General features: G+C 63.1%; 41 protein-coding genes, 1 other RNA gene and 1 pseudogene (1 of these 43 only partly in view). 19 read left to right on the top strand and 24 right to left on the bottom strand.

Translation table 11 applies throughout. The features are described 5' to 3' along the window. Positions 1 to 1247: pyruvate kinase (pyk, locus tag LY622_RS15840; RefSeq protein ID WP_234291782.1), on the bottom strand; the 1247-nt coding region annotated here is incomplete at its 3' end. A gap of 283 nt (positions 1248 to 1530) precedes the next feature. Here pyk and gap point away from each other — a divergent pair. Together gap and LY622_RS15830 are read left to right on the top strand one after the other, a co-directional pair. Then, the gene (gene gap, locus LY622_RS15835; RefSeq protein WP_234291781.1) at positions 1531 to 2553 is read left to right on the top strand and encodes a type I glyceraldehyde-3-phosphate dehydrogenase; all 1023 of its coding nucleotides are present in this window, start codon (positions 1531 to 1533) and stop codon (positions 2551 to 2553) included. A 133-nt stretch (positions 2554 to 2686) separates the two neighbouring features. Further along, a pseudogene (locus tag LY622_RS15830) lies at positions 2687 to 3092 on the top strand (TSUP family transporter). A 56-nt stretch (positions 3093 to 3148) separates the two neighbouring features. Here the strand turns inward: LY622_RS15830 and LY622_RS15825 are convergent. The 5 genes from LY622_RS15825 to LY622_RS15805 form a co-directional block, all read right to left on the bottom strand. After that, positions 3149 to 4177, bottom strand: a complete 1029-nt coding sequence (locus tag LY622_RS15825; protein ID WP_234279300.1) for an ABC transporter permease — start codon at positions 4175 to 4177, stop codon at positions 3149 to 3151. 38 nt (positions 4178 to 4215) lie between these two features. Continuing rightward, positions 4216 to 5772 (bottom strand): sugar ABC transporter ATP-binding protein, encoded by a 1557-nt coding sequence (locus LY622_RS15820; protein WP_234291780.1) that lies wholly within the window; start codon positions 5770 to 5772, stop codon positions 4216 to 4218. A gap of 54 nt (positions 5773 to 5826) precedes the next feature. Next, positions 5827 to 6744 (bottom strand): sugar ABC transporter substrate-binding protein, encoded by a 918-nt coding sequence (locus LY622_RS15815; protein WP_234291779.1) that lies wholly within the window; start codon positions 6742 to 6744, stop codon positions 5827 to 5829. A 260-nt stretch (positions 6745 to 7004) separates the two neighbouring features. Further along, on the bottom strand, positions 7005 to 7808 hold the full coding sequence (gene iolB, locus LY622_RS15810) for a 5-deoxy-glucuronate isomerase (RefSeq protein WP_234291778.1): 804 nt from the start codon (positions 7806 to 7808) through the stop codon (positions 7005 to 7007). Positions 7809 to 7874: 66 nt separating this feature from the next. Continuing rightward, complete coding sequence (locus tag LY622_RS15805) at positions 7875 to 8738, bottom strand: MurR/RpiR family transcriptional regulator (RefSeq protein ID WP_234291777.1); 864 nt, start codon at positions 8736 to 8738, stop codon at positions 7875 to 7877. A 352-nt stretch (positions 8739 to 9090) separates the two neighbouring features. On the opposite strand from LY622_RS15805, the gene LY622_RS15800 reads away from it, so the two are divergent. The 8 genes from LY622_RS15800 to LY622_RS15765 all read left to right on the top strand — a co-directional run bounded on the left by LY622_RS15800 (position 9091) and on the right by LY622_RS15765 (position 19649). Then, positions 9091 to 9915, top strand: a complete 825-nt coding sequence (locus LY622_RS15800; RefSeq protein WP_234291776.1) for a TIM barrel protein — start codon at positions 9091 to 9093, stop codon at positions 9913 to 9915. A 23-nt stretch (positions 9916 to 9938) separates the two neighbouring features. Further along, positions 9939 to 10838, top strand: a complete 900-nt coding sequence (locus tag LY622_RS15795) for a sugar phosphate isomerase/epimerase family protein (RefSeq protein WP_234291775.1) — start codon at positions 9939 to 9941, stop codon at positions 10836 to 10838. Between the two features lie 12 nt (positions 10839 to 10850). Beyond that, the gene (iolG, locus tag LY622_RS15790) at positions 10851 to 11861 is read left to right on the top strand and encodes a bifunctional inositol 2-dehydrogenase/D-chiro-inositol 1-dehydrogenase (RefSeq protein ID WP_234291774.1); all 1011 of its coding nucleotides are present in this window, start codon (positions 10851 to 10853) and stop codon (positions 11859 to 11861) included. A gap of 311 nt (positions 11862 to 12172) precedes the next feature. Further along, complete coding sequence (locus LY622_RS15785) at positions 12173 to 14095, top strand: bifunctional 5-dehydro-2-deoxygluconokinase/5-dehydro-2-deoxyphosphogluconate aldolase (protein WP_234291773.1); 1923 nt, start codon at positions 12173 to 12175, stop codon at positions 14093 to 14095. Positions 14096 to 14126: 31 nt separating this feature from the next. Beyond that, positions 14127 to 15977, top strand: a complete 1851-nt coding sequence (iolD, locus tag LY622_RS15780; protein ID WP_234291772.1) for a 3D-(3,5/4)-trihydroxycyclohexane-1,2-dione acylhydrolase (decyclizing) — start codon at positions 14127 to 14129, stop codon at positions 15975 to 15977. Positions 15978 to 16012: 35 nt separating this feature from the next. Further along, entirely contained in the window at positions 16013 to 16912 is a 900-nt protein-coding gene (iolE, locus tag LY622_RS15775; protein ID WP_234291771.1) for a myo-inosose-2 dehydratase, read from the top strand. Positions 16913 to 16939: 27 nt separating this feature from the next. Continuing rightward, a complete protein-coding gene (locus LY622_RS15770; RefSeq protein ID WP_234291770.1) occupies positions 16940 to 18442 on the top strand; it encodes a CoA-acylating methylmalonate-semialdehyde dehydrogenase in 1503 nt (500 codons plus the stop codon). 76 nt (positions 18443 to 18518) lie between these two features. Continuing rightward, positions 18519 to 19649, top strand: coding sequence for a Gfo/Idh/MocA family protein (locus LY622_RS15765; protein WP_234291769.1), 1131 nt, complete (start codon positions 18519 to 18521; stop codon positions 19647 to 19649). Between the two features lie 79 nt (positions 19650 to 19728). On the opposite strand, the gene LY622_RS15760 is transcribed toward LY622_RS15765, so the two are convergent. The 3 genes from LY622_RS15760 to LY622_RS15750 form a co-directional block, all read right to left on the bottom strand. Continuing rightward, positions 19729 to 21027, bottom strand: a complete 1299-nt coding sequence (locus tag LY622_RS15760) for an aspartate kinase (protein ID WP_234291768.1) — start codon at positions 21025 to 21027, stop codon at positions 19729 to 19731. A gap of 157 nt (positions 21028 to 21184) precedes the next feature. Next, on the bottom strand, positions 21185 to 22357 hold the full coding sequence (gene nspC, locus LY622_RS15755; protein ID WP_234291767.1) for a carboxynorspermidine decarboxylase: 1173 nt from the start codon (positions 22355 to 22357) through the stop codon (positions 21185 to 21187). 6 nt (positions 22358 to 22363) lie between these two features. Further along, positions 22364 to 23563, bottom strand: a complete 1200-nt coding sequence (locus LY622_RS15750) for a saccharopine dehydrogenase family protein (RefSeq protein ID WP_234291766.1) — start codon at positions 23561 to 23563, stop codon at positions 22364 to 22366. Between the two features lie 293 nt (positions 23564 to 23856). Here LY622_RS15750 and LY622_RS15745 point away from each other — a divergent pair, with 293 nt between their 5' ends. After that, positions 23857 to 24600: a Crp/Fnr family transcriptional regulator gene (locus LY622_RS15745; RefSeq protein WP_234291765.1), complete on the top strand. Its 744-nt coding sequence runs from the start codon at positions 23857 to 23859 to the stop codon at positions 24598 to 24600. Positions 24601 to 26397: 1797 nt separating this feature from the next. On the opposite strand, the gene csb2 is transcribed toward LY622_RS15745, so the two are convergent. The 6 genes from csb2 to smpB all read right to left on the bottom strand — a co-directional run bounded on the left by csb2 (position 26398) and on the right by smpB (position 33952). After that, positions 26398 to 27867, bottom strand: coding sequence for a type I-G CRISPR-associated protein Csb2 (csb2, locus tag LY622_RS15740; protein ID WP_234291764.1), 1470 nt, complete (start codon positions 27865 to 27867; stop codon positions 26398 to 26400). 1 nt (position 27868) lies between these two features. Next, complete coding sequence (cas7g, locus tag LY622_RS15735; protein ID WP_234291763.1) at positions 27869 to 28900, bottom strand: type I-G CRISPR-associated RAMP protein Csb1/Cas7g; 1032 nt, start codon at positions 28898 to 28900, stop codon at positions 27869 to 27871. Continuing rightward, positions 28897 to 29592: a hypothetical protein gene (locus tag LY622_RS15730; RefSeq protein WP_234291762.1), complete on the bottom strand. Its 696-nt coding sequence runs from the start codon at positions 29590 to 29592 to the stop codon at positions 28897 to 28899. Before LY622_RS15730 ends, cas7g begins: the two co-directional genes overlap by 4 nt. Beyond that, positions 29585 to 32167 (bottom strand): type I-G CRISPR-associated helicase/endonuclease Cas3g, encoded by a 2583-nt coding sequence (cas3g, locus tag LY622_RS15725; RefSeq protein WP_234291761.1) that lies wholly within the window; start codon positions 32165 to 32167, stop codon positions 29585 to 29587. Before cas3g ends, LY622_RS15730 begins: the two co-directional genes overlap by 8 nt. 826 nt (positions 32168 to 32993) lie before the next feature. Further along, positions 32994 to 33373: a transfer-messenger RNA gene (gene ssrA / locus LY622_RS15720) on the bottom strand. An 87-nt stretch (positions 33374 to 33460) separates the two neighbouring features. Then, positions 33461 to 33952 carry an SsrA-binding protein SmpB gene (smpB, locus tag LY622_RS15715; protein ID WP_234291760.1) on the bottom strand — a complete coding sequence of 164 codons (492 nt, stop codon included), beginning with the start codon at positions 33950 to 33952 and terminating at the stop codon, positions 33461 to 33463. 128 nt (positions 33953 to 34080) lie between these two features. On the opposite strand from smpB, the gene LY622_RS15710 reads away from it, so the two are divergent. After that, complete coding sequence (locus LY622_RS15710; protein WP_234279265.1) at positions 34081 to 34515, top strand: type II toxin-antitoxin system RatA family toxin; 435 nt, start codon at positions 34081 to 34083, stop codon at positions 34513 to 34515. After that, positions 34505 to 34825 carry an RnfH family protein gene (locus LY622_RS15705; RefSeq protein ID WP_234291759.1) on the top strand — a complete coding sequence of 107 codons (321 nt, stop codon included), beginning with the start codon at positions 34505 to 34507 and terminating at the stop codon, positions 34823 to 34825. The genes LY622_RS15710 and LY622_RS15705 overlap by 11 nt, the downstream gene beginning before the upstream one ends. A 21-nt stretch (positions 34826 to 34846) precedes the next feature. Here the strand turns inward: LY622_RS15705 and LY622_RS15700 are convergent, their stop codons facing one another. Then, on the bottom strand, positions 34847 to 35878 hold the full coding sequence (locus LY622_RS15700; protein WP_234291758.1) for an L-idonate 5-dehydrogenase: 1032 nt from the start codon (positions 35876 to 35878) through the stop codon (positions 34847 to 34849). 13 nt (positions 35879 to 35891) lie between these two features. Then, complete coding sequence (locus LY622_RS15695) at positions 35892 to 36839, bottom strand: 2-hydroxyacid dehydrogenase (protein ID WP_234291757.1); 948 nt, start codon at positions 36837 to 36839, stop codon at positions 35892 to 35894. 87 nt (positions 36840 to 36926) lie between these two features. Between LY622_RS15695 and LY622_RS15690 the strand changes: the two genes are divergently transcribed. The 4 genes from LY622_RS15690 to LY622_RS15675 all read left to right on the top strand — a co-directional run bounded on the left by LY622_RS15690 (position 36927) and on the right by LY622_RS15675 (position 39890). Then, positions 36927 to 37697 carry an SDR family oxidoreductase gene (locus LY622_RS15690; protein WP_234291756.1) on the top strand — a complete coding sequence of 257 codons (771 nt, stop codon included), beginning with the start codon at positions 36927 to 36929 and terminating at the stop codon, positions 37695 to 37697. 22 nt (positions 37698 to 37719) lie between these two features. Then, the gene (locus LY622_RS15685) at positions 37720 to 38202 is read left to right on the top strand and encodes a gluconokinase (protein WP_234291755.1); all 483 of its coding nucleotides are present in this window, start codon (positions 37720 to 37722) and stop codon (positions 38200 to 38202) included. Then, complete coding sequence (locus LY622_RS15680) at positions 38199 to 39074, top strand: NAD(P)-dependent oxidoreductase (RefSeq protein WP_234291754.1); 876 nt, start codon at positions 38199 to 38201, stop codon at positions 39072 to 39074. Before LY622_RS15685 ends, LY622_RS15680 begins: the two co-directional genes overlap by 4 nt. 66 nt (positions 39075 to 39140) lie before the next feature. Beyond that, positions 39141 to 39890 carry an SDR family oxidoreductase gene (locus tag LY622_RS15675; protein ID WP_234291753.1) on the top strand — a complete coding sequence of 250 codons (750 nt, stop codon included), beginning with the start codon at positions 39141 to 39143 and terminating at the stop codon, positions 39888 to 39890. Positions 39891 to 39980: 90 nt separating this feature from the next. Here the strand turns inward: LY622_RS15675 and LY622_RS15670 are convergent, their stop codons facing one another. Both LY622_RS15670 and LY622_RS15665 read right to left on the bottom strand, forming a co-directional pair. Continuing rightward, positions 39981 to 40322: a hypothetical protein gene (locus tag LY622_RS15670; RefSeq protein ID WP_234291752.1), complete on the bottom strand. Its 342-nt coding sequence runs from the start codon at positions 40320 to 40322 to the stop codon at positions 39981 to 39983. Positions 40323 to 40451: 129 nt separating this feature from the next. Continuing rightward, entirely contained in the window at positions 40452 to 41471 is a 1020-nt protein-coding gene (locus tag LY622_RS15665) for a LacI family DNA-binding transcriptional regulator (protein ID WP_234291751.1), read from the bottom strand. 157 nt (positions 41472 to 41628) lie between these two features. Between LY622_RS15665 and LY622_RS15660 the strand changes: the two genes are divergently transcribed. Then, entirely contained in the window at positions 41629 to 41946 is a 318-nt protein-coding gene (locus LY622_RS15660; protein ID WP_234291750.1) for a hypothetical protein, read from the top strand. 170 nt (positions 41947 to 42116) lie between these two features. Here LY622_RS15660 and LY622_RS15655 read toward each other — a convergent pair whose 3' ends face one another. From LY622_RS15655 to LY622_RS15640, 4 genes are all read right to left on the bottom strand, one after another. Beyond that, positions 42117 to 43097, bottom strand: a complete 981-nt coding sequence (locus tag LY622_RS15655) for a TRAP transporter substrate-binding protein (protein ID WP_234291749.1) — start codon at positions 43095 to 43097, stop codon at positions 42117 to 42119. A 17-nt stretch (positions 43098 to 43114) separates the two neighbouring features. After that, positions 43115 to 44395 carry a TRAP transporter large permease subunit gene (locus LY622_RS15650; RefSeq protein WP_234291748.1) on the bottom strand — a complete coding sequence of 427 codons (1281 nt, stop codon included), beginning with the start codon at positions 44393 to 44395 and terminating at the stop codon, positions 43115 to 43117. Continuing rightward, entirely contained in the window at positions 44392 to 44886 is a 495-nt protein-coding gene (locus tag LY622_RS15645) for a TRAP transporter small permease (protein ID WP_234291747.1), read from the bottom strand. Before LY622_RS15645 ends, LY622_RS15650 begins: the two co-directional genes overlap by 4 nt. A 296-nt stretch (positions 44887 to 45182) precedes the next feature. Continuing rightward, positions 45183 to 45668: an outer membrane protein assembly factor BamE gene (locus tag LY622_RS15640; protein ID WP_234291746.1), complete on the bottom strand. Its 486-nt coding sequence runs from the start codon at positions 45666 to 45668 to the stop codon at positions 45183 to 45185. A gap of 72 nt (positions 45669 to 45740) precedes the next feature. Here LY622_RS15640 and fur point away from each other — a divergent pair, with 72 nt between their 5' ends. After that, a complete protein-coding gene (gene fur, locus LY622_RS15635) occupies positions 45741 to 46157 on the top strand; it encodes a ferric iron uptake transcriptional regulator (protein WP_234291745.1) in 417 nt (138 codons plus the stop codon). A gap of 118 nt (positions 46158 to 46275) precedes the next feature. Here the strand turns inward: fur and recN are convergent, their stop codons facing one another. Beyond that, positions 46276 to 47264, bottom strand: the 3' portion of a protein-coding gene (recN, locus tag LY622_RS15630) for a DNA repair protein RecN (protein ID WP_234291744.1). The gene runs 688 nt beyond the window's last position; only the last 989 of its 1677 coding nucleotides appear in the window; its start codon lies beyond the right edge, outside the window; it ends in the stop codon at positions 46276 to 46278.

The following is a 47264-nucleotide window of genomic DNA, read 5'->3' as shown; positions in this document are numbered from 1 at the left end:
GGGCTGTGGGCCAGGCCGACGATGGGCAGGCCCGAGCGGATGCGCGAGGCGATCAGCGGCGTGTAGCCGGTGGAGGTCATGCAGGCGATGGCCGCCACGCCCTGCAGGTGGTTGGCGGCGTACATCGCCGACAGGGCGATGGTCTCGTCGATCCGCGAGAAGCCCTCGTGGATACGATGCCCCGACTCCTGGGCGATCCTCTCGCGCTCGGCGCCGAGGCAGACGCGGTTGATCGCCGCGATGGTCTCCACCGGGAAGTCCCCGGCGGCGGTCTCGGCGGAGAGCATCACCGCGTCGGTGCCGTCGAGCACCGCGTTGGCCACGTCGAACACCTCGGCCCGGGTGGGCAGCGGCGAGGTGATCATCGACTCCATCATCTGGGTTGCCGTGATCACCGCCCGGTTCAGGGTGCGGGCGCGCTTGATGATGCGCTTCTGCATGCCGATCAGCTCGGCGTCGCCGATCTCCACCCCCAGGTCGCCGCGGGCCACCATCACCGCCTCGGAGGCCTCGATGATCCCGTCGAGCGTCGCCGCGTCGGCCACCGCCTCGGCGCGCTCGAGCTTGGCCACCAGGCCGATCTCCTTGCCCGCCTCGCCCAACAGCTCCCGCGCTTCCTGCATGTCGGCGGCGCTGCGCGGGAACGAGACCGCCAGGTAGTCGACGCCGATGTCGATGGCGGTCTTGAGGTCGGCGCGGTCCTTGTCGGTGAGCGCCGGGGCCGAGAGGCCACCGCCCTCCTTGTTGATGCCCTTGTTGTTGGAGAGCTTGCCGCCCACCACCACGCTGGTGTGGATCAGGTGGTCGGCCACCCGGTTCACATGCAGCACCAGTCGACCGTCGTCGAGCAGCAGCCGATCGCCGGGGGCGACGTCGTCGGCCAGGGTCTTGTAGTCGCAGCCAACCCGGGTCACGTCACCGGCATCGGAGTCCAGCGCCATGTCGAGCAGGAAGGACTGCCCCTCCTCCAGCGTCACCGGCCCATCCTTGAAGCGGGCGATGCGGATCTTGGGGCCCTGCAGGTCGCCCAGGGCGGCCACCGCCCTACCCAGGCGGGCGGCGATCTCGCGCACCCGCTCGAGGCGGCGGCGGTGGTCGTCCGGCGAACCGTGGGAGAAGTTGAGGCGCACCACGTCGACGCCGGCCTCGATCATCGCTTCCAGCACGCCGTCGCGGTCGCTGGCCGGCCCCAGGGTGGCGACGATCTTGGTGCGGCGAAGGGGGGAGCGAGGTTGGCTGTGGGGCATGGAAGAGTCCTCCTGATGGCGGCGGCCGGGTGATTGCCTGGAATGTCACTACCTTAGCGGCGAGGACGTAATATTACTACAGATTTCTGCTTCATCTCAGCTCCCCTATGGTCGATGAATCACCAGGTAGGCACCAGTGAAATATGCATATGCTGTGGCAGGATGAGATCGGACCGATAGGAAGAAGCGCAAAAAATGTTGTAATATTACCAAAAAAACTTGAGACTCAGCGATAATTGCACCACATTGAAAAATTACTACCCACTCCCGGGAGGAGGATGCCATGACACTCAAGATCGCTATCAACGGTTTCGGTCGCATTGGCCGGAACGTGCTGCGCGCGCTCTACGAAAACGGCTACCGCAATCGTGTTCAGGTGGTCGCCATCAACGACCTGGGGGCGCCGGCCCTCAACGCCCACCTGCTGCGCCACGACACCGTGCATGGTCATTTTCCGTTTTCCGTGGAGCACGACGAGGAGAGCCTCACCGTGGACGGGGATCGCATCGCGATCCTGTCTGAGCGTGATCCGTCGGCCCTGCCCTGGAAGGCTCTTGGGGTCGACCTGGTGATGGAGTGCACCGGCCTGTTTACCAAGCGCGAGGCCGCCGGCAAGCACCTGGAAGCCGGCGCCGAGCGGGTGCTGATCTCGGCGCCGAGCCCGGATGCCGATGCCACCATCGTCTTCGGCGTCAACGAGGGCGTGCTCAAGCCCGAGCACAAGGTGGTCTCCAACGCCTCCTGCACCACCAACTGCCTGGCGCCGATCGCCCAGGCGCTCAACGAGTCGGTGGGCATCGAGAACGGGCTGATGACCACGGTGCACGCCTACACCAACGACCAGAACCTCTCCGACGTCTATCACAGCGACCCTTACCGGGCCCGCAGCGCCACCCACTCGATGATCCCCACCAAGACCGGGGCCGCCGCCGCCGTGGGCCTGGTGCTGCCGGAGCTGGCCGGCAAGTTCGACGGCCTGGCGGTGCGCGTGCCGGTGATCAACGTCTCGCTGGTGGACCTGGTGTTCACCGCCGGCCGTGACACCACCAAGGAAGAGATCAACGCCATCGTCGCCAAGGCGGCGGAGGCCTCACCGGTGCTGGCGGTCAACGCCCAGCCGCTGGTCTCCATCGACTTCAACCACGACCCTAACTCCTCGACCTTCGACGCCAACCACACCCGGGTGAACGGTCGCCTGGTCAAGGTAATGGCCTGGTATGACAACGAATGGGGCTTCTCCAACCGCATGCTGGATACCGCCCTGGCGATGCAGGCGGCGAGTGACGCCAAGCGCGAAGCGGCCTGATCGCCTGACTTGACCGGCGGGCCGAAATGGCCTGAGATCGAACGCCGGAACGGGAGACCGTTCCGGCGTTCGCGCGTCCTGGGTCCGCCCGTACCGAGTGTCGCTCCGATCACTTCTTCCGCAAGGACGCGTCATGCTGCCCGACTACTCCTGGCTCGCCTGGACCCTGATCGCCGCCTCCACCTACCTCACCGGCGTCTCCAAGGGTGGCTTCGCCGGCGGTTTTGGTACCCTCTCGGTGCCGCTGATGGCGCTGGCCATCGGCCCTATCGAGGCGGCTGGCCAAGCAGACCTTCATTGCCACCAGCGCCATCGCCTTCGCCGCGGTGAACCTGATGAAACTCGGTCCCTACCTGTGGCTCGGCGAGATCAATATCACCAGCGCCTGGGCGTCGCTCTTGCTGGTGCCGGTGGCCTGGGCCGGGGTACGCAGCGGCCTGTGGCTACAGCACCGGGTCAGCGAGGTGTTCTTCTACCGGCTGGTGATCTTCGCCATGGTCATCGTCGGGGTGCAGCTGGTGGTCAAGGCGCTGGGGTGAGACGACATCGCCACGCCCATGGGCGTGGCGATGTCGGTGGGTGGTGGAGCCCGGGTTCAGGTAGTCTTGTTGCGCTTGCGCTGGCGGTACTGGTCGATCACCACGGCGGCGACGATGATGGCGCCCTTGACGATGTCCTGATAGTAGGCATCGACGCCGAGGAAGGTGAAGCCGCTGAGCATCACGCCGAGGATCATGGCGCCGATCACAGTGCCCGCAATGCGTCCTACGCCACCTGCCAAGCTGGTGCCACCGATGACGGCGGCGGCAATCGCATCGAGTTCGTACATCAGGCCCATGCCGGCCTGGCCGGTACCGGCGCGTGCCGAGGCGACAACGCCCGCGAGGCCGGCGAGCAGCCCGGCAATGGTGTAGACCATCACCAGGTGGCGCCTCACGTTGATGCCCGAGACGCGGGCGGCCTGGGGGTTGGCGCCGATGGCGTAGGTGTACTTGCCGTAACGGGTGTACTTGAGAGCGATATGGAAGAAAACGGCCACAGCGAGAAAGATGATCACCGGATTGGCCCCGGAGCCGATCCAGGTGAACTGGTCGCTGAGCATGCTGACGGGTTGCCCATCGGTGTAGGCACGGGCCATGCCGCGGGCGCTGACCATCATGCCTAAGGTGGCGATGAAGGGGGGGATGACGGCGAAGGCGATCAGGGCGCCATTGACCAGGCCTGCCAAGGCGCCGACCAAGAGGCCGACGATCAAGGGAATGAACCAGGGAAGGTCGGTGAGGGCAGGGTAGACGGCACGCAGATAGTCAGACTGCTGAGCGAAACTGGCAGTGACAATGGCAGTCAGGGCCAGGACCGAGCCCGAGGAGAGGTCGATGCCACCGGTGATGATCACCTGGGTGACCCCGATGGCGATGATGCCGATGATCGAGACCTGCAGGATCATGATCAGCAGGCGGCGGGGGTTCATCAGGAAGGAGTCGCCGCGTATTGCCCAGCCAAGGATCTCGAACAGCAGGGCGATACCGATCAATACCAGAAAGATGCTGACTTCGGTCGGTACCTTTTTCTTGCGCTTCTTGGGCACCTCGAGGTGCTGGGTGTTTTCGGTGGTCGTAGCCATAGTCGTTCTACCTTTGTGTTGTTCGTGTCGGGCAGCGCTCAGTCATGCGCGACCGGGGGCTGTACCGGGGCAGAGGCGAGCTCCATGATGTTCACCTGGTTGGCCTCTCCTCGATCCAGGAAGCCGGTGGCCTTACCCTCGTGCATCACCATGATGCGGTCGCTCATGCCCAGGACCTCGGGGAGCTCCGAGGAGATCATGATGACGGCCACGCCCTGGCCGGCGAGCTTGCTGATCAGCTTGTGGATCTCTGCCTTGGCGCCCACGTCGATGCCGCGAGTCGGTTCGTCGAGGATCAGGATGCGAGGCTGGGTCATCAGCCAGCGGCCGATCAGCACCTTCTGCTGATTGCCACCGGAGAGGTTGCCGATACGCTCGTCGAGGCTGGGGGTCTTGACTCGCAGCAACTCGTTCATGGTGTCGCATTCGTGATCGAGGCGGCCCTGCTCGACGAAGGGGCCTTTGGTGTAGCCGTCACGCAGAACGGCCATCTCCATGTTCTCGATGACGGAAAGGCCCAGGAACAGGCCGGTCTCCTTGCGATCCTCGGTGAGCAGCGCCAAGCCGCGCAGCATCGCCTGATGAGGGGAAGTGATGATGGTTTCCTGCCCGTCGATGGCGATGGTGCCGCTGGTAGCCGGGGTGACGCCGAACAGGGTCTCGGCCACGTTGGTGCGGCCCGAGCCGACCAGCCCGGCGATGCCAAGGATCTCGCCAGCACGCACTTCGAAGTTGACCTGCTGGAAGACCCCATCCAGTGCCAGGTCCTTGACGGAAAGTACCACCTCCCCGATGGGGACCTCCTCCTTGGGGAACATCTGCGTCACTTCACGACCCACCATCAGCTGGATGATTTTGTCTGAGGTCAGTTCGCTGGCGGGGGCGGCGTGAATGAACTGGCCGTCTCGGAACACCGAGATGTCGTCGGCGATCTCAAAGACCTCGTCCATCTTGTGGGTGATATAGATGATGCCCTTACCCTGGGCGCGCAGGTCGTTGATGATGCGGAAGAGGTGTTCCACCTCTCGGTCGGTCAGTGCCGATGTGGGCTCATCCATGATCAGCACATCTGACTCGTAGGAGACCGCCTTGGCGATCTCGACCATCTGGCGCCCGGCCACGGTGAGATGGCGTACCTCCATGTCCGGGTCCATGTCGATGCCCAGTCGTTCAAACAGGGTCTCGGTCATCTGGTGCATTTTGCCGTGATTGACCATGCCGAAGACATTGAGTGGCTCACGGCGTATCCAGATGTTCTCGGCGATGGTCATGTACGGCATCAGGTTGAGTTCCTGATGGATCATGGCGATGCCGGCCTCCAGGGCGTCCAGCGGGCCATTGAGTGTCAACGGGCGACCATGTAGCCGCACTTCGCCCTGATCGGGGATATAGACCCCCGCAATGATTTTCATCAGAGTTGACTTGCCCGCTCCATTCTCGCCCATCAGGGCGTGGACACTCCCGGGGCGAATCTTGAGCTGGACGTTGTCGAGTGCCACGACCCCGGGAAATGTCTTGCGGGCCTCGACGACCTCAAGCAGGTATTCCACGTCGCAGCTTTCTGAGGTCAGGGTTTCGGCGGTCATCGTAGCCATGGGAAAGCTCCTGATGGGAGTGCTCGACCCACCCGCAGGAGTGGGCCGATGGCCTCAGTTGGTGAGAAAGTCATCGAGATTGTCACGAGTCACGAGCTGGAAGGGCACCAGGTTGATACTCTCGACGGCTTCTCCGTTGGCCAGGTCGATGGCCACCTTGACGGCGCCGCCACCCTGACCGACTGGGTCTTGGAATACGGTGACCGACAGTTCGCCTCGCTGCAGGGAATCCAGGGCGTCACGGGTCGCGTCGATACCGCCGACTAGAATCTCGTCGGCGCCGATCCCGGACTGGCGCATGGCAATCAGGGCTCCCAGCGCCATCTCGTCGTTGTTGGCGGCGATGGCATCGATCTGCTGGCCACCGACGATCCAGTTGTTCATCAGGTCGATGGCTTCGGTGCGCTGGTAGTCGGCGGGCTGTTTCTCGATGATCTCGATACCCGGGTACTTGGCAGCGACCTCCTCGACGCCTTCGGTGCGCTGATGCGTTGCGCTGGAGGAGAGTTCCCCCAACATGATGGAGATGCGGCCCTCGCCGCCGAGCATCTCGGCCAGCGCTTCCATCTGCAGTTCACCGGCAACCTTCTGCTCGGAGCCTACGAAGGCCACGGTGTCATGGTCGAGGTCGTTGCCCTCAGGCTCACGGTTCACGTAGACGAGGGGAACTCCACGCTCGACGGCAACTCGAGTCATCATGCCGGTAGCCGCAGTATCCACCGGGTTGATGATGATGGCGTCGACACCTTGAGCGGCCAGACTCTCGGTATGGCTAAGCTGCCGGCCGATATCTCCCTGGGCATCCAGGAACTGCACGTTCCAGCCCTGGGCTTCTGCCTCGGCCTGCATGGCGTTACGCATGCTGGTCAGGAAGTTGTCGTCGAAATAGGCCACCGAGACACCGATGGACTGGGCCATGGCCGTGGTGGTGCAGGCGGTGAAGAGAGCGGCGCCGAGCAGTAGACGTTTCATGAGGCAGACTCCATTGAGTGTCATTGTGGTTGTTACCAGCAGACGCTGGTGGAAGGCATCTTAATTCTACGAGAAGCCTTTGTTGGAATGTAGATTCCATGGCGGCCAATTGCAAAAGAATTATTCTATACTTTGGTATATGTGGAATTTTTATTCCCTTTCTTGCGGCCCTGAGGTGCTCGCCCGGCACAAAAAAACCCCGCCATAAGCGGGGCAAAGAGACGTCAGGGCTGCAGAGAGTCTGGAGTTGCAGTGCCCCCTTACTGCTTGACGATCCACTCGTGGGCCGGATCGTTCTGGAACTTCCAGGCACGCTTGGGGCCGGCCATCACATTGAGATAGTAGAGGTCGTAGCCGTGGGCGGCACCCACCGGATGGTAGCCACGGGGTACCATCACGCAACAGCCGTTCTCCACCGCCATGGTCTCGTCCAGGGTGCGATCATCCGTGTAGACCCGCTGAAAAGCGAAGCCCTGAGAGGGGTTGATCCGGTGGTAGTAAGTTTCCTCGAGAACCGACTCCTCGGGGAGGTTGTCCACGTCATGCTTGTGCGGCGGGTAGCTCGACCAGTTCCCGGCAGGCGTATACACCTCCACCACCAGCAGGCTGTCCGCCGGCTCGGCTTCCGGCAGGATGTCCTGAATATGGCGAGTATTGGTGCCGCTGCCTCGAGTGTTGCACTTGACCTGCTCGGGCGTGATCAAGCGAGGCGCATGGTTCCCATGGCCGGGTGCACTGCAGACCGCCAGTTCGAGGTCGGTGCTGGCCTCCACGGTAAAGCTCACACCCTTGGGCAGGTAGACGGAATAGGGTGGGATTTTCTCGAAGATGTCCATCCGCTCACCGATCTCCTCCCAGCAATGCTCACCGCTGGTCACGGTAGCGCGCCCCGAGAGCAGCACCAGGCAATGTTCTCGGTCCCCGGTGTTGGCCTCGAGGCGCTGGCCACTGGCCAGCTTGTGGACCCGGAAGCCGACATGCTCCCAGCCGGCGGATTCCGGGGTGACTTCCAGGACTTTGCCTTGAGCATCGGGCTCGTGGGGGCGAACGAGAAGTGAGTTCATGGGCATGCCCTCCTGAAGAGGTTGTCAGTTAACGATGGGGTGTTGTTCGGTGGCCATAGGGCTGACTCAATGCGCCGCAGGGGAGTCTACCTGGCCGACCTCGTCCCGGGCCTTGTCCTGGCGGACACCCAGGGCGATGGCCAGGGTCTGGGTCAGACAGAGCGAGGCGGTCAGGCCACGGAAGCTCTTGACCTCCGCCTCATGCACCACCATTGCGACATCGGCCAGGCGGGCCAGCGGGCTCAGGCTGGAGTCGGTGATGACCACCAGGGGTATGTCTCGCCTGGACGCCTCTTCCGCGGCGTCACGGGATTCCTGGGCATAGGGTGAGAAGCTCACCACCATCAGGGCATCCCGGGCGCCCATGGACTTGAGCTGCTCGAGGTGCATGCCGCCGAGTCCACTGACCAGGTGCGTGCGTTTGTCGACGTGCTGCAGGGCGTAAGCCATGTAGCTGGCGACCACGAAGCTGCGTCGGGCGCCCATGACATGCACGATTTCCGCCTTCTCGAAGATATCCAGCGCGCGTTCCAGGCTGTGCAGGTCGGTGCGCCCCGGCAGCTGTTCCAGCACCTCCCGGTTGGCCTCGGCGAACTCCCAGAGAAGCTGGCTGCTGTCGGGTGTCTCGCCGGTGGCGGTGCGTACGGCGCGAATCCGCTCGGTGTAGTTGGGCAACTCGTCCACCAGACGAGCACGGAACAGCTGTTGCATTTCCGAGAAGCCCTTGAAGCCGAAGCTGTTGGCGAAGCGGATCAGGGTCGAGGGAGTGACCCCGGCCTGATCGGCCAGCTTGGCCACCGTGGCGAAGGCTACCTCCTGAGGGTGGTCGAGGAGGTAACGTGCCGTCTGCTGCAGTCGACGGCTCAGCGACGGATAGTCGGTTGTGATGCGCGCTTCCAGCGCGGTGAAGTCCTGGGGTGTCTCATTCATGGTGTCCGCCTTGCTGAAGACTGGCCAGCGTTCGGGTGTCGCGTCTTGTCGACCTCCTGGCACCCTAGCATTATGAGAATAAAAATTCCATTAGAACGATAGTATAGAACGTCGGCTCTGGCAATTGTCTCATCGTGTTCTGGCGACGTGCCCCGGCAGCGCCCTGCATCTTTGGTCGTAGGAGCAGGGGACCTCTCTTCCGGATGGCAACGCTAACACCTTGATGTCACATGCTGTGAGGCGAGGCGAGGTGTGGTGCCTGTTTGAAATGGAATGTTCAGTTTGTTGATTTAATGGAATGGTTATTCTAGCCTTCAGGCGGACGACAAGAATCAATTAGCTGGAGGCCGCCATGGCTCAACATGACATCAAGTTTGCCCTCAACCATATGGTCTGCCCCCGCTGGACACCGCAGCAGCTGATCGAGATCGCTGCCGAGATGGGGCTGGGTGCCGTGGAACTGCGCAACGACGTGGGTGAAAACAGCATCCTCGACCTCGCTACCGCGAGGGCTGCCGGGCAGCGTGCCCGGGAGCTGGGCATCGAAGTGCTCAGTATCAATGCGCTCTATCCCTTCAATATCTGGAACGCTGAGCGTGCGGCCAAGGCACAAGAGCTGGCTCAGATGGTGGATGCCGCGGGTGGGTGTGGCCTGGTGCTCTGCCCGCTGGTGGATGCCGATCATACTGCCAGTGACGAAGAGAAGCGCGCGGGCCTGGAACAGGCGCTGACCGAGCTGGATGTCATCCTGGGGCGCTACGACCTGCAGGGCTTCGTCGAGCCCCTGGGTTTTCCGATTTCCTCACTGCGCACCAAGGCCGAGGCGGTGTCAGCGGTCGAGGCGCTAGGCCTGGAGCGGCGCTTCGGCCTGGTCCACGACACCTTCCACCATCAGGGTGCCGGCGAGACCGCCTTCTTCGCTGAGCGCACCGGGCTGGTGCATATCTCCGGCATGGAGGATCCCGAACTCGTTTTCGAGGACATGCTCGACCCTCATCGCTTGCTGGTCGGCGAGCGCGATCGACTCGACAACGTTGGTCAGCTCCGTCGCCTGCTGAAGGACGGCTACGAGGGTTACGTTTCCTTCGAGCCATTTGCCGAGGAAGTCCACGCTCTCGAGGATCCTGTCGCGGCACTGAGAGCCAGCATGGACTTCGTCAGCAAGAGGCTGGCCTGAGCCGGCCGATCGGAGGACGACCCATGAAGATCGCTCTCGACCCGCATATGCACCGCCATCTGTCGCTGCCAGAGATTTGTCGCCTGACCAAGGAGCTGGGCTACGACTATATCGAGCTGTCGCCGCGCCCGGACTTCATGGTCTGGTGGACCCGTCCGCGCACCTATCCGGCCGCCGTACAATCCTTCAAGCGTGCCATGCGCGAGCACGATGTGGGTCTGGCCACCATGCAGCCCATGTATCGCTGGTCCAGCCCCTACCGGGACGAATGGGAAATGGCCATGGACAACTGGAAGCGCATCATCGAGGTGGCCGTGGAGCTGGAGTGTGACACGCTGATCTCCGAGTTCGGCCGCGGCGGCTCCGTGGAGCGTTCCATGGCCGACCGGGAAGGTCGCCACACGCCTGAGGCCTGCGAGAACGCCTTCTGGCGCTCCATGGATGTGCTGGTGCCGATGCTCGAGCGCGAGGGCCTGACCCTGAGCGTCGAGCCGCATCCGGAGGACTGGATCGAGACCATGGCGCCGGCGGTGGAGATCATCAAGACCATCAACTCGTCGGCGGTGAAGTGCTCCTATATTGCCCCGCACAGCTTCTATTACGGAGATGACTTGGCCGAGACCATTCGCGCCACCCAGGGCGAGCTGGTGCATACCCGGGTCGCCGATACCTTCAACCACAAGGCCTCATCCGAGCTGCGCTACATCGTCAACCCGCCGGGCTCCACCGCCCGGGTCCATCAGCACCTGGACATCGGTCAGGGCGAGATCGACTGGGAGGTCTTCTTCAAGACCCTCCACGAGATCGGTTTCGATGGGGTGCTTTCCAGCTGCGTCTTCGGCTGGGAAGAGCGGGCCGTGGACTCCTCGCGCTTCATGCGCCAGGAGATCCAGCGTTATGTCGACAAGTACTGGAACCAGTAAAAGGACCACATCATGATCGTTAGAATCGGAGTTATCGGCACCGGGATGATCGGCGAGGAGCACGCCCGCCGCATCACCCAGCAACTCACCGGCGGCGAGATCGTCGCCGTCACCGACGTCAACCTGGACCAGGCGCGCGCCGTGGTCGACCGCTTGGGGCTCGACGCCCATGTCTATGAGGATGGCCATCAACTGATCCAGGCCGACGACGTGGATGCCGTGCTGGTTACCTCCTGGGGGCCGACCCACGAGGAGTATGTGCTGGCGGCCATCGCTGCTGGTAAGTATGTGTTCTGCGAGAAGCCCCTGGCGACTACGGCCGAAGGCTGCCGCAATATCATCGATGCAGAGGTCGAGGCCGGCAAGCGCCGGGTACAGGTAGGCTTCATGCGCCGATACGACAGCGGCTATCGAATGATGAAGGACGCCATCGAAGGCAAGCGGTTGGGCGAGCCGCTGATGATCCATGCCGCCCACCGCAACCCCGAGGTGCCGGAGCGCTACATCACCCCCATGGCGATCCACGACACTCTGATCCACGAGCTGGATACCTTCCGCTGGCTGCTCGATGACGACTACCGGAGCGCCCAGGTGGTCTTCCCGCGCAAGACCCGCCATGCCCACAGCCAGGTCGCCGATCCGCAGATCGTGATGCTGGAGACGGTCAAGGGGGTGCGTATCGATGTCGAGGTGTTCGTCAACTGCCGCTACGGCTATGACATTCAGTGCGACGTGGTTGGAGAGGAGGGTATCGCGCGCCTGCCCGAGCCACAGAGCCTGCAGTTCCGCCAGGCTGGCCAGCTAAGCAACGAGATCCTTCAGGATTGGAAGAAGCGGTTCAGCGAGGCCTTCGATGTGGAGCTTCAGGCCTTCATCGACAGTGTGGCGAACGGTGAGATCGGCGGGCCCTCATCCTGGGACGGCTATGCGGCGGCCATCGCTGGTGATATCTGCGTGAGAGCTCAGGAAAGCGGCAGCATCGAACCTATCGAGATGCCTGAGCGGCCAGCTTTTTACGACTGATCGCCCCTGCCAATGCGAGAGGGTTAGCAGCCCCGGGCCCACCAGGGCTTGGGGCTGTGCTATTTCCAGTTCGACGGGACGGTCGCCTGCCTCTATCCGCCATGCCAATCGTTGGGGTTTTGGCCACAGGGCTGCGACTAAAGAAGAACGAATCATCTTTTCCAATTATTGATTGAATGGAATTTTCGTTCTAAACTTGGTGTATGTGGAATACATAGACCGGTTTCGACACCGACCCACCATCAATCGACCGGCCGAGCCATATACACCAACGACAAGCTCGGAACTGGCCAAGCGTAGGATGCGAGCCCATGAAAGATACCAAGACACTGGATCTGATCTGCCTGGGGCGTGCCGCCGTCGACTTCTACGGCGAGCAGATCGGAAGTCGCCTGGAGGATATGAGCGGCTTCGCCAAGTACCTCGGCGGTTCGTCTGCCAACATCGCCTATGGCGCCGCGCGAATGGGGCTGAAATCCGCCATGTTGACCCGGGTAGGCGATGAGCACATGGGACGCTTCGTACGCGAGGAGTTGGCCCGTGCAGGCGTCGACACCAGCCATGTGCGTACCGATTCCGAGCGTCTCACTGGCCTGGTGATCCTGGGCATCAAGGATCGGGACACCTTCCCGTTGATCTTCTACCGTCAGGATTGCGCTGACATGGCGATTGATGCAGCCGACTTCGCCCCCGAGTTCATCGCTTCCAGCCGGGCGCTGCTGATCACTGGCACCCACTTCTCAACCGAGCAGACCTACCAGGCGAGCAAGACCGCCATCGAATACGCCAAGGCCGCCGGCACCAAGGTGATTCTAGATATCGATTACCGGCCGGTACTGTGGGGCCTGACTACCTTGGGCGATGGTGAGACCCGCTTTATCTCCGACGAGGGCGTCAGCCGTCACCTGCAGACCATCCTGCCCGACCTGGATCTGGTGGTGGGTACCGAGGAGGAGGTGCATATTGCCGGTGGTAGTACCGATACCATTACGGCCCTGAAGACGATCCGCAGGCTCACCGATGCCACTATCGTGCTCAAGCTCGGCGCCCAAGGCTGTACCGTGCTCGATGGAGCGATCCCCGGCAGTGAGGACGACTTCGAGGTGCATACCGGCGTACGGGTTGACGTGCTCAACGTGCTGGGGGCCGGCGACGCTTTCATGAGCGGCTTCCTGCGTGGCTGGCTACAGGGCGAGCCCCATGCCCAGAGCTGCGCCTACGCAAACGCCTGTGGTGCCCTGGTAGTGTCTCGCCACGGCTGCGCGCCGGCGATCCCCAGCGCCGAGGAGCTTGACGACTACCTGTCCCGCGCCGAGTCGATCCCGCGTCCGGACCTGGACGAGCGGCTCAACTACCTACATCGGGTCACTACCCAGCGCACCGCCACCGAATGGAAGGACTTGTGCATCCTGGCCTTTGATCACCGCAAGCAGCTCTTCGACATGGCCCGCGAGGCTGGCGCCGACCCGGCGCGCATCAATATCCTCAAGCAGCTGCTGGTCCAGGCCACCGAGCGTGGCAGCCAGCAGCTAGGCGCGAGCCAGGTGGGGGTGCTGATCGACGACACCTACGGTCAGGATGCCCTCAATGACGTCACAGGCCGAGGCTGGTGGATCGGTCGCCCGGTGGAGCTGCCGAGCTCCAGGCCCATCGAGTTGGAGGGCGGCCGCAGCATCGGGTCACGCCTCAAGAACTGGCCGCGCGAGCATATCGTCAAGTGCCTGGTGTTCTACCATCCAGAGGACCAGGTTGAGCTGCGCCGCGCTCAGGAGCGTCAGGTGCTCGAGCTCTATCGGGCCTGCTGTGCCTCGGGTCACGAGCTGTTGCTGGAGATCATTCCACCGCGCGACATGGTCAGCGATGACGACACCTACCTCAACACCATGCAGCGCATCTACAACTTGGGGGTGCAGCCCGACTGGTGGAAGCTGCCGCCCCAAACACCGGCAGCCTGGCAGCGGATCGGCAACCTGCTGACTGTACGCTCCCCCCACTGTCGCGGCGTCGTCATGCTGGGCCTGGATGCGCCGGCTGAGGAACTCAAGCAGGGCATCCTGGACAGCGCCGGCGCGGAGGTCTGCAGGGGCTTTGCGGTGGGACGGACCATCTTCGGCGAACCGAGCCGCAAGTGGCTGCGCGGCGACTATGACGACGAGCAGCTGATCGAGGCCGTGAAGGCCAACTATCTTGGGCTGGTGGAAACCTGGCAGGCGCGGCAGTGTGCCGCTGCCTGACCCTCTGGACATCTATCAAGGGTAAAAGACCATGAAGACCATTCGACTCACCATGGCCCAGGCCGTCGTCCGCTACATGTTGGCCCAGAAGGTCGAACTCGACGGGGAGATCAAGCCGCTGTTCCCTGGGGTCTGGGCGATCTTCGGCCACGGCAACGTGGCCGGCCTCGGCGAGGCTCTGTACCAGGCCCGCGAGACGTTGCCCACCTATCGGGCCCACAACGAGCAGGGCATGGCCCATGCTGCCATCGCCTACGCCAAGACGCTGAACCGCCGCCAGGTGATGGCCTGCACCGCCTCGGCGGGGCCGGGCTCCACCAACATGGTCACTGCCGCGGCGGTGGCTCACGTCAACCGCCTGCCAGTGCTGTTCCTGCCGGGGGATATCTTCGCCACTCGCATGCCTGACCCGGTGCTGCAGCAGGTGGAGAACTTTCACGACCACACCCTGACCTCCAACGACTGCTTCAAGCCGGTAAGCCGTTTCTTCGACCGCATCACCCGCCCCGAGCAGCTGCTCACCTCGCTGCCCCAGGCGGTGCGGGTGCTCATCGACCCGGTGGAGTGTGGCCCGGTCACCCTGGCGCTGCCCCAGGACATCCAAACCTTCGCCTACGATTACCCGGCGCACTTCTTCGCTGACAAGGTTCACCGGCCGCGTCGCCAGGCCGCCGACCGCCATGAGCTCGAGGATGCCATTGCCTTGATCCGTCAGGCGAAGAAGCCGCTGGTGATCGCCGGGGGCGGCGCCCACTACGCGGGCGCCCTCGCCGAGTTCGACGCCTTCGTCTCCGCCTACCACCTGCCGGTGGGCGAGACCCAGGCCGGCAAGGGGGCGCTGCCCTGGGACCACGAGCAGAACCTGGGCACCATCGGCGTCACCGGCGGCGCCGCGGCCAACGCCCTGGCTGCCGAGGCCGACCTGATCATCGCTGTGGGTACCCGCCTGGGCGACTTCGCTTCGGGCTCCCGGGCCCTGATCAATCCCGAGGCCAAGCTCCTGAGCGTCAACGTGGCCGCCTTCGATGCGATCAAGCACAAGGGCCAGGCACTGGTGGGGGATGCCAAGCTGACCCTGCCGGAGCTCACCGTCGGCCTCGACGGCTGGCGGCCCGAGGGTGCCTGGATCGAGCAGGCCGCCGAGCTGCGCTCCGACTGGAACCAGATCGTGGAGCGGGTCACCGCCGACCGCGGCACCAACCTGCCCTGCGACGCCGAGGTGGTGGGGGCGGTGAACCGCGCCGCAGGCGAGCGCGACATCGTGGTGTGTGCCGCCGGCGGCTTGCCCGGCGAGCTGCAGAAGCTGTGGCGCACCCGCTTCGATCGCGGCTACCACATGGAGTACGGCTACTCCTGTATGGGCTACGAGCTGGCCGGCGGCCTGGGAGCCAAGATGGCGATGCCTGACTCCGAGGTCTTCGTCATGGTCGGCGATGGCTCCTACCTGATGCTCAACTCGGAGCTCGCCACCTCGGTGATGCTGGGCCACAAGATCATCGCCGTGGTACTCGACAACCGCGGCTACGGCTGCATCCACCGCCTGCAGCAGTTCTGCGGCGGCCCCGGTTTCAACAACCTGCTCGACGACTGCCTTACCGTAGAGGGCGGCGCGCCTAAGACCGACTTCGCCGCCCACGCCGCATCGCTTGGGGCCCGCAGCGAGCAGGTGGGCAATATCCAGGAGCTGGAAGCCGCCCTCGAGCGTGCCAAGGCCTCTGACATCAGCTATGTGATCGCCATCGACACCGATGCTCTTGCCGATACCCAGGACGGCGGCGCCTGGTGGGACGTGGCCGTGCCCGAGGTCTCGGAGCGCCCCGAGGTCAAGGAGGCCCGCAAACGCTATGTGGCCTACAAGGCTCGCCAATTAAAAAACCTCTAAATCTCGATCACAACGACCCATATCAGGAGTCCACCATGACCGTAAGACTGGGCATCAACCCTCTGACCTGGACCAACGACGATATGCCGTCGCTGGGCGGTGATACCCCGCTGGAGACCTGCCTCTCCGAGGGCAAGCAGGCCGGCTTCTCCGGCTTTGAGCTGGGCCATAAGTTCCCCCGCGACCCGGCGATTTTAGGGCCCATCCTGGACAACCACGGCCTCTCCCTGGTCTCCGGCTGGTACAGCGGCGAGCTCTTGACCCGCAGTGCCGAGGAGGAGATCGAGGCGCTCAAGCCCCACCTCCACCTGCTCAAGTCGCTGGGCGCCAAGGCCATGGTGTTCTGCGAAGTGACCCACTGCATTCATGGCGAGCGTGAGACTCCGCTTTCCCACTCGCCGCGCCTGAGCGAGGAGGGGTGGCAGACCTTGATCCCGCGCCTGAACCAGGTGGCCGACTACTGCCTCGAGCAAGGTGTGCAGATCGCCTATCACCACCACCTGGGCACGGTGATCGAGACGCCGGGCGAGATCGAGCGGCTGATGGAGGAAACCCGTTCCTCCGTTGGCCTGCTGCTCGACACGGGGCACCTCGTTGGCGCCGGCGGCGACCCCGTCGTCGCTCAGCGCAAGTACGCCGACCGCATCGTGCATGTGCATTGCAAGGATATTCGCGAGGAGGTGCTGGCGGATGTCCGCAACCGCGATCTCAGCTTCCTGGACGGCGTGCTGAACGGCATGTTCACCGTGCCGGGTGATGGCTATATCGACTATGTACCGCTCTTCCAGGGCCTCAAGGCGAGCGACTACACGGGCTGGGTGGTGGTCGAGGCCGAGCAGGACCCCGCCGTGGCCCATCCGCTGACCTATGCGCGCCTGGGCTGCGATAACCTCAAGCGCTTCTGTGCCGAGGCCGGCCTGACGGTCGTCGAGTAATCCACGAACACGATAGGAACTTTCTTCATGAGCATTCTGGGCAACTATATCAATGGCCAGGCCGTGGCCAGCCGTAGCGACCGCACCGCGCCGGTCTACAACCCTGCCACCGGCGAGCAGAGCGCTGATGTGGCCCTGGCATCGGCCGACGAAACCCGTGAAGCGGTGCGTATCGCCCACGAGGCGTTTGCCGGCTGGGCGAAGGTCAGCCCGCTCAAGCGCGCGCGCATCCTGTTCAAGTTCAAGGCGCTGGTCGAGGAGCACGCCGACGAGCTTGCGCGACTGATCTCCCAGGAGCATGGCAAGGTGTTCTCCGACGCCAAGGGCGAGGTGACCCGTGGCCTGGAAGTGGTCGAGTTCGCCTGCGGTATTCCGCACCTGCAGAAGGGTGAGCACTCCCTGAACGTGGGTACCGGGGTGGACAGCTACTCGATGATGCAGCCGCTGGGTGTCTGCGCCGGTATCTCGCCGTTCAACTTCCCGGCCATGGTACCGATGTGGATGTTCCCCATCGCGCTGGCCTGCGGCAACACCTTCGTCATGAAGCCCTCCGAGAAGGATCCCTCCACGACCATGCGCCTGGCCGAGCTGCTCACCGAGGCTGGCCTGCCGGACGGCGTCCTCAACGTAGTCAACGGCGACAAGGAGTCGGTGGACGTGCTGCTAACCGACGAGCGCGTTCAGGCGGTGAGCTTCGTCGGCTCCACGCCCATCGCCGAGTACATCTATGCTACTGCGTCCGCCCATGGCAAGCGGGTTCAGGCCTTGGGCGGGGCCAAGAATCACATGGTGATCATGCCCGATGCCGACCTGGACCAGGCCGTCGGCGCGCTGATGGGGGCCGCCTATGGCTCCGCTGGCGAGCGCTGCATGGCGATCTCTGTGGCCGTGCCGGTGGGTGAGGAGACCGCGAGTCGACTGCGCGAGAAGCTGGTGGCTGAGCTGGCCAAGCTGCGCGTCGGCCCTGGGCTGGTAGATGGCCCGGACAACGACATGGGCCCGCTGGTCACCCGTGAGCACCTGGAAAAGGTTCGCGGTTATATCCAGACCGGTGTGGATGAGGGTGCCGAGCTGGTGGTGGACGGTCGTGAAGCGCGCATCGAAGATGCCGGTGACGGTTATTTCCTTGGTGGCAGCCTGTTCGATCACGTGAAGCCGGGCATGCGCATCCACCGCGAGGAGATCTTTGGTCCGGTACTGGCCATCGCTCGGGCGGCGAGCTTCGATGAGGCGGTGGCCATGATCAACGGTCACGAGTATGGCAACGGCACCGCCATCTTCACCCGCGACGGCGACGCCGCCCGCCAGTTCTGCGAGCAGATCCAGGTGGGCATGGTCGGCGTCAACGTGCCGATCCCGGTGCCCATGGCCTTCCACAGCTTCGGTGGCTGGAAGCGCTCGCTGTTCGGCCCGCTGCACATGCACGGCCCCGACGGTGTGCGCTTCAACACCCGCATGAAGACCATCACCCAGCGCTGGCCCAGCGGTATTCGCGAAGAGACCAATCACTTCACCATGCCGACCCATTAACGTCATCCAATGCGTTATTCCTCATGCGCCGGGCTCTTGGGCCCGGCGCAGTTGGATCAGCACGAGGACCATCAGGATGCAGACTCTCAAGATTGGCTTGATCGGCACCGGCTATATGGGCAAGGCTCATGCCATTGCCCTGCGGGCCGCCCCCATCGTCTTCTCTCTCCCTGCCCAGCCAGTCTGCGAGCTGCTGGCTGAGGTGAATGACGAGTTGGCCGCGCGCAAGGCCCGCGAGCTAGGCTTCGCGCGTGCCACCGGTGACTGGCGGGTGCTGGTGGACGATCCCGATATCGATGTCGTCGATATCTGCGCACCCAACTTCCTGCACAAGGAGATGGCGCTGGCCGCCATCGCCGCAGGAAAGCACGTCTATACCGAGAAACCGCTGGCGCTCTCTGCCACCGATGCCCAGGAGATGGTCGAAGCGGCAGAAAAAGCCGGGGTGAAGACCCTGGTGGGTTTCAACTACATTCGCAATCCGGCATCCCAACTGGCGAGGGAGATCGTCGCCAGCGGCGAAATCGGCGAACTCATCCACTTCCGCGGTCGCCACAACGAGGACTACATGACTGATCCCAGCAAGCCGCTGGACTGGCATGCCCAGCGGGCCACCGCCGGTGCTGGGGCCTTGGGTGACGTGGGCTCGCATATCCTCAACATGGCGGAGTACCTGGCCGGCCAGCGCGTCAGCGAGGTGTTCGGCCAGTTGCAGACGGTGATTCCTCTGCGCCCCCTACCCGACGGCGGCGGTGTGGGGGAGGTGGAGAATGATGACCAGGCTCAGGCGCTGCTGCGTTTCGACAGAGGCCTGATCGGCAACATCGAGACTTCCCGAGTAGCAACCGGGCGCAAGATGGGGCTGGCCTACACCCTTACCGGCACCAAGGGCTCGATCCTCTTCGACCAGGAGCGCATGAGCGAGCTGCAGCTCTACAAGCACGAGGGGTCCAAGGCGCGGCGCGGTTTCAGCACTCTGTTGATGGGACCCGAGCACACCGACTACGGTGCCTTCAGCCCCGCTCCTGGCCATGGGCTGGGCTACAACGACCAGAAGATCATCGAGATCCGCGACCTGGTGGAGGGAATCGTGGGGGGCAAGCCGCTCTATCCCGATTTCCGTGAAGCCTGGCGGGTCAACCGTATGATCGAGGCCATTGAGCGTTCCCATGCTGAAGGGCGGTGGGTACGGGTCGAGGGGATATGAGGGCGGGTCGCTTCCTTTGTGGTGTGGACTTTTCCACCCTCCGTCTCCCCTCGAGACAATCGACTCTTCCGAGCCTCGCTCAGCCGGGAAGATGCCAGGTCTCCGGGCACTCGTCGGTGCGGAACAGCCGCTGGGTGGTCGTGGCGTTTCGCCGCTCGGCAAGGATTTCGCGCCCTTCGCTGAGCCGCTCCAGCAGTGATTCGCTGGGGTGCCGCACGGTGAGCAGCGTCAGGCCTTCCTGTCGCTCGAGCGCATAGTCGGCGTTCAGCGAGTCGATCAGCGGCTCCAGTCGCTCGGGCTTGTTGTCGCAGCAGAGCGTGAGCTGCATGGCGCTACCGTCGATCAGATTGGCATGAGCGCCGGCCTCCACCAGTCGGCCGAGGATGTCGTGCTGGCGCGGCTCGTCCATGAAGGAGAAGTCCTTCGGCTTCACCTCGAGCAAAACCTGGTCGTCGCGCAGGATGCAGGAGGGGTGCTCGGCATCGTGCCGGGTATCCGCGTCGATGACGCTGGGGGGCGCCTCCGGTGTCTCGAAGGAGCGTACCGTCAGCGGAATGCTCTTTTGCTTCAGCGGCCCCAGGGTCTTGGGGTGGATGACCTTGGCCCCGTGCCAGGCGAGTTCGATGGTCTCGGCGTAGGAGAGCCGTTTCAGCTGCACGGCGTTGTCGAAGCGCCGGGGGTCGGCGTTGAACAGCCCCGGCACGTCCTTCCAGATCACCACCTCCGCGGCATCGAGGCAGTGGGCGAAGATGGCCGCGCTGAAATCCGAGCCTTCCCGGCCGAGGGTAGTGGAGGCGCCACCAGGGGTGCCGCCGATGAAGCCCTGGGTCAGCAGCACTCGACCGTCACCCCCCGCTCGTTTGCGGATGGCATCCGTGGTGGCTGACCAGTCCAGATTGGCGTCCTGGTGCTGGCCGTCGGTGATGATCAGCTCGCGGGCATCGAGCCACTCCGTTTTCACGCCCTGGCGGTTCAGCCACTCGGCAACCAGGGTGGTGGATAGCAGCTCCCCATAGCAGACCGTCTGGTCGTAGTGCTCCGGGTAGGGGCTGTCGCGATGGCGCCGGTGCTGTTCGTCCAGCTCGTCGAACAGGGTGTCGAGGCGCGCCTTCAGCGGGTCGGCTTCGCCACCGAAGAGCGCGTCTGCCACCTCCCGATGGCTGGCCTTGAGCGACGCGAGCCGCTCCTGATAGCCATCGCCGCCGCTGTCGTCACGGGCGTCGGCCAGCAGTGCCTCGAGGGCATTGGTCGTCTTGCCCATGGCGGAGATCACTACCACCAGTGGCCGCTCCCTGTGGGCCTCGATGAGGGGCGTCAGGTGGCGTATGGCATCGGCATCCTTGATCGAGGCGCCGCCGAACTTGAAAACGGTGGTCATCGCTGGCTCTCCCTGGCTGGTGATATCGGGCTCCTTACCATGCGTGAAAGCGTAGCAGGGGAAAAGAGGGGTGGGGCGAGGAGGAAAGCGGCGGTGCAGAAACGCAACAGGCACCCGAAGGTGCCTGCTACGCGGTGAGTGGAACCCATGAAGGGGCCTAGCTCAGGCGCTGCTTGTAGTCCTCATAACCGAAGGTCTTGACCGTGCGTATCTCGCGGCTTGTTTCGTCAATGCGGCAGATCGAGGGCAGGCGCATGCCGTTGAAGGTGGTGGTCTTCACCATGGTGTAGTGGGCCATGTCGGTGAACACCAGACGGTCGCCGATGGCCAGCGGCGCATCGAAGCTGTAGTCGCCGATGACATCGCCGGCGAGACACGTCAGGCCGCCCAGGCGATAGGTGTGGGCCTTCTCGCCGGACTCGCCGGCACCGATGATCTGCGGCCGGTAGGGCATCTCCAGCACGTCTGGCATGTGTGCGGTGGCGGAGGTGTCGAGGATAGCGATGGGGCCGTCATTCTCGACGATATCCAGTACCGAGCAGACCAGGTAGCCGGTGTTGAGCGCGATGGCCTCGCCGGGTTCCAGGTAGACCGTCAGGTGCGGATGGCGTGCCTTGAAGTCGCGGATCACCCGCACCAGCCGTTCGACGTCGTAGTCCTCGCGGGTGATATGGTGTCCGCCGCCGAAGTTGACCCACGCAAGGCTTGCCAGGTGCTGGCCGAACTTGGCCTCGAAGGCGGCCAGGGTCTCCTCCAGGGCGTCGCTGTTCTGCTCGCAAAGGGTGTGGAAGTGCAACCCCTCGAGGCCTTGGAGATCCGCAGGCGACAGGTCCGCGGCCCGGGTGCCGAGGCGTGAGCCCGGGGCGCAGGGATCGTAGAGCGGTACCGCGCCGGTGGAGTGCTCCGGGTTGACGCGCATGCCGCAGGAGATCCGGCGTGGTGCGGCCGCGACGGTGTCGCGGAAGCGCCGCCACTGGGTGGGGGAGTTGAAGCTGATGTGGTCGGCATAGCGCAGCACCACCTCCATCTCCTCCTCGGTAAAGGCCGGCGAGTAGCAGTGCACCTCGCCGCCGAAGGTCTCCGCACCCAGCCGTGCTTCGTCCTGGCCGCTGGCGGTGGTGCCCACCAGGTACTCCCGGGCCATGGCGAAGGTATCCCACATGGCGAAGCCCTTCAGGGCCAGCAGGATACGCGCACCGCTCGCCTCCTGGACCTGCTTGAGCAGGACCAGGTTCTTGCGTAGCAGGGCGTCGTCGACCACGTAGGCGGGCGACGGGCAGGCCTGAACGTCAAAGGGATAGACCGGCGTTTCCATGTTCTGCGATGCCATGCGCGATCAGGCCAGCGGGTCGGCTTCGGGGTCGAGCTCGACCACCTGCCACGGCAGGCCCATCTCGCCGATGCGCTCCATGAAGGGATCCGGGTCCAGCTGCTCGACGTTGAACACGCCAGCACCCTTCCAGATGCCTTCCAGCATCAGCATGGCGCCGGTGACGGCGGGCACGCCGGTGGTATAGGAGATCGCCTGGGACTGAACCTCCCGGTAGCAGGCCTCGTGGTCGCAGATGTTGTAGATATGCACCTTGCGCCGCTTGCCGTCCTTGATGCCGTCGGCAATGATGCCGATGTTGGTCTTGCCCTTGGTGCGTGGGCCGAGCGAGGCTGGGTCGGGCAGCACCGCCTTGAGGAACTGCAGCGGTGAGATCTCGCAGCCGTTTACCTCGATCGGCTCGATGCTGGTCATGCCGACGTTCTCGAGCACCTTGAGGTGGGTGATGTATTTCTCTGAGAAGGTCATCCAGAAGCGAATCCGCTCCAGCCCCTTGATGTTCTGGCTGAGCGACTCGAGCTCCTCGTGGTAAAGCAGGTAGATGTCCTTCTCACCGATGCCGTCGAAGTCGAACGTGCGCTTCTCGGCCAGCGGCGGGGTCTCCACCCACTCACCCTTTTCCCAGTAGCGGCCATTCGCGGTGATCTCGCGAATGTTGATCTCGGGATTGAAGTTGGTAGCGAACGGGTAGCCGTGATCGCCGCCGTTGGCGTCCAGGATGTCGATCTGGTGGATCTCGTCGAACAGGTTCTTCTGGGCGTAGGCGCAGTAGATGTTGGTCATGCCCGGGTCGAAGCCGCAGCCCAGGGTGGCCATGACGCCGGCCTTGGCGTAGCGCTCCTGGAAGGCCCACTGCTCCTTGTACTCGAACTTGGCCTCGTCCGGGTGCTCGTAGTTGGCGGTGTCCAGGTAGGGCACGCCGGTCTTGAGGCACGCCTCCATGATGGTCAGGTCCTGATAGGGCAACGCCACATGGATCAGCAAGTCGGGCTTGAACGACTCGATCAGGGCAACCAGTGCCTCGACGTTGTCGGCGTCCACCTGGGCGGTCTGGATCTGGCGATCCAGCTGGGCCGCTATGGCGCGACACTTGTCTTCATTGCGACTGGCCAGGCAGATCTCCGAGAAGACCTCGGGATGCTGTGCACACTTGTGGGTAACCACGCCACCGACGCCACCGGCGCCGATAATCAGGACTTTGCTCATTGGCTCTCGAATCCAGGTCAGGAAATGTCTTTCAAATATAGGGTCTTATCGGAACGGGGGCCAACCTGATTTGCCCGGACCCGATGCCACCCCGGTCTCGCTCACGCGCTGGGCGCGATGATGGCGCGCCGGGCCCTCGGTATCAAGCAATTTTCATGGCGAATACTCGACCAAAGCAGGGGGGAGTTCGCTTCATTCGGCAGGGCGAGAGCGGCCCATAACCTATGTTATGAAGTGCTACTTAAGCTCTTGGTTAGAATGCTATCCATCTAACTGAGCCCGCCGGAGTGGCTGTGACCCTACTTAATAGCGTTGTAATTCAGCAGCTTAAGCGGCACGGTGCGCTTTCGGAAGCCGATGAGGCGCTTCTGATCGAGCTGGAGCATAGTTCCAGGCGAGTGGTTGCCGGGGAAATCCTCTGGCAAGAGGGTTCGGATGTGGCGCTGTTCTGTGTTCTCAAAGAGGGGTGGGCCTACTCCTTCCGCTATCTCGACAACGGCTCCATGCAGATCCTCAAGGTCTACCTGCCCGGTGACATCATCGGCATGCGCGATTTCGGCTTCTCCAAGCGGCTGGCCGGGGTGGCGATGATCAACGCGGGGGTGGTCTGCCCGTTCTCCCCTCAGCACCTGAGCCAGCTGATTCGCGCGTCGCCGACCCTGGCGACCGGGGTGGTCGCCATTGCCGTTCGCCAGCAGGCCATGCTCACCGAGCGGCTGGTCTACATCGGCCGCCACACCGCTCAACAGCGCCTGGGGCACTTTCTCTATGAAATCTACCTCCGCCTGCGCAGGATCGGCGCGGTCGAGGAGGGGAGGTTTCAGCTGCCGCTGTCCCAGGAGCAGCTGGGCGATGTGCTGGGCCTGAGCGCCGTCCACGTGAGCCGGACCTTCTCCATGCTTCGCGAAGAGGGCCTGGTGTTGAAGGAGCGGCAAGAGGTGTTCTTTCCCGACCCCGAGGCCCTGGCGAAGATGGCCGAGTTCAACGCCACCTACCTCGACGAATCCCTGCCTCCCGCCTTTCTGGGGATTGATTGACTCTCCAGGCCCTCAGGGCCAAGGCCTTCCCAAGGCAAAGGCACTCACTCAACTCAGTGTTTGGAAACGAAAAAAGCACCCGTAGGTGCTTGATTCGTTTAGCTAATTGGTGGAGGCGTCTAATGAAAAGTCGGAATAATCGTTTGATATTTAAGTGAAATTATTATTTTTTTGTTACGTGGTGCCCCCAAATGTGCCCCCTTGGGGAGCCTCTACTCTCCCCAAGGGCTTGATCAGAGGCTATCCAATACCACCCCGGCTGGGCGCCAGGGATTACCGGTGCGCTCGAGCTTCTTCGCCCACGGAACGATGCCGCTTCAACGCCACCCCAGCTAGGCGCTGGGGATCACGGCGTATTCCTGACCGAAGTCGGCACCGACAACGCGCTTCGATGCCACCTCGGCAGAACGCCGGGGATCATCGCCTGTACATCGACCTGGACAACAACCGCACCCCGCTCCAATACTACCCCGGCTAAGCGCCGGGGATCACAAGAGAAGTACGTCTCCAACCTGGTCGGCACCGGCATGCTTCAATGCCACCCCGGCCGAACGCCGGGGATCACAGCCCCGCTGAATGGTGGTGCGGTTCCAGGCCGCCTTGCTTCAATGTCACCCCGGCTGAATGCCGGGGATCACACGAGGCTCCCAAGAAGTCGGTCACTGACGCCATGAAGCTTCAATCCCACCCCGGCCGAGCGCCTAGGAGCACTTCGCCACAGCCGGTACCTTCGAGATCGACAACATCCCGCTTCAATGCCACTCCAGCTTAACGCCGGGGATCGAGGGCCTAAGCCGCCATCATCATGCTGACCGGCATCCGGCTTCAATGCCATCCCGGCTGAACGCCGGGGAACACCTGGGGTAGCGCGGCTGACTGATCGGCGTCGGGTTGGTGCTTCAATGCCACCCCAGCTGATCGCCGGGGATCACCTGGGTCAAGATCACACCCAACGGGGAATTCCAGCTGCTTCAATGCCACCCCGGCGGAACGCCGGGGATCACAACGTCATCCGTGTGGCTGGCATCACCATCGTCAAGACGCTTCAATACCACCCCGGCCTAACGCCGGGGATCACAGCGACTTCCAGTTCCGCCTGCAGGTGCGCGGCAACGTGCTTCAACGGTACCCCGACTGAATGCCAGGGATCACAGGATATAAAGCGCCAGAACCCGGCGCGGCCTCACGAGCTTGAATGCCACCCCGGCCTAACGCCAGGGATCACGGCTCAGATTAATCGCTTGGAAGAGGCCTACAACTGGCTTCAATGCCACCCCAGCTGAATGGTCGCCGGGGAGCACTTTACGTCGCCAAGGAGCTCTACGGCCTGATCCCGCTGCTTCAATGCCGCCCCAACTGAATGCCGGGGATTACGACTGGATTGCACCTAAGTGAGCGTGGGTCGATCCGCTGCTTCAATGCCACCCCGGCTGAGCACCGGGGATCACCCTTGGGCGAGTCTTCGGTCAGCAACATCGCCATCAAGCTTCAATGCCACCCCAGCTCAACGCCGGGGATCACTGCGTCGCGAAATTTCTTGGTCATCCGCATCTCTTTTCTTCAATGCCACCCCAGCAGAACGCCGGGGATCACCTCGTGCCAGCGGCGGCGCTGGTCTAGGTACAGGCCGCTTCAATGCCACCCCGGCTGGGCGCCGGGGATCACGCCACCTGAAAAAAGCCACTCGGGAGCGAACGTTACTGGGGCTTGTGCGAGTGCTCCTGTCATCTCGCGATTCAGAGACTTCAGCTCCGATCGGTGCAGAGCCAGAGCCAGAGCCAGGCATAACTCCCCCATTTAGCGCGCCTTCTCATCATGCGAGCGCTCCACAGGCTGCGTGTCACCACCCAAGCGCTCGCGATGGATTAGCAGCCCAAAGCCAAGCCCGGCCCCGGCCCCCAGAACCAAGGGCCCATTAACCGGCCGGTGGAACTCCAAGGTCACGAAGACACGCGGATAATCACGGAGATGCCTCGGCACCTGTATCGATTGTGCAGTGCAGACAGCCGCCAGCTCCGGCGCTGGATGCAGCTCAATATGCCGCACCGCCTCCAAGGGGATTCCCGCATGCCGGAGCAGCCGTTTTGCCGCCTTGGCCGGACGCGTACGACCACGGCGGGTATCGAAGCCTGGCAGGATGACCGGCGAGGCGGACGTCCAGCGAGTTGCCGGTCGAAGGAAGTTCGCGAAGACGGCATCCAGTTTCACACTCACGGCAGGAATCAGCATTGCCTCCACTTCACCTGAAGGCTCACTGATCAACTCCATGGCACCAAGCCGCAGGGTGACCGCCTCCCAGGTCTCTTGGTCCACCGCGGTACCGGCGCTGATCAATACCCGCCGGACACGCCCGTCAGCCCACCTGTGGCCGACATTTGGAACCGGCAACACGTTGATCCTGCCTTCGCCGCCATGCCCCATCAATTCGGTGATGACCTGCTGATCTAGCCCGGCCAGCTTGGCTGCTCGGTGTATAGCGTGTCGCACCATGCCAGCCACTTGAACTGCCTCGGTGCCCGTTTTCGACCAGGGTAAGGCAGCATCTGGTGACCGAAGCGAAAGCGCCTGCCACCGCTGCGGTGGCGGCCCCAGGGGGTCAAGGTACTCAGCGATATGCAGAGGTGGTTCTATGGCAGACCGAACCGTCTCGCCCTGGATGCGAAGGCGATCGTCGGCATGGGCCTGGGTCAAGCGCTCCAGCTCTCCCGGGGAAGGCACCGGCATGCCTTCGATCCCCCCGGTGGTAGGGATCCAGGCATAGCCCCAGCGTGCTGGCTCGCTGTCATGCCAGTCGGCATGTGCCGCTACCAGATCCGTCCCTTGGCCCAGCAGGGTGAGGCCCTGCGCAAGCAGATCATACGCCTGGGGGTCCGGGTCGGGCTCCGGAAACTGCCAGCGATACTGGACCGCAGTGGGCACCTGCCAGCCCTGCCGGCGCCGCATCGTCTTCAGCTGGCTGGTCCGTCGTCTCGCCTTGTCGTGGCGCCCCGCCTGGTACTCCACCAACACCCGGTCACCGTCATTGTTGGGAACGGCGGTGGTCACCGGCTCCAGCCTATGCGCCAAAGGCCCGATGATCACCGGGGGGGGCATCTGCTCCAGCCTCTCGAGCGCTTGAAGGCCGCGAGCGCCTGCGCCGCCGGGACGATGCACACCGGCCAGCAGAGCGCGAAACACCCGCACCGGAGAAGGCGGCCACTCCGCGCCGTGGAAGGCGCTCAGGCCCTCACCGGCAAGCCACCTCACCGTCAGTTGTAGGACGGGCATATCAGTCCTCTTTCGCTTTCTTGAGAAGCTTCTTGCCGGCCGCCGGATCGTATTGTGCGGCGCGAGCCTGTTCGGCACCGAGGGGCACCTCCAGGGTCTTGGCCGCATCGAGAGCCTGACTGTCGAGGAATTCCAGGACCGCTTCGGAGGTGAGCTCGACGGGCTCGCGTACACCTTGGCGGCTGACTGCCTCCACTCTGGCGGGGCCCTTCGGGATAAGCCAACAACCGGTACGCAGGGTGTAATCTCGACCGCCCGTCCACATCGCGCCCAGCGCCAGCCCCAGGGCGTAGACGCCCAGCCCAGGCGCTGCGGTCTCCAGTTGACGCACCGCCCCCAGGTGCAAGGTGGCCGTCTGGCGGATACTGCCGCGGACCAGGACCCCGCCGTGCTGATCCACCGACGGCGTCGGGGCAAAGCCCATTTCCGCCCCTTCTTTCCACTCCTTATCGGTAAACCCTAGGTCTTCGCGGCTGAAAGACCCGGAGAACTGAGCCGAGCGGGTGAAGACGTCCACGTCCCAGGCATGGATCTCGCTGCGCAGCAGGCGCGGGATCTTCACTCGTGTGTCACGGGAATCCCAGGCGCCGAAGATCAGCGCTGTCGGGCCGAGCTTGGCGATCGGCAGCGGATCGCTGGCCGCGTAGGCTTCGAAGGCGGTGCGAATCTCCTCACGAAGATCGCTCGCGCGGATAGCGGCATCCGCCAGCCGATGCGGCAGCTCGGTCAACTGGAGGGTGCGCTCCCCGGCCGTGATGCTGACTTGGGGAACGGCACGCTGGAGCTCACCATGAAAGACGGCCTCCAGGCGATTGGCTTGCGACTGTACCGAGTCCAGCGTCGCCACCAGCGTGCCATCCTTGAGCTCGTTGACGTTGTACGGTGTGTCATGGCGGTGACCGCGCCCCTTGTCCGAGGCCGGATAGGTGGCCGGAAACAGCGGCACTTCCCAGCCCTCCATCGGCTCAAGCTCCTGCGTCAGTGCCAGGGCGACGATGTCCTTATCATCAAGCAGGTCCCGTATCTGGGTCATGGTTCACTCCTGAAGGGTTGGCCGGATTTGAGGTAGGTATTGCTGCCAGACTTGCCGGCACCAGCGGTGTAGCCGGCAATGGCATGACGCCCAGCACCCGCGAAGGCCAGCACCGCAATCGTCAGAGGGGCTGGCCGCCAGAGGTGGTAATGCAGGCCGTTAGTGCGATCACCCTGGACGGGAAATGCCTGAAGACCGAGAAATGCCAGCCACTCCACGTAGGGGCGACAGAGATTCTTGATCTTGTTGTGCTCATTGATGGACCAGCCCAGGGAGAGGCTGTCCCAGTTACCGCGAGGGTCTACCCCCAACCGGCCGGTCGTCGGTGCCATGAAGCTCAGCCAGTCCGCTGGAGCGCCCGGCCTCGCTGCGTGCAGCAGGTTGGTCAGTACTGACTGTGCGGTTTGCTGGCCGGCCCAGAACTTGAAGGCCGGATTGAGGCCCCAGTCACGTTGCCACCAGTCCAGCCGCAGCGGTCCCACCGCCAGGTGATCATCGTGTGCTTGAGGGTCATTGGCCGTCAGCTCCATCAGAGGCTCGGGTGCAAACGGGACCTCAAAATACCAGCGCCCGCCATGCTCAATGAAACCGCTCTGTGCGCCCGGCTCGGCTCGATCGGCCAGCCAGGCAAGGCCAGCGCAGGCGAGCACCTCGCCGGGGTTGGCCGGGTCGATCATGAAGCGCTCAGCCATTCGCACTACCCTCCGTTTCAAGGCCGCTGGAGACACGGGCGTCGGCACACTTCAGCAACGCCTCCAGCCACGCCAGGCCCCAAGGGCCGAAGTGCTGCTGGAGCATCGCGTAGCGCCGCTCCACCGCTCGCGCCAGTGCTTCCGATTGTGCCTGCGGCAGTTCGGGGTCCCACTGCCGCCTGAGGCCAAATCCAGGGCGCGCATGGCCGTGGTGCGCAGCGATGAGGTGAAGGGTCAGCTCTCGGCCAAGCCTCGTCTGCTCATCCTCAGACTCAGCAGAGAGTCGGCGCTCCGCCTCGACCAGCGATCCGAATTCGTGGCGATAGCCTCCCAGCAGACCTGGCTGGAACTGCCCGCGAGGTGTTTTGGCGACCGGCTCGGGGTGGCGGTTGCCTGCCGCCCGCTGCCAGACCCGTCTTGCCTTGCCCTCGTCGTGAAGCGTGCCGGCGGTTTCCAGAGCCTCGACCACGTAATTGGGCAGGCCGAGAGCCTGGCCAATGCGGGCAGCGGCCTTTCCGACCCTCCGGTTATGTTCACCCAGGGGCTCCAGCTGCCGTGAGAGACGGCTGAGATCGGAATCGACATTGAGCGCCAGCTCGCCCGGACGGCGCTTGGCATAAACCCACCAGGCTGGTGCCGCCTCTTCGTCTTCGGGATCGTAAAGCGGCAGGCGCCATTGCACCGCCTTGTCTATCCAGGGCGGCAGATCGGTTGACGCCCCCTCCCGCAACTCGAACCGCAGGCCGTCTTCATCGTCGGCTAGATCGACAACCGCTCTGCCGGCTCGCCTGGGGTCCAGGAAGCCAGCTTCGGAGAGGCCACCGATCACCGAGGGTAGAACGAGCGTGGCATGTCTGAGCAGCCTGACGAGCTGGGACTTGTCGGCGGTGACTTCCAACGACTCCAAGGCGCCGTCAGCCGCGAGGCGAAGGCACTGAAATGGCCCCTGAGCCTCGGCCAGCTTGGCCAGGTCGGCCGCCGCGACCTGTGAAGGCACCTTCAATAGTTCCCGTGGGCGAGGCGGCAGCATGGCCAGCGCATCCCGAGCCGCGGCAAGGCCACTGCGCAAGAGCAGGTCTACATCATCGCGCCAGAGAAGCTGGGTCTCGGGAGGCTCGGGGTCGTCGGTCACCCCGCGCAGAAACGGCGCCACCGGCGGGAGCTCGATGCCAGCTGCAGTAGCTGCAAGCAGCGTGAGCCGGCCCATTTCCAGCGGCACACAGTTTGGTGAAGGACTGGCGGCCAGCTGCGCCTCCTCCTCGGGAATGGCGAGCAGTGCCATCGGAGACAGGACTGGGTTGCGCCGAAGTAGATCCAGCGTGTGGTATCGAGCCTGCACCAGGCGGTTTCGAGCGTCTTTCTTGTTCGTCTTGAGCTCGGTGTCCTTTGGACAGTGCACCAGATGTACCTGAGAGTTCTTGCATCGCCCCGAGCGGTTCACCCGACCCAGGCGCTGGATCACCGAGTCCAGCGGTGCAAGGTCCATGACTAGGTGATCGGCATCCAGGTCGACACCGACTTCCCCGGCGGCGGTGGCGATCAGAATGACTGACTGGCGTTTCTCATCCTCCGGTTCTGGCCGGGCGAAGCGGCGCCACAGTTCGGTGTCGATCAACGTCTGACGCTCATGGCCCCTCAGGGTGCCGGTGAGCAGCGCGACATCCGCCGTCCGCTCCTTGCCCAGCTGCTTCACCAGCTCGGTGAGCAACTGCTGTGCCTCCTGCGCCGAGGCCACGAAGGCGATGATCGCGCCGCGTTGGAAGTCAGCCATGATCTCTGCCATCTGCGTTCGCCGATCTCGCGGCGTATCGACCTCATGTTCTGTCAGCCGCTTGACCGCCTGCAGGCGCCGCCCCAAGGCCGGGTGTTCCAGGTCTTCTTCCTCGAATGTCACCCGCTCCCCTTCACGGGGAGTGGCCGACATGGTCAGGGTATGAAAGGCCTTGCCAAGGTAGGGCTGATGGAGGTGGCGAACATCACCCAGCGTGGCGGTGAATGCAGGGCTGAGGTGTGACTCATCGAGCACAAGGGTGGTGTCCATGCCGAGCAAACCGGCATGAAGAGAGCGGCGGTTACGCCCATCCCCATAGCCGCAGAACAACAGCCGAGAGCCCAGCATGTCGACAGTGCCGACGATTACCGTCGGCTGCGCCGGGTCAAGTCGCCACTCACCGGTGTCCGCCAGCCCGCCTCTCAGGGTTCCAACTTGGATCGGCCAGTCATCGTCATCCAGTGGAAAGGCAGCTAGGGAGCGAAAGCACTCTGTCAGCTCGGGGATGCGAGAGATTGCCTCGATCCAGCGCTCGATCTCCGTGGTCGTCTGATCCACAATGCTCCGTCGATCAACCACGTAGGCTAGTCGGCGTGGCAGCGGGGCGCCTTGGGCGAGGGCCAGGAGATAGAGCAGGATGACTGAGGTCTTGCCGCTGGCAGTCGGCAAGCTCAATGTGGAAGGTGGACGATTAGCTAGCAGTTCGGCATAGCAGCGCTGCTGCCACGGATACGGCGAAAAACCAGTAACAGCCTCAAAGTATGGGATTTCCGTGACGGGGGAGAAGTATTCCGGCTGCGTCAAAGTAGCTACCTCCCTGATCTTCTTGTAAGCGACCGTGCGGCGTCCTTCCATATTACTTGGTGGTAACTCTAGGTGGTGCCGGGACTTCAGAGACGGTAGCACACTGTCTGATGATGACGTATGACGGTCATCATACACAGCGGAGTGAAGAGCAGGGCTGGCTGGATTCTGTATCTGAACCAGATATCGCCGACCCGAGGGCGTCGGAGGGAAACGGCACCGGCGGAGGTGGGCTGCTTGTCAGTCAGATGGGCAATCGTTCTCACTTTTCTCAGGCGGTTACCGCATCGGCCGGTTCATGGCCCGGGCAAACCTATACAACTACGCCAGCTAGGCCATTTCGTTCTTTTCTTGAGATCCTGCATTAGCCCCCTGCAGGTCTTCAGGCTGGGTGGCGTCATAACCTTACCGCTTTCCACTGTCCGGTTTGTACGATTTGTCTTCAGGTGCGGATTCAGCCGTCCACTGCGAACAAGCCGCTCTCTCCGAGCTCTCTAGGGGCTCCTCCAGATCGTTGCCACTGCCAGGCGCCATGTGGCCATGCGCTCGTCCTCTGCTAGCTGGGTCAGGGACTCGGGAGATAAACGACGCAGCCAGGCGGCCTGCTATTCGTGCCGGATGCCCCAGGGGCAGGCGATCTGTCAGCCAGGCCATGGCTGACTCGGGGTCTAACGATTTTGGGGGCATCAGTGTATAGGCTCGACGCTATTCCCCCTTAGATGGGGTATATCGGGGGGCAGTGAAATGTCCAGACACAAGAAAGGGGCCCGAAGGCCCCTGTTCATGCGGTTTCTGGTGTTTCCTGGGAAGTCCTGAAACCTTGTATTGGTGGAGGCGGCGGGGATCGAACCCGCGTCCGCCGGCACTCGCTCTTCGGCTCTACATGCTTAGGTCCGTTTTTTGATTTAACGCGGCTGGCTCCAACGGGCAGGATCCAGCAACGCGATTCCTCAAAGGTTTAGCGATTGACGTGAGGACGCCGTCAACCGCGATCCCATCATTTTTAGCTCATATCCCGTCCGCAATGAATGGGCACATCGCTTCGGGGCCGGGCTAGAAGCTAACAGCTATTAAGCTGCCAGCGCGCCCTGAGCGTAGTTGTCGTCGTTTGCGACTATTTAGTCGTGATGTTGGATTTACGAGATACATCACGCTCTCGGCATGCACCTAGGAGGTTGTCACCAGCGTCGAAGCCATGTCGCCCCCGTAGCAGGCCCATCATATCAGCATGGGCAGTAGTGTGACACCTGTTTGCTGGCTGGGTTCAATCGGTTCACGCAGCCTGCGAACCCGTCAGGCCTTGGTCTGTTCCCGCATGATGCGGCCCTTCTGGCGCTGCCAGTCCCGATCCTTCTCGGTGGCGCGCTTGTCGTGGAGCTTCTTGCCGGTCACCAGGGCCAGCTCGCACTTCACCTTGTTACCCTTCCAGTAGAGCTTCAGCGGCACACAGGTGTGCCCCTTCTCCTGGGAGCGCGAGAAGATCTTGGCGATCTCCTTGCGGTGCAGCAGCAACTTGCGGGTGCGCGTGGGGTCGGCAAGCACATGGGTGCTGGTGGTGTTGAGCGGCATGATGTGACAGCCCAGCAGCCACGCTTCGGCATCCTTGATCAGGATGTAGGTGTCCGTCAGCTGTGCCTTGCCGGCGCGCAGGCTCTTCACTTCCCAGCCGGCCAGCACCAGGCCGGCCTCGAAGGTCTCGTCGATGTGATACTCGAAACGCGCCTTCTTGTTCTGGGCGATGGTGCTGCTGCCTGGGCCCTTGCCCGCGGCTTTCTTGTTGGCCATGGTACCTCGTATCGTGTTCGGCCTTTGGCGACCTCCCCTTCGATATGGGGGGAAGCGTGATACCATTCAAGGCGTGAAATAACCGCTCATGATACGCCTTGGGCACTGTGAAGTCAGCGGAGAGCTCCATGCCATCGGTCAATCGTTCCGCCCTGGTGCGGCACACCCCTCAGGACATGTTCGACCTGGTCAACGATTTCGAGCGTTACCCGGAGTTTCTGCCCGGGTGCCGGCGGGCACGGCTGGTCGAGCGAGACGAGTCGCACCTGATCGGCGAGATGACCCTGGGGCGGGCCGGCATCGAGCAGAGCATCATGACCCGCAACGACCTGATCGAGCCGGAGCGCATCGAGATGTCGCTGGTGAGCGGCCCCTTCAAGCGCCTGCGCGGCCGCTGGTTGTTCATTCCCATGGGTGAGGACACCTGCAAGGTCTGCCTGGAGATGGAGTTCGAATTCGCCAACCGCCTGCTCGGCATGGCGTTCGGCAAGCTGTTCCAGCAGGTGGCCGGGCAGCTGGTGGACTCCTTCACGCGTCGGGCCGATGACGTCTATGGCCGCTAGTGATGGGCGTCTCGAAGGGGGGCTCCACGTCGAAGTGGCCTTTGCGCTGCCCGATAGGCAGCGCATCGTCGCCCTGACGGTGGCGGAGGGGACCACGGTGCGTCAGGCCGTGGCCCAGGCCGAGCTGGCCAAGCATTTCCCGGAGGTGGCGCCCGAAACCTTCGAGCGGGCCGACCTGGGCATCTTCGGCAAGCCGGTACGCGATCCCGACACGCAGCTTCTGCGGGAAGGGGATCGGGTCGAGGTCTACCGCCCGCTCACGATCGACCCCAAGGCGGCGCGTGCCGAGCGCGCCCGCACTAAACGCTGATGTTCCGGGTAGGTCGACAGCTCAGTTGAAGGAGAGCTGCATCTTGATGGTCTGCTGGCGATCGCCCGCCAGCTCGAAAGCCTGCACCGCTTGATCGACCGGCAGGCTCTGGGAAATCAGCGGCTTCACGTCGATCAGGCCCTTCTGCATCAGTTCAACGCCGGTCGCGAACTCCTCGTGGAAACGGAAGGAGCCGCGCAACTCCAGCTCCTTGGCCGTCAGCGCCATCATCGGCAGGCTCATGTCGCCTCCCAGCCCCACCTGAGCGATCAGGCCGCGTGGTCGCAAGGCCTGTATGCCGGCCTTGACGGCCGGTTCGGCACCCGAGCACTCGTAGAGCACATCGAAATAGCCCTTGTCGGCGAAGTAGCCAGTCAGCGCGTCGGGTGTGTCGGCCATGTTGATGATGCGGTCGGCCCCCATTTGTCGTGCCACGTTCAGCGTGAAGTCGGACAGGTCGGTGGCGACGATCTCGGCGGCACCCGCTCGCCGGGCGGACAGGATGGAGAGAATGCCGATCGGGCCACAGCCGGTGACCAGCACCCGCTTGCCGAGCAGGCTGCCGAGACGGCGGGTGGCATGCAGGGTCACCGCCAGGGGTTCGGCCATGGCGGCCTCCCCGGTGGTCAACCCATCGGCCGGCACGCATTGGCGGGCATCGGCGACGAGCACTTCACTGAAGGCGCCCTGAATGTGCGGGAAGGGCATGGCGCTTCCGTAGAACCGCATGTTCAGGCACTGGTTGTGAAGCCCTTCCTGGCAATATTGGCAGGTACCACAGGGGCGTGACGGGGAGACGGCCACCAGCTGTCCTTCGCGGAGCCCCTCTACGCCGGCGCCCAGCTGCGTGATGTATCCCGAGACTTCATGCCCCAGGATCATGGGTTCCTTGAGGCGCACGGTGCTGAAGCCACCGTGCTGGTAGTAGTGCAGGTCACTGCCGCAGATACCGCCGCTGGCCAGCTTGATCTGGACTTCGCCGGGCCCCGGCTCGGCAACGGCTCGCTCCTCTACACGGAGATCCTTGGGGGCATGAATGACGATGGCTTTCATGGATGGGCTCCGTTCACAGGACCGGGGTAAGTAACGGCGCGCCGGAAAAGTGGGCCGTCAGGTTGTCGCGCATGAGCTTGCCCATGTCCTGGCGTGTCTCCACGGTTCCCGAGGCTTGATGGGGTTGCAGCAGGACGTTGCCGAGCTCGAGAAATCTCGGGTTGAGCTCAGGCTCACCTTCGAAGACATCCAGGGCGGCCGCGCCGAGCGCGCCGCTTTCCAGGGCGTCCAGCAACGCCTCTTCATCGATGTTGGCGGCACGCGATACGTTGATGATCATGCCCTCCGGTCCCATCGCCTCGATCACTTCCCGATTAACGATATGGCGCGTCTCCGCCGACGCCAGCAGGGTGACGAACAGGAAGTCCGATTGCTTCGCCAGGGCGACGGGATCCGACACGAATGCCCAGTCAGCGGCATAGGGTTTGCTGGCGACATCGCAATAGCTGATGCTCATGCCGAAGCCTGCGAGACGGAGCGCGACCTCGTAGCCGATGCGCCCCAGCCCCAGCACACCGACTCTCTTGCCCCAGACCCGCCTCTGGAGGGGGTACATGCCCTGGGCTTTCCAGCTGCCGTCACGCACCCAGGTCTCTGCCCCGATCATGCCACGGGAGTGGCAGAGCATCATGGCAATGCCAAGGTCTGCGACGTCGTTGGTCAGTACGTCGGGCGTATTGGTGACCCGAATGCCCCGCTCCTTGCAGAGCTCGAGGTCCACGCCGTCGTAGCCGACGCCGTATACCGAGATGACCTCCAGCCTTGGGCACGCCTCGATCATGGCGCGATTCGCCCCCAGGTCACCGCGGGTGGCAATGCCGCGAACATTGCCGCCGACTTCCTGGAGAAACCGGGGCTTGTCTTTCGCCTCGAAATAGCGGTGAACGGTGAAGGCGGTATCCAGTGGGCCCTGATCCCAATCCGGTAGCTCACCCACCTGCAGGATTTCTGGCTTGTTCATCTCGATCCTCGTTTACATGCCGGAATGTTATCGATACCATAGCAGTTGTCGGAATTGAATGTCGAGACAAAAACAAAGGGGTTAGCCATGTCGAATCATGCAGCACGCTTCAGCCTCGCCGGACGCCGGGCGCTGGTTACCGGCTCCTCGCAGGGCATCGGGTTCGCCCTGGCACACGGCTTGCTCGAGGCCGGCGCCGAGGTGGTCCTGAACGGTCGTGATGCCACCAAGCTGACCAAGGCCGCAGAGTCCCTCGGGGAGGTCGGCAAGGTTCACCAGCTGGTATTCGATGTCACCGACCATGCGGCGGTGAAGGTGGCGGTTCAGGAGTTCGAGGAGCAGGTGGGTGCCATCGATATCCTCGTCAACAATGCCGGGATGCAGCATCGAGCCCCGCTCGAGGAGTTTCCCGCGGAAGCGTTCGAGAGACTGATGCGGACCAACGTCAGCAGCGTGTTCAACGTCGGCCAGGCGTGCGCCGTGCACATGATCGCGCGGGGGAAGGGCAAGATCATCAATATCGCGTCGGCCCAGACGCAGCTGGCCCGGCCGGGGATTGCGCCCTATACCGCCACCAAGGGGGCGGTGGGCAATCTCACCCGGGGCATGGCGACCGATTGGGCCAGGCACGGCCTGAACTGCAATGCCCTGGCACCCGGCTATTTCGAAACCCCACTCAACGCGGCGCTCGTGGCCGACCCGGAGTTCACCGCCTGGCTCGAGAAGCGTACGCCGGCAGGGCGGTGGGGCAAGGTCGAAGAACTGGTGGGCGCCTGTGTGTTCCTGGCGTCCGATGCGTCCTCCTTCGTGAATGGGCATACCCTCTATGTCGACGGCGGCATCACTATCTCACTCTGAGGCCAGGCAGCGGGTCGTGCTGATGGGAGTTTCCGGCTGCGGCAAGACCTCGGTGGGTGCGGCGCTCGCCCTGTCGCTGGGGGGTATCTATATCGACGGTGACGACCTGCACCCCGCCGCGAACGTCGCCAAGATGTCGAGAGGCCAGCCCCTGACGGACGACGACCGCTGGCCCTGGCTGAGCGTTGTGGGGGAGCGGTTACGCACCGCCTCCGACGCCACCCTCATTGGCTGCTCGGCGCTCAAGCGCAGCTATCGCGATCACATCACCCGAGTGGCGCAGGCGCCCGTGCTGTTTCTGCATCTGGATGGCAGCCCGGAGTTGATCGCCGAACGCATGGCTGCGCGCAGCGGACACTTCATGCCCCCGGCACTGCTGCAAAGCCAGTTCGAGGCGCTGGAGCCCCCCGCGGTGGACGAATTCGCGGTGACGATCTCCATCGGCCAGCCGCTCGAGCGGATTGTCCGGGAAATCACCACCCTTCTCGAAGGAGACAAGTCATGACCCATAACGTCGCGCTGATCGGCGCAGGAGTGATGGGAGGAGCGATCGGCACTCGCCTCCTGGAAACCGGCAACACCCTGCATGTCTTCGATCTGGACCAGGAGCGGGTCGCCGAACTGGTCGCCAAGGGGGCCGCTTCGGCCAGCACGGCGGCCGATGCGGCCGCCGGCGCGGATTACGTGGTGCTCAGCCTGAATTCGCCACGGATCATACGGATGGCGGTGTTCGGAGAGGCCGGTGTCGCCATGGGCGCGCGCGCCGGCACCCTGCTGATCGACATGTCCTCCATCGACCCGGGGGCTACTCGTGAGCTCGCCGCCGAGGCTGCCGAGAAACAGTTGCGCTGGGTGGATTCCCCCCTGTCGGGTGGGGCCCCCAAGGCACTCATCGGCGAACTGACCCTGATGGCCGGCGGCAGCGAGCAGGACGTGACGGATGCCCACCGGCTGCTGCAACATGTCGCCACCAACTTCACCCACATGGGGCCCGTCGGCACGGGGCAGACCACCAAGCTGGTCAACCAGGTGCTGTGCGGCCTGGGCTTCCTGGCCGTGGCGGAGGCGACCCAGCTGGCGCTGAATGCCGGAGTAGATGCCGAAAAGATTCCCATGGCACTCAAGGGGGGCCGAGCCGACAGCGCGATACTCCAGGAGTACATGCCGCGTTTCGCTACCCGGGATTACCGTCGCACCGGCCGGATCGACAACATGGTCAAGGATCTCGACGCGGTGATGGACCTGGCGCGGGCCACCCAGACCGCCATGCCCCTGACGTCGCTGTGTGACGAGATTCACCGGCTGCTGACTGCCCAGGGGCTGGGTGGCGAGGATCAGGCAGCCCTGATGGAGCTGTTCAAGCGAACGCTGCCTTGACGGCCAGGCGCGAGCTGGAATCACACCTATGATGTCTCAGCCCAGATCAATACGGAGAGCGTACCCATGCAACAACGACAACAGATAGTGCTGGTGACGGGTGCCAGCCAGGGGATCGGCAAGGCAACGGCCGAGACCTTCCTGGCCGGTGGGGCCAGCGTCGTGCTGGCGGCGCGCCGGCTCGACAAGCTGGAAGCGCTGGCCGCGCGCTACCCGGACACGGCACTGGCCGTGGCCTGTGATGTGTGCGACCCGGACAGCGTGGATGCCTTGTTTTCTCGAATTTCCGAGACCTTCGGGCGTCTGGACGTGGTCTTCAACAATGCCGGTACCAGCCTGCCGGCCACTGAAATCGGCGATATCGACTGGCAGGACTGGCGCAACGTGCTGTCGGTCAACCTGGATGGCGCCTTCCTGATCGCCCGGGGCGCCTTCCGTATGATGCGCTCGCAGCAGCCGAAAGGCGGAAGGATCATCAACAACGGCTCGATCTCGGCCTATGTGCCAAGGATCGGTTCGGCCGCCTATACGGCATCCAAGCATGCGATCACCGGCTTGACGAAGACGATCTCCCTGGATGGTCGCAAGCATGGCATCGCCTGCGGCCAGATCGACATCGGCAACGCGGCCTCCGACATGACCGAGGCCATGAAGAAGGGCGTGCCCCAGGCGGATGGCCGCCTCACGGTCGAGCCGGTGATGGATGTCCAGCACGTGGCGGATGCGGTGTACCACATGGCCTCCCTGCCGCGGGAGGCCAATGTGCAATTCATGACCGTGATGGCCACCAACATGCCGTATATCGGCCGTGGCTGAACGGGTAGGACCCGGCCAGGCAGGCCCAATGAGAAACGAGGCATGGAATCCCTTCCATGCCTCGCTTGCATTCCGCACGGGCTGCTGGGCTCATCCCCCGGCAGGCAGGGGGAACTGGTCCGCCGAAAAGACCGTGTGGAAGACATCGCCGTCGAAGAGTTCGAACAGGCGCTTCGATGCCTCACGGCTCTCGTAGCGGGTGGCCGAGTCGAGTGCCTCGGCGATCGCTTCCCGTGAGGGGAAACGCATGGCCAGGACCATCTCCAGATGCGTGTCGGCACTGTCGCTCTCGACCTCGTGCAGCACACGGACTTCCTGCACATGGGGGAAGCGTGTCCAGAGCGGGACCAGATGCTCCTGGATGTGAGAGTCAAAGGTTGCCTGGCAACCGGGTTTCACATGGCCCCGGAAAAAAGCACAGCGGATATACATGATCGGTTCCTTGTTCTATGGGCTGTTTGTCGGGGTGGGTGGAGAGGCGGCCAATATTGTTTATGTTAACGATAACTTTCGTGGGTAAAAAACATCTCCATGAGGATGGTTGTCACCATGGCGCGATGGTCAGGTCGTTTCTCTGGGAAGTAGTGTCGGTGTCAGTTGAATGATCCGTTGAGGGAACTCAAAGGGCTTCTTGCCGGCCATGGCGTGACGATGCTCCAGCAACACCTTGGCGGTTTGCCTGCCGATCTCGGCGGCGTTCGCATCGATGGTGGTCAAGGCCGGTACACAGTGCTCGGCGATATCGTAGGCACCAAAGCCACCGATCGCGATCTGACCGGGAACATCGATTCCTCTGCGCTGACATTCGGTCAGTGCCCCAAAGGCGGACAGGTCCGACACACACATCACCGCCTCGGTATCCGGCCACTTCTCCAGAAGCTCGCGCATGGACATGGCCCCTTCATGCATGGAGATGGGCGGGGGGCCAGAGGCGACCAGGCGTGTGGTGTCCAGGCCATGCTCGGCAAGAGCGCGGATGAAGCCATAACGGCGCTCGAGACCGCGGGAGTCGCGTGATTCATCGCCTCCGATGAAGCCTATGCGGCGATACCCTCTGGCCACGAAGTGCTCGAGCATCAACCGGCCCGCCGCGGCATTGGAGAAGCCGACGGCATGACCGATGGGGTCCGGGGGAAGATCCCAGGTCTCGACGACCGGGATGCCGGCATTGAGGAGCAGCCGACGTGCCCGTGGCGTATGCTTTCCTCCGGTCAGGGTAATGGCTTCCGGGCGGCGCTGCAGGAGCTGCTCGATGAGCCGCTCCTCTTCCTGTATGTCGTAATCGGTATAGCCGAGAAGGATCTGCAGGTCCTGGGTGCGTAACCCCTCCGACATGGCCCGAACGGTATCGGCGAAGTTGGCATTGTTGATGGTCGGGACGATGACCGCGATGAAGCCGGTCTTCTGTGAGCGCAGGTTGGATGCCGTGCTGTCAAAGACATAACCCATCTCTTCGGCGATCTTCATGATTCTTTCGCGCGTGGCATCGCTCACGGTGGCGGATTGCTTGAAGGCGCGCGATACCGTCATGGGAGAGACATTCGCCGCTCGAGCCACGTCCTTCATGTTTGGCTTGGCCAATCTCGGCTCCTCCTGCACAAAAGGCTATCCTGCCAGACTCGACACGTTCCGGATGATAGACAGGTCAAACGGCTGGAGCTGGAAACTCGACAATACGGCATGTTAACGATAGCATGCCCGCCTGGCAATGCTCCATCATCAACAGGGGTAACCAACGATGTTTACCAGAAGTGCCATCTTCAAGGGGCGAGTCAAGCCGGGCCATGAGGCGGAGTTCTACTCGGCGGTGAAGGAGCGGCTGGTGCCTGCCTGGACACAGATGCTGCATGCCGTGGAGGTTCGCGTCTATCGTCCGTGCGAGGCCGAGCCACCGGGCGCCGATGTGTTCCTGGTCCAAGAGATCGACTACCCGTCGCTTGCCCATCTCGAGGAGGCCCTGGTGTCGTCCCGCCGTGAGGCGGCGGTGGAAGCACTCGAGTCGGTTCAGCACCTGTACGAAGGTCAGCACCATCACATCATCTATGAGCGTCTCTGAAATCGAGGTTGGCTTACTCACCACCGGTCCTGACGCCGCGGTATTACGTTACGGCATCAGGACCGATTGCCCTTGGAAACTTCCTCGTTTTTCTCTTGGCCTGGTAGGCTTCGCCCCTTTGCTTGACCGTAAAGCCGGACTAGGGTTGGGGCATCACTTGGCTGACGCCGTTACTGCGATGCCTCGAGAATGGCGTTCACGACCGCATCACCGTTCGCATCCGTGAAGTTGGTCCAGACGCTCTTGGTCGCCTCCTGGAAAGCCGCTCCGTCGACGTTGTCGTTCACTTCCATGCCTGATGCCCTGAGAGTAGAGATCATCTCGTCTTCTTTCGTGATAGAAAGCTCACGCTGCATGTCCACGGCGTCCTTCGCCGTTGCCAGCAGGATCTCCTGATGCTCAGGCGAGAGACCGTTGAATTTGTTGAGGTTCATGAAGAAGGCCAGCGCCGAATAGGCGTGCTGAGTCAGACTCAGATAATCTTGAACCTCGTAGAACTTGAACGATAATGTCACTGCAATCGGGTGGTCTTGGCTATCGACGACGCCGGTTTCCAGCGCCGTGTAAAGCTCTGCTACTGGGAGCTGCTGGGGCGCCGCACCGAGGGACGCAAACATGTCGTTCAGCGCCCTGGAGTTGTTGACCCGCATTTGCAGGCCCTTGACATCTTCCGGCGTCATGATCGGTCCACGGTTGTTCGTCATGTTTCGATAACCGTTCTCGGGAAAGCCGAGGGACTTCAGCCCGTGCTGCTCGAACTGGCCGCTGATCATTTCCCCGACTTCGCCGTCCAGAACTCTGTAAGCGGTCTCGCGGGTGGGAAACATGAAGGGCAGTTCGAAGGCACCGACATCCGGAATGAGGCCGGTGAGGTTGTTTGTACCCACCATCGTCATATCGATGATCCCCGAGCGCGCACCGTCGATCATCTGAGCGTCGTTGCCCAGCTGTCCGTTCGGGAAGATCTGAACGATCAGCGCGCCATCGGTGCGCTTTTCAAGCTCTTCGGCAAAGTACAGGGCCATGACGTGCTGCGGATCGCTCTCCGGGACGGGGTGTGCGAACCTGAGCGTGGTCTGGGCATAAGCGGTGGTGGCCATGCCAGTCGCGAGAATGGCTGCCAGGCTGAAGCTACGGAACGATAAGGACATGGAATTTCTCCTTCAGGTTATCCGATGAACCAGTTCATCGGGACGGTAATAAGCTCCGGCACCAGGATGAAAACGAGCAGAAGTGCAAGGTAGGCGGAGATGAAGGGCAACACGCCCTTCACGGCTACTGACATTGGCACGCGGCTGACGCCGCAGACCACGTTCAGGACATTGCCAACGGGAGGGGTGAGCAGACCGATGGAAGTATTGATGACGAACATCAGGCCGAAGTAGACCGGGTCGATACCTGCCAGCTGGACGACCGGCATCAGCAGTGGAACCAGGATCAACACCGTCGGTGCGAGGTCCATCACCATGCCGACGGCAAGCACGATCAGCATGATGACCAGCATGAGAAGCCGCGGGTTTTCCACGAGCGGCCCAAGAAGGAGGGCCAGCTGTTGTGGAAGTTGCGCCACCGTGATCAGCCAGGCTGCAACCATGGCGCAGCCCACCAGGAACATCACCATCGCCGTGGATCGGCTCGCATTGATGAGGATTTTTGCGAATAGTCGCCAGCTCATCTCGCGATAGATGACCACTGATACCAAGATTGCATAGACCGCTGCGACTACTGCGGCCTCGGTTGGAGTGAAAATGCCGAAGCGGATGCCACCGATAATGATGACAGGCAGCAAGAGAGCCCAGATTCCATCGCGGAGGGCGGTAAGACGCTCGGCCCCGCTGGCCTTCTCCATGACATCGAGATTTTCTTTTCGCATCAGCCAGCCCCAGACCAGCATCAGCGTCGCACCCATCATGATGCCGGGTGCGATACCACCCAAAAACAGATTCTTGATCGAGATATTCCCGGCAACGCCGATCAAGATCAATGGCAGTGATGGTGGGATCACTGGTGCAATGATGCCGCCCGAGGCGAGGAGCCCCATGGACGAGCCCTCGGGGTAGCCCGCCTTTTTCATCATGGGATAGAGAATGGCCACCAGTGCTGCAGCATCCGCCACGGCAGAACCCGATAGGCCGGCAATCAGGATCGCGGTGAGGACGGCCACGTAACCAAGGCCCCCCTTCCGATGCCCAACCATCACCGTTGCCATTCGGACGATCCGCTGCGACAGTCCGCCGACTGACATGACCTCACCTGCGACTAGAAAGAAGGGGATCGCCAATAGCGGGAAACTGTCGACTCCGTTGATGAGCGATTGCGCGAGTATGTCCGCACTGAAAAGCCCCATTTGCAGCATCAGCGCGATGGCGGCAAAGAGCAGTGCGAAAGCGACCGGCAGCCCGAGAAGAATTGACCCGATCAGAACACCGAGAAAGAGAACGAGAGTCATAGATGCGTTCCCTCATGCTCGTCATCCCTATCGCAAAGGGCATCCGGGTTCCAGATGCGGACGGCCGCGATAAACACCATTATTGCCCCGGATATTACGCCAGCGAGATAGAAGAGTGCGGAGGGCAACCCGGTAAGCTGTGAAGTATTGGCCCAGTTTGCATTCATCTGCTTGAATGAGCCCCAGAACAGCATGAGCATGGTAATTGTAATGATTACATAACTGAGGCGTTTCAGGATGGGGACCGCGCGTGGGAACAGCGCTACGCTGAATTCAGTTACGGCCAGGTGCTCGTTACGGCGAAGTACAACGGCGGCTCCAAGCATCACGAGCCAGACCAAGCCAAGGCGTGACAGTTCTACCGAAGGCCGAAGTCCCGAGGAAAATCCATATCGCAACACGACATTCGTGAATACCAGCAGGATCATGCCGAAGAGCAGCGCCGCCATCACGACATCGATGATTCGCCAGAGTAATCGCAGCACGCCCATCTCCTACCTCCCGATCAAGTAGACGCTTGCCGTCTATTGATGACATTCATCGATGTAAACGCACCCGTAAATCTGGCAGATGCAGGGGCATACCTTTTGCTGCGGTGCAGAGCTTGGCCTAGTCCGTGTGTTATCGTTAACATTACGCCAAATCGATAGCCTGTCAATTCATGCCGACTAAGACTTTTGGCTAAGATTCGTGTATCTGATGGAAGGGAAAGTGGCCGAGCGGGCGCGCAGCAAACAATGACGCCCCGGACTTGGCCGGGGCGTGCTAGGGGGGCGTGCTGGCTGGTTTAGAGCGCGAGCGGCTCGGTCGAAGCCGGCTCGCCACCCTGCGGCAGGGTGCCGCCTGCATCCGGCTCGGAGCGGGGAGCGGTTTGTGGCTGGGTCTCCGGCAAATCGTCCATGGGGCTGGCGCCTTCGACGGGGGGGCCGACATCATCCTGGGTACGGAGCTGGATATCCTCGGAGAAGTCGCCTTCCTGCTGGACGTTGACCAGCCGATCGCCGTCGAAGGTCAGCGTCACTCGACGCTGCTGGACGCCGCCATAGGCCTCGTCGAGCCGGAAGATGTAGTCCCACTGGTTGGCGTCGAAGGGCGCTTCCAGCAGCGGGCGCCCCAGGACTCCCACGACCTGGTCGCGGTTCATGCCGGGCTGCAGCTGTTCGACCATGCCCTCGGTAATGTAATTACCCTGGGCCAGGTCGCGCTTGTACACACAGCCGCTGACCAGGGTCAGGGCGAGGATAAGAGTGGCGGTCTTGATCAGCTTTTGCATTTGGGTCCGTTCTTCACTATCGTGGATTCGGTCGATCATACCCGACCCTACCTGATACTGCGAAGAGCGAACATGGCCGACCAGAACCATGAACTGCGCAAGGCGGGCCTCAAGGTCACCTTGCCCCGCGTGAAGATCCTGCAGATCCTCGAGAATGCCACGGGTCAGCACCACCTGAGCGCCGAGGATGTGTACAAGTCACTGCTGGATGCCGGCGAAGACGTGGGCCTGGCCACCGTCTATCGTGTGCTGACCCAGTTCGAGTCGGCGGGCTTGGTGACTCGCCACAATTTCGATGGCGGCCACGCCGTGTTCGAGATCTCCCAGGAAGAGCACCATGACCATATGGTGTGCCTGGACAGCGGTGAAATCATCGAGTTCTTCGACGAGACCATCGAGCGGCGCCAGCAGGAGATCGCCGAGGAGCATGGCTTTGAGCTCGTCGATCACGCCCTGGTGCTCTACGTGCGCCCTCGCGGTTCCGCCTGATACGCCGCTAGGGCCCGCCGATTCCAGACCCGACAGCGACCCCGCTCCGCAAGGTGCGGGGTCGCTGTCGTCTGTGGCGGAGGGTGGCCATTAGAGGGGGTGCTTGAGTGGTGTGCGCTTAGTGGTGTGCGCTCTGCTGGCTGGCGTCGAGCATCTCCCTGGCGTGGGCCAGGGTGCGGTCGGATAGGTTCACCCCGCCCAGCATGCGAGCCAGCTCGCTGACCCGCCCGGCCTCGTCGAGTAGCGCCATGCGAGTCTGCGTGGTGTTGCGCCGGGCCTGCTTCTCGATATGCAGGTGGTGGTGGGCCTGGGCGGCCACCTGGGGCAGGTGGGTCACGGTCATTACCTGTCCGTCGGTGCCGAGCCGCCGCAGCAACTGGCCGACGATCTCGGCGGTGGCGCCGGAGACGCCGACATCCACCTCGTCGAATATCAGGCTGGGAATGGTCGAGTGGCGAGCCGCCACCACCTGGATCGCCAGGCTGATGCGCGACAGCTCGCCGCCGGAGGCCACCTTGGAGAGCGGGCGAGGCGGCTGGCCGGGGTTGGCGCTGATCAGGAAGCGGATGCCCTCCAGGCCATCGGCGGCCGGCACCTCGCGGGCTTCCACTTCAACCTCGAAGCGTGCCTTGCCCATGGCCAGGAAGGCCAACTGCTCCTGGACCGCCTTGCCGAACCGGGTGGCCGCCCGCTGTCTCGCCTCGCTGACGCTGCGGGCCTGCTGGCGCCAGGAATCGCGCAGGGCCTCCACCTCGGCGCGCAGCGCCTCCAGGTCGTGTTCGCCTCCCTCCAGGCCTTCCAGCTCCGCCTGCTGTCGCCGGTGCAGGCTGGGCAGCTCTTCCGGCATGACGTGATGCTTGCGGGCGATGCGGTGGACTTCGCTCAGCCGCGACTCGACCCAGGCCAGCTGCTCCGGGTCCAGCTCGGTGGTATCGACGAAGCGGTGGAGCTCCCGCGCCGCCTCCTCGATCTGGATACGTGCCTCGCCCAGCATGCTCAGCGCCTCGGCCAGGCCGCCCTGGGCGTGGCCAGGCAGCACGCCGAGGCGGCTGCTCGCCTGGTGCAATAGCGATAGCGCGCCGCCCTCGTCGCTGTCACAGCAGTCGG

Origin of the sequence: Halomonas alkalisoli, assembly GCF_021412585.1 — a bacterium.
Lineage (GTDB): Bacteria > Pseudomonadota > Gammaproteobacteria > Pseudomonadales > Halomonadaceae > Halomonas > Halomonas alkalisoli.
The sequence above is the reverse complement of the archived record's forward strand: the minus strand, read 5'-3'. Positions and strand labels throughout refer to the sequence as shown.

Excerpts from the sequence above, each read along its gene's own strand:
- LY622_RS15700 (WP_234291758.1), bottom strand. The coding sequence starts at position 35,878 with ATGAAAGCCATCGTCATTCATGCCCCCAAGGATCTCCGTGTAGAGGAG.
- LY622_RS15690 (WP_234291756.1), top strand. The coding sequence starts at position 36,927 with ATGTCGAATCATGCAGCACGCTTCAGCCTCGCCGGACGCCGGGCGCTG.
- LY622_RS15710 (WP_234279265.1), top strand. The coding sequence starts at position 34,081 with ATGCCATCGGTCAATCGTTCCGCCCTGGTGCGGCACACCCCTCAGGAC.
- LY622_RS15820 (WP_234291780.1), bottom strand. The coding sequence starts at position 5,772 with ATGGCTACGATGACCGCCGAAACCCTGACCTCAGAAAGCTGCGACGTG.
- fur (WP_234291745.1), top strand. The coding sequence starts at position 45,741 with ATGGCCGACCAGAACCATGAACTGCGCAAGGCGGGCCTCAAGGTCACC.
- LY622_RS15670 (WP_234291752.1), bottom strand. The coding sequence starts at position 40,322 with ATGTATATCCGCTGTGCTTTTTTCCGGGGCCATGTGAAACCCGGTTGC.
- LY622_RS15815 (WP_234291779.1), bottom strand. The coding sequence starts at position 6,744 with ATGAAACGTCTACTGCTCGGCGCCGCTCTCTTCACCGCCTGCACCACC.
- LY622_RS15645 (WP_234291747.1), bottom strand. The coding sequence starts at position 44,886 with ATGGGCGTGCTGCGATTACTCTGGCGAATCATCGATGTCGTGATGGCG.
- iolE (WP_234291771.1), top strand. The coding sequence starts at position 16,013 with ATGACCGTAAGACTGGGCATCAACCCTCTGACCTGGACCAACGACGAT.
- LY622_RS15805 (WP_234291777.1), bottom strand. The coding sequence starts at position 8,738 with ATGAATGAGACACCCCAGGACTTCACCGCGCTGGAAGCGCGCATCACA.
- LY622_RS15825 (WP_234279300.1), bottom strand. The coding sequence starts at position 4,177 with ATGGCTACGACCACCGAAAACACCCAGCACCTCGAGGTGCCCAAGAAG.
- LY622_RS15680 (WP_234291754.1), top strand. The coding sequence starts at position 38,199 with ATGACCCATAACGTCGCGCTGATCGGCGCAGGAGTGATGGGAGGAGCG.
- LY622_RS15770 (WP_234291770.1), top strand. The coding sequence starts at position 16,940 with ATGAGCATTCTGGGCAACTATATCAATGGCCAGGCCGTGGCCAGCCGT.
- LY622_RS15650 (WP_234291748.1), bottom strand. The coding sequence starts at position 44,395 with ATGACTCTCGTTCTCTTTCTCGGTGTTCTGATCGGGTCAATTCTTCTC.
- LY622_RS15695 (WP_234291757.1), bottom strand. The coding sequence starts at position 36,839 with ATGAACAAGCCAGAAATCCTGCAGGTGGGTGAGCTACCGGATTGGGAT.
- LY622_RS15765 (WP_234291769.1), top strand. The coding sequence starts at position 18,519 with ATGCAGACTCTCAAGATTGGCTTGATCGGCACCGGCTATATGGGCAAG.
- LY622_RS15660 (WP_234291750.1), top strand. The coding sequence starts at position 41,629 with ATGTTTACCAGAAGTGCCATCTTCAAGGGGCGAGTCAAGCCGGGCCAT.
- gap (WP_234291781.1), top strand. The coding sequence starts at position 1,531 with ATGACACTCAAGATCGCTATCAACGGTTTCGGTCGCATTGGCCGGAAC.
- LY622_RS15795 (WP_234291775.1), top strand. The coding sequence starts at position 9,939 with ATGAAGATCGCTCTCGACCCGCATATGCACCGCCATCTGTCGCTGCCA.
- smpB (WP_234291760.1), bottom strand. The coding sequence starts at position 33,952 with ATGGCCAACAAGAAAGCCGCGGGCAAGGGCCCAGGCAGCAGCACCATC.
- LY622_RS15655 (WP_234291749.1), bottom strand. The coding sequence starts at position 43,097 with ATGTCCTTATCGTTCCGTAGCTTCAGCCTGGCAGCCATTCTCGCGACT.
- cas7g (WP_234291763.1), bottom strand. The coding sequence starts at position 28,900 with ATGACCCAGATACGGGACCTGCTTGATGATAAGGACATCGTCGCCCTG.
- LY622_RS15750 (WP_234291766.1), bottom strand. The coding sequence starts at position 23,563 with ATGAGCAAAGTCCTGATTATCGGCGCCGGTGGCGTCGGTGGCGTGGTT.
- LY622_RS15760 (WP_234291768.1), bottom strand. The coding sequence starts at position 21,027 with ATGACCACCGTTTTCAAGTTCGGCGGCGCCTCGATCAAGGATGCCGAT.
- LY622_RS15730 (WP_234291762.1), bottom strand. The coding sequence starts at position 29,592 with ATGGCTGAGCGCTTCATGATCGACCCGGCCAACCCCGGCGAGGTGCTC.
- LY622_RS15800 (WP_234291776.1), top strand. The coding sequence starts at position 9,091 with ATGGCTCAACATGACATCAAGTTTGCCCTCAACCATATGGTCTGCCCC.
- LY622_RS15675 (WP_234291753.1), top strand. The coding sequence starts at position 39,141 with ATGCAACAACGACAACAGATAGTGCTGGTGACGGGTGCCAGCCAGGGG.
- nspC (WP_234291767.1), bottom strand. The coding sequence starts at position 22,357 with ATGGCATCGCAGAACATGGAAACGCCGGTCTATCCCTTTGACGTTCAG.
- iolD (WP_234291772.1), top strand. The coding sequence starts at position 14,127 with ATGAAGACCATTCGACTCACCATGGCCCAGGCCGTCGTCCGCTACATG.
- iolB (WP_234291778.1), bottom strand. The coding sequence starts at position 7,808 with ATGAACTCACTTCTCGTTCGCCCCCACGAGCCCGATGCTCAAGGCAAA.
- LY622_RS15640 (WP_234291746.1), bottom strand. The coding sequence starts at position 45,668 with ATGCAAAAGCTGATCAAGACCGCCACTCTTATCCTCGCCCTGACCCTG.
- csb2 (WP_234291764.1), bottom strand. The coding sequence starts at position 27,867 with ATGCCCGTCCTACAACTGACGGTGAGGTGGCTTGCCGGTGAGGGCCTG.
- LY622_RS15705 (WP_234291759.1), top strand. The coding sequence starts at position 34,505 with ATGGCCGCTAGTGATGGGCGTCTCGAAGGGGGGCTCCACGTCGAAGTG.
- iolG (WP_234291774.1), top strand. The coding sequence starts at position 10,851 with ATGATCGTTAGAATCGGAGTTATCGGCACCGGGATGATCGGCGAGGAG.
- LY622_RS15785 (WP_234291773.1), top strand. The coding sequence starts at position 12,173 with ATGAAAGATACCAAGACACTGGATCTGATCTGCCTGGGGCGTGCCGCC.
- LY622_RS15685 (WP_234291755.1), top strand. The coding sequence starts at position 37,720 with ATGGGAGTTTCCGGCTGCGGCAAGACCTCGGTGGGTGCGGCGCTCGCC.